54 protein-coding genes, 1 rRNA gene and 1 riboswitch (1 of these 56 running past the window's edge) are annotated in these 54977 nt (G+C 72.2%); of the genes, 21 read left to right on the top strand and 34 right to left on the bottom strand.

Translation table 11 applies throughout. The features are described from left to right. Both ACFZAM_RS32400 and ACFZAM_RS32395 read left to right on the top strand, forming a co-directional pair. Positions 1 to 848, top strand: the 3' portion of a protein-coding gene (locus ACFZAM_RS32400; protein WP_391051181.1) for an LLM class flavin-dependent oxidoreductase. 283 nt of this gene lie to the left of the window's left edge; 848 of the gene's 1131 nt are visible here — the last part of the coding sequence; its start codon lies off the left edge, out of view; the stop codon is at positions 846 to 848. A 57-nt stretch (positions 849 to 905) separates the two neighbouring features. Then, on the top strand, positions 906 to 1415 hold the full coding sequence (locus ACFZAM_RS32395) for a carbonic anhydrase (protein WP_355335616.1): 510 nt from the start codon (positions 906 to 908) through the stop codon (positions 1413 to 1415). Positions 1416 to 1613: 198 nt separating this feature from the next. On the opposite strand, the gene ACFZAM_RS32390 is transcribed toward ACFZAM_RS32395, so the two are convergent. Then, the gene (locus ACFZAM_RS32390) at positions 1614 to 2213 is read right to left on the bottom strand and encodes a TetR family transcriptional regulator (RefSeq protein ID WP_391051178.1); all 600 of its coding nucleotides are present in this window, start codon (positions 2211 to 2213) and stop codon (positions 1614 to 1616) included. Between the two features lie 162 nt (positions 2214 to 2375). Between ACFZAM_RS32390 and ACFZAM_RS32385 the strand changes: the two genes are divergently transcribed. Then, on the top strand, positions 2376 to 3083 hold the full coding sequence (locus tag ACFZAM_RS32385) for an SDR family oxidoreductase (RefSeq protein ID WP_391051176.1): 708 nt from the start codon (positions 2376 to 2378) through the stop codon (positions 3081 to 3083). Positions 3084 to 3104: 21 nt separating this feature from the next. On the opposite strand, the gene ACFZAM_RS32380 is transcribed toward ACFZAM_RS32385, so the two are convergent. Then, positions 3105 to 3362, bottom strand: a complete 258-nt coding sequence (locus ACFZAM_RS32380; RefSeq protein WP_391051174.1) for a hypothetical protein — start codon at positions 3360 to 3362, stop codon at positions 3105 to 3107. 81 nt (positions 3363 to 3443) lie between these two features. After that, on the bottom strand, positions 3444 to 4880 hold the full coding sequence (locus ACFZAM_RS32375; RefSeq protein WP_391051172.1) for an FAD-dependent oxidoreductase: 1437 nt from the start codon (positions 4878 to 4880) through the stop codon (positions 3444 to 3446). 196 nt (positions 4881 to 5076) lie between these two features. Between ACFZAM_RS32375 and ACFZAM_RS32370 the strand changes: the two genes are divergently transcribed. From ACFZAM_RS32370 to lnt, 3 genes are all read left to right on the top strand, one after another. Further along, the gene (locus tag ACFZAM_RS32370; RefSeq protein WP_391051170.1) at positions 5077 to 5673 is read left to right on the top strand and encodes a histidine phosphatase family protein; all 597 of its coding nucleotides are present in this window, start codon (positions 5077 to 5079) and stop codon (positions 5671 to 5673) included. A gap of 236 nt (positions 5674 to 5909) precedes the next feature. Beyond that, a complete protein-coding gene (locus ACFZAM_RS32365; protein ID WP_355335630.1) occupies positions 5910 to 6458 on the top strand; it encodes a DoxX family protein in 549 nt (182 codons plus the stop codon). Between the two features lie 273 nt (positions 6459 to 6731). Then, positions 6732 to 8258, top strand: coding sequence for an apolipoprotein N-acyltransferase (gene lnt / locus ACFZAM_RS32360; RefSeq protein ID WP_391051168.1), 1527 nt, complete (start codon positions 6732 to 6734; stop codon positions 8256 to 8258). Here lnt and ACFZAM_RS32355 read toward each other — a convergent pair. Next, complete coding sequence (locus tag ACFZAM_RS32355; RefSeq protein ID WP_355335634.1) at positions 8230 to 9150, bottom strand: Gfo/Idh/MocA family oxidoreductase; 921 nt, start codon at positions 9148 to 9150, stop codon at positions 8230 to 8232. The two genes, lnt and ACFZAM_RS32355, sit on opposite strands and share 29 nt — an antisense overlap. 206 nt (positions 9151 to 9356) lie before the next feature. On the opposite strand from ACFZAM_RS32355, the gene ACFZAM_RS32350 reads away from it, so the two are divergent. Next, positions 9357 to 9845 carry a hypothetical protein gene (locus ACFZAM_RS32350; RefSeq protein WP_391051165.1) on the top strand — a complete coding sequence of 163 codons (489 nt, stop codon included), beginning with the start codon at positions 9357 to 9359 and terminating at the stop codon, positions 9843 to 9845. Positions 9846 to 9969: 124 nt separating this feature from the next. On the opposite strand, the gene ACFZAM_RS32345 is transcribed toward ACFZAM_RS32350, so the two are convergent. The 7 genes from ACFZAM_RS32345 to ACFZAM_RS32315 all read right to left on the bottom strand — a co-directional run bounded on the left by ACFZAM_RS32345 (position 9970) and on the right by ACFZAM_RS32315 (position 15441). Beyond that, complete coding sequence (locus ACFZAM_RS32345) at positions 9970 to 10506, bottom strand: hypothetical protein (protein ID WP_391051163.1); 537 nt, start codon at positions 10504 to 10506, stop codon at positions 9970 to 9972. A gap of 27 nt (positions 10507 to 10533) precedes the next feature. Further along, positions 10534 to 11214: a uracil-DNA glycosylase gene (ung, locus tag ACFZAM_RS32340; RefSeq protein ID WP_355335794.1), complete on the bottom strand. Its 681-nt coding sequence runs from the start codon at positions 11212 to 11214 to the stop codon at positions 10534 to 10536. A 156-nt stretch (positions 11215 to 11370) separates the two neighbouring features. Further along, positions 11371 to 12336: an aldo/keto reductase gene (locus ACFZAM_RS32335; RefSeq protein WP_391051161.1), complete on the bottom strand. Its 966-nt coding sequence runs from the start codon at positions 12334 to 12336 to the stop codon at positions 11371 to 11373. A gap of 159 nt (positions 12337 to 12495) precedes the next feature. Then, the gene (locus tag ACFZAM_RS32330) at positions 12496 to 13254 is read right to left on the bottom strand and encodes a glucose 1-dehydrogenase (RefSeq protein WP_391051159.1); all 759 of its coding nucleotides are present in this window, start codon (positions 13252 to 13254) and stop codon (positions 12496 to 12498) included. A 58-nt stretch (positions 13255 to 13312) separates the two neighbouring features. After that, positions 13313 to 14074, bottom strand: coding sequence for a 3-oxoacyl-ACP reductase FabG (gene fabG / locus ACFZAM_RS32325; RefSeq protein ID WP_391051157.1), 762 nt, complete (start codon positions 14072 to 14074; stop codon positions 13313 to 13315). A gap of 165 nt (positions 14075 to 14239) precedes the next feature. Beyond that, positions 14240 to 14623, bottom strand: coding sequence for a DUF3037 domain-containing protein (locus tag ACFZAM_RS32320; protein WP_355335651.1), 384 nt, complete (start codon positions 14621 to 14623; stop codon positions 14240 to 14242). Continuing rightward, positions 14620 to 15441, bottom strand: coding sequence for a HipA family kinase (locus ACFZAM_RS32315; protein WP_355335654.1), 822 nt, complete (start codon positions 15439 to 15441; stop codon positions 14620 to 14622). The genes ACFZAM_RS32320 and ACFZAM_RS32315 overlap by 4 nt, the downstream gene beginning before the upstream one ends. A 30-nt stretch (positions 15442 to 15471) precedes the next feature. Between ACFZAM_RS32315 and ACFZAM_RS32310 the strand changes: the two genes are divergently transcribed. After that, the gene (locus ACFZAM_RS32310) at positions 15472 to 17619 is read left to right on the top strand and encodes a prolyl oligopeptidase family serine peptidase (protein ID WP_391051155.1); all 2148 of its coding nucleotides are present in this window, start codon (positions 15472 to 15474) and stop codon (positions 17617 to 17619) included. 76 nt (positions 17620 to 17695) lie between these two features. Continuing rightward, entirely contained in the window at positions 17696 to 18223 is a 528-nt protein-coding gene (locus ACFZAM_RS32305) for a Rieske 2Fe-2S domain-containing protein (RefSeq protein ID WP_391051153.1), read from the top strand. Between the two features lie 176 nt (positions 18224 to 18399). Here ACFZAM_RS32305 and ACFZAM_RS32300 read toward each other — a convergent pair whose 3' ends face one another. Further along, the gene (locus ACFZAM_RS32300; RefSeq protein ID WP_391051151.1) at positions 18400 to 19029 is read right to left on the bottom strand and encodes an isochorismatase family protein; all 630 of its coding nucleotides are present in this window, start codon (positions 19027 to 19029) and stop codon (positions 18400 to 18402) included. A gap of 142 nt (positions 19030 to 19171) precedes the next feature. Between ACFZAM_RS32300 and ACFZAM_RS32295 the strand changes: the two genes are divergently transcribed. After that, positions 19172 to 19666 (top strand): pyridoxamine 5'-phosphate oxidase family protein, encoded by a 495-nt coding sequence (locus ACFZAM_RS32295; protein ID WP_391051149.1) that lies wholly within the window; start codon positions 19172 to 19174, stop codon positions 19664 to 19666. An 83-nt stretch (positions 19667 to 19749) separates the two neighbouring features. Here the strand turns inward: ACFZAM_RS32295 and ACFZAM_RS32290 are convergent, their stop codons facing one another. Next, complete coding sequence (locus ACFZAM_RS32290) at positions 19750 to 20655, bottom strand: LysR substrate-binding domain-containing protein (RefSeq protein WP_391051147.1); 906 nt, start codon at positions 20653 to 20655, stop codon at positions 19750 to 19752. Between the two features lie 72 nt (positions 20656 to 20727). Here ACFZAM_RS32290 and ACFZAM_RS32285 point away from each other — a divergent pair, with 72 nt between their 5' ends. Next, on the top strand, positions 20728 to 21867 hold the full coding sequence (locus ACFZAM_RS32285) for an EamA family transporter (RefSeq protein WP_391051145.1): 1140 nt from the start codon (positions 20728 to 20730) through the stop codon (positions 21865 to 21867). On the opposite strand, the gene ACFZAM_RS32280 is transcribed toward ACFZAM_RS32285, so the two are convergent. Next, positions 21858 to 23207, bottom strand: coding sequence for an aminotransferase class I/II-fold pyridoxal phosphate-dependent enzyme (locus ACFZAM_RS32280; protein ID WP_391051143.1), 1350 nt, complete (start codon positions 23205 to 23207; stop codon positions 21858 to 21860). The two genes, ACFZAM_RS32285 and ACFZAM_RS32280, sit on opposite strands and share 10 nt — an antisense overlap. 35 nt (positions 23208 to 23242) lie before the next feature. On the opposite strand from ACFZAM_RS32280, the gene ACFZAM_RS32275 reads away from it, so the two are divergent. Together ACFZAM_RS32275 and ACFZAM_RS32270 are read left to right on the top strand one after the other, a co-directional pair. Then, positions 23243 to 23917, top strand: coding sequence for a pyridoxamine 5'-phosphate oxidase family protein (locus ACFZAM_RS32275; RefSeq protein ID WP_391051141.1), 675 nt, complete (start codon positions 23243 to 23245; stop codon positions 23915 to 23917). A 10-nt stretch (positions 23918 to 23927) separates the two neighbouring features. After that, positions 23928 to 24614, top strand: coding sequence for an FMN-binding negative transcriptional regulator (locus ACFZAM_RS32270; protein WP_391051140.1), 687 nt, complete (start codon positions 23928 to 23930; stop codon positions 24612 to 24614). A 5-nt stretch (positions 24615 to 24619) separates the two neighbouring features. Here the strand turns inward: ACFZAM_RS32270 and ACFZAM_RS32265 are convergent, their stop codons facing one another. The 4 genes from ACFZAM_RS32265 to ACFZAM_RS32250 all read right to left on the bottom strand — a co-directional run bounded on the left by ACFZAM_RS32265 (position 24620) and on the right by ACFZAM_RS32250 (position 28707). Continuing rightward, positions 24620 to 25600 carry an EamA family transporter gene (locus ACFZAM_RS32265; RefSeq protein WP_391051138.1) on the bottom strand — a complete coding sequence of 327 codons (981 nt, stop codon included), beginning with the start codon at positions 25598 to 25600 and terminating at the stop codon, positions 24620 to 24622. A 627-nt stretch (positions 25601 to 26227) separates the two neighbouring features. Further along, positions 26228 to 27187, bottom strand: coding sequence for an EamA family transporter (locus ACFZAM_RS32260; RefSeq protein ID WP_355335685.1), 960 nt, complete (start codon positions 27185 to 27187; stop codon positions 26228 to 26230). Positions 27188 to 27199: 12 nt separating this feature from the next. Beyond that, positions 27200 to 27715 (bottom strand): Clp protease N-terminal domain-containing protein, encoded by a 516-nt coding sequence (locus ACFZAM_RS32255; RefSeq protein WP_355335688.1) that lies wholly within the window; start codon positions 27713 to 27715, stop codon positions 27200 to 27202. A 110-nt stretch (positions 27716 to 27825) separates the two neighbouring features. After that, positions 27826 to 28707 carry a pyridoxamine 5'-phosphate oxidase family protein gene (locus ACFZAM_RS32250; protein WP_391051135.1) on the bottom strand — a complete coding sequence of 294 codons (882 nt, stop codon included), beginning with the start codon at positions 28705 to 28707 and terminating at the stop codon, positions 27826 to 27828. 95 nt (positions 28708 to 28802) lie between these two features. Between ACFZAM_RS32250 and ACFZAM_RS32245 the strand changes: the two genes are divergently transcribed. Both ACFZAM_RS32245 and ACFZAM_RS32240 read left to right on the top strand, forming a co-directional pair. Next, complete coding sequence (locus tag ACFZAM_RS32245) at positions 28803 to 29342, top strand: HAD domain-containing protein (RefSeq protein WP_355335693.1); 540 nt, start codon at positions 28803 to 28805, stop codon at positions 29340 to 29342. A gap of 77 nt (positions 29343 to 29419) precedes the next feature. Continuing rightward, entirely contained in the window at positions 29420 to 29875 is a 456-nt protein-coding gene (locus ACFZAM_RS32240; RefSeq protein WP_355335695.1) for an SRPBCC family protein, read from the top strand. A 73-nt stretch (positions 29876 to 29948) separates the two neighbouring features. Here the strand turns inward: ACFZAM_RS32240 and ACFZAM_RS32235 are convergent, their stop codons facing one another. Continuing rightward, positions 29949 to 32168 (bottom strand): glycoside hydrolase family 3 N-terminal domain-containing protein, encoded by a 2220-nt coding sequence (locus ACFZAM_RS32235; RefSeq protein WP_391051133.1) that lies wholly within the window; start codon positions 32166 to 32168, stop codon positions 29949 to 29951. A gap of 248 nt (positions 32169 to 32416) precedes the next feature. Here ACFZAM_RS32235 and ACFZAM_RS32230 point away from each other — a divergent pair, with 248 nt between their 5' ends. Then, the gene (locus ACFZAM_RS32230) at positions 32417 to 33436 is read left to right on the top strand and encodes a substrate-binding domain-containing protein (protein ID WP_391051132.1); all 1020 of its coding nucleotides are present in this window, start codon (positions 32417 to 32419) and stop codon (positions 33434 to 33436) included. A 69-nt stretch (positions 33437 to 33505) separates the two neighbouring features. On the opposite strand, the gene ACFZAM_RS32225 is transcribed toward ACFZAM_RS32230, so the two are convergent. Beyond that, positions 33506 to 34123, bottom strand: coding sequence for a PadR family transcriptional regulator (locus tag ACFZAM_RS32225; RefSeq protein ID WP_188283150.1), 618 nt, complete (start codon positions 34121 to 34123; stop codon positions 33506 to 33508). 214 nt (positions 34124 to 34337) lie between these two features. Between ACFZAM_RS32225 and ACFZAM_RS32220 the strand changes: the two genes are divergently transcribed. After that, complete coding sequence (locus tag ACFZAM_RS32220; RefSeq protein WP_355335705.1) at positions 34338 to 35159, top strand: PhzF family phenazine biosynthesis protein; 822 nt, start codon at positions 34338 to 34340, stop codon at positions 35157 to 35159. Between the two features lie 93 nt (positions 35160 to 35252). Here the strand turns inward: ACFZAM_RS32220 and ACFZAM_RS32215 are convergent, their stop codons facing one another. Continuing rightward, complete coding sequence (locus tag ACFZAM_RS32215) at positions 35253 to 36050, bottom strand: type II CAAX prenyl endopeptidase Rce1 family protein (RefSeq protein WP_391051129.1); 798 nt, start codon at positions 36048 to 36050, stop codon at positions 35253 to 35255. A 106-nt stretch (positions 36051 to 36156) separates the two neighbouring features. Between ACFZAM_RS32215 and ACFZAM_RS32210 the strand changes: the two genes are divergently transcribed. Next, entirely contained in the window at positions 36157 to 37953 is a 1797-nt protein-coding gene (locus tag ACFZAM_RS32210) for a substrate-binding domain-containing protein (RefSeq protein WP_391051127.1), read from the top strand. Between the two features lie 47 nt (positions 37954 to 38000). Here the strand turns inward: ACFZAM_RS32210 and ACFZAM_RS32205 are convergent, their stop codons facing one another. Then, positions 38001 to 39491: a glutamate--cysteine ligase gene (locus ACFZAM_RS32205; RefSeq protein WP_391051125.1), complete on the bottom strand. Its 1491-nt coding sequence runs from the start codon at positions 39489 to 39491 to the stop codon at positions 38001 to 38003. Between the two features lie 457 nt (positions 39492 to 39948). Here ACFZAM_RS32205 and ACFZAM_RS32200 point away from each other — a divergent pair, with 457 nt between their 5' ends. Together ACFZAM_RS32200 and ACFZAM_RS32195 are read left to right on the top strand one after the other, a co-directional pair. After that, positions 39949 to 40545: a hypothetical protein gene (locus ACFZAM_RS32200; protein WP_355335715.1), complete on the top strand. Its 597-nt coding sequence runs from the start codon at positions 39949 to 39951 to the stop codon at positions 40543 to 40545. Between the two features lie 253 nt (positions 40546 to 40798). Next, positions 40799 to 41005, top strand: coding sequence for a DUF5999 family protein (locus ACFZAM_RS32195; protein WP_391051123.1), 207 nt, complete (start codon positions 40799 to 40801; stop codon positions 41003 to 41005). Between the two features lie 178 nt (positions 41006 to 41183). Here ACFZAM_RS32195 and gcvP read toward each other — a convergent pair whose 3' ends face one another. Further along, positions 41184 to 44078 carry an aminomethyl-transferring glycine dehydrogenase gene (gcvP, locus tag ACFZAM_RS32190; RefSeq protein WP_391051121.1) on the bottom strand — a complete coding sequence of 965 codons (2895 nt, stop codon included), beginning with the start codon at positions 44076 to 44078 and terminating at the stop codon, positions 41184 to 41186. Between the two features lie 185 nt (positions 44079 to 44263). Beyond that, positions 44264 to 44359, bottom strand: a riboswitch (glycine riboswitch). A 137-nt stretch (positions 44360 to 44496) separates the two neighbouring features. Here gcvP and ACFZAM_RS32185 point away from each other — a divergent pair. Then, entirely contained in the window at positions 44497 to 44874 is a 378-nt protein-coding gene (locus tag ACFZAM_RS32185) for a PRC-barrel domain-containing protein (RefSeq protein WP_391051119.1), read from the top strand. Here ACFZAM_RS32185 and ACFZAM_RS32180 read toward each other — a convergent pair. From ACFZAM_RS32180 to rrf, 11 genes are all read right to left on the bottom strand, one after another. Then, entirely contained in the window at positions 44790 to 46280 is a 1491-nt protein-coding gene (locus ACFZAM_RS32180; RefSeq protein ID WP_391051117.1) for a DNA polymerase IV, read from the bottom strand. The two genes, ACFZAM_RS32185 and ACFZAM_RS32180, sit on opposite strands and share 85 nt — an antisense overlap. 69 nt (positions 46281 to 46349) lie before the next feature. Continuing rightward, entirely contained in the window at positions 46350 to 46955 is a 606-nt protein-coding gene (locus ACFZAM_RS32175; protein WP_355335727.1) for a MerR family transcriptional regulator, read from the bottom strand. 166 nt (positions 46956 to 47121) lie between these two features. Next, positions 47122 to 47595: a bifunctional nuclease family protein gene (locus ACFZAM_RS32170; protein WP_031518684.1), complete on the bottom strand. Its 474-nt coding sequence runs from the start codon at positions 47593 to 47595 to the stop codon at positions 47122 to 47124. Between the two features lie 179 nt (positions 47596 to 47774). Next, the gene (locus tag ACFZAM_RS32165; RefSeq protein ID WP_355335731.1) at positions 47775 to 48509 is read right to left on the bottom strand and encodes a MerR family transcriptional regulator; all 735 of its coding nucleotides are present in this window, start codon (positions 48507 to 48509) and stop codon (positions 47775 to 47777) included. Positions 48510 to 48556: 47 nt separating this feature from the next. Then, entirely contained in the window at positions 48557 to 49090 is a 534-nt protein-coding gene (locus tag ACFZAM_RS32160; RefSeq protein WP_355335734.1) for an FHA domain-containing protein, read from the bottom strand. Positions 49091 to 49448: 358 nt separating this feature from the next. After that, complete coding sequence (locus ACFZAM_RS32155; protein WP_391051113.1) at positions 49449 to 50303, bottom strand: DUF881 domain-containing protein; 855 nt, start codon at positions 50301 to 50303, stop codon at positions 49449 to 49451. A 7-nt stretch (positions 50304 to 50310) separates the two neighbouring features. After that, complete coding sequence (locus ACFZAM_RS32150; protein ID WP_033175851.1) at positions 50311 to 50643, bottom strand: small basic family protein; 333 nt, start codon at positions 50641 to 50643, stop codon at positions 50311 to 50313. Continuing rightward, entirely contained in the window at positions 50640 to 51581 is a 942-nt protein-coding gene (locus tag ACFZAM_RS32145) for a DUF881 domain-containing protein (protein WP_391051111.1), read from the bottom strand. Before ACFZAM_RS32145 ends, ACFZAM_RS32150 begins: the two co-directional genes overlap by 4 nt. A gap of 63 nt (positions 51582 to 51644) precedes the next feature. After that, on the bottom strand, positions 51645 to 54140 hold the full coding sequence (locus ACFZAM_RS32140) for a mannose-1-phosphate guanyltransferase (RefSeq protein ID WP_355335743.1): 2496 nt from the start codon (positions 54138 to 54140) through the stop codon (positions 51645 to 51647). Between the two features lie 22 nt (positions 54141 to 54162). Continuing rightward, entirely contained in the window at positions 54163 to 54771 is a 609-nt protein-coding gene (locus ACFZAM_RS32135) for a CDP-alcohol phosphatidyltransferase family protein (protein WP_391051109.1), read from the bottom strand. Between the two features lie 114 nt (positions 54772 to 54885). Next, positions 54886 to 54977: ribosomal RNA gene (rrf, locus tag ACFZAM_RS32130) — 5S ribosomal RNA — on the bottom strand; the annotation flags it as partial.

Here is a 54977-nt window from a genome sequence, read left to right as displayed (position 1 = left end):
CGCTGTACCCGGGCCGGATCGACCTGGGCCTCGGCCGTACCGGATTCCGTAAGCCGTCCGCGTCCGGCGGCGCGCCCGCCGCTCCCCCGGCGCCGCGCCGCACCGAGGCCCGGTACACACCGGAGGGGCTGCTGATCCCCGCGCCGTACGACTTCAGCCGGCTGATCGGCTCTCCGCTGCTGACCCGCTACACGCAGCTCGTGCAGTACCCGGGGGCCGAACTGCCCGAGTACCGCGACCAGCTCGACCAGATCCTCGGGCTGCTGCGCGGGGACTACCGGACCCCGGAGGGACTCGACGCGCACGCGGTGCCCGGCGAGGGCGCCGATCTCCAGGTGTGGGTGCTGGGCAGCAGCGGCGGGGCGAGCGCGCAGGCGGCGGGCGCGCTCGGCCTGCCCTTCGCGGCGAATTACCACGTGAGTCCGGCCGCCGTCCTCGAAGCGGTGGACGCGTACCGCAAGGCGTTCGTGCCCTCCGCCACGCTCGACGAGCCGCATGTGCTGGTCTCGGCCGATGTCGTGGTCGCCGAGGACGACGCCACCGCGCGGCACTTGGCGTCGCCGTACGCGCTGTGGGTGCACAGCATCCGCTCGGGTCAGGGCGCGATCCCCTTCCCGAGTCCGGAGGAGGCCGCGGTCCACTCGTGGACGGCGGACGAGCGGGCGCTGGTCGAGGACCGGGTGCGCACCCAGTTCACCGGCACACCCGAAAGTGTCGCGGACCGGCTGCGGGTGCTCCAACAGGCCACGGGCGCCGATGAGTTGCTGGTCACCACCATCACCCACGACCACCGGGACCGGGTCCGTTCCCACGAGTTGCTGGCGGACGCCTGGCGGCGGACCGCATGACCTCACCCGTATGACGTCACGCATGACGTCACCGCTCAGCGCGATCAGGAGGCTCCCATGACCGACCACCCCACCGCCACCGACGGCTATCTGGAGAACAACACGGCGTACGCGGCGGCCTTCGAGGGTCCGCTGCCGCTGCCGCCCGCCCGGCACACGGCGGTTCTGGCGTGCATGGACGCCCGGCTCAATGTGTACGGGGCGCTCGGTCTCGCCGAGGGCGACTCGCATGTGATCCGCAACGCGGGCGGGGTGGCCACCGACGACGCGATCCGTTCGCTGGCGATCAGTCAGCGGCTGCTGGGCACACGGGAGATCGTGCTGATCCACCACACCGACTGCGGCATGCTCACCTTCGGCGACGACGCCTTCCGCGAGTCGATCCGCGAGGAGACGGGCATCAAACCGCCGTGGGCGGCCGAGGCGTTCACCGATCTGGAGACCGACGTCCGCCAGTCCGCGGCCCGGATCAGGAACAGCCCGTTCATCCCGCACACCGACGCGGTGCGCGGCTTCGTGTTCGACGTGGCGAGCGGCAGGCTCGCGGAGGTGGCACTGCCCGACTAGGTCCTGTCCGGCGGATCATGGGCGGTCCAGGCGGTGCCCGGTGCTCCCCCGGACTCCGTCCGGGGGACCCCTGAGCGCAACGCACCGGGATGCCCGCGCAGCGGAGCTATCCGGGCATTCCGGCAACGCGACGGGGGTGCGTGCCAGCTGCCGAAGGGGCCAGTCGTGATCCGCCTCACCGTCAGACCCTCCGCACTGTCAGGCCCGAGGAGCCGTCAGGCCCGCCGCGTCCAGGACGGCGACGGCCGTGCTCAGCGCCAGGCCGTCCAGGACCTCCGCCTTGATCCCGGCGCGGGCGCTGGCGCCGTCGAAGACCAGCGTGAGCTGGCGGGCCAGCAGTGCGGGGTCGGCGGCCCCGCCGCGCGCGGCCTCGGCGCGGAAGAAGTCGGTGAGCACCTGCTTGTTGCGGCGGGCCACGACGCTCGCCGGGTGCTCCGGGTCCTTCAGCTCGACCTGCGTGGCGAGGAAGGGGCAGCCGCGGTAGTCGGCCGAGGCGGCGGTCTCCTCCAGCCGCTCGAAGACGTACAGGACGCGGTCGCGCGGCGCCGCGGGCGCGCCGGGCGGCGGCAGCAGCCGGGCCTCGACGGGCGGCCCCTGCCGGTCGAGCGCGGCGGCCAGCACCTCGTCCTTGCTCGCGAAGAGCTGGTACATCGAGCGCTTGGACACCCCGGCGGCCTTGCACAGCGCGTCGATGCCGGTGCCGACGCCTTCCCGGTAGAAGAGCCCGGCCGCGGCGTCGAGCAGGCGGTCGCGCGTGCCGGACTTCTCCGTAGCGCCGGACTTCTGTGTCGTGGTCATACCCCGAGGTTACCGCTCCGGCTTGGCATCGGAAACCGATCGGTATACGGTTGGGGAAACCGATCGGTTTCCATGGTCGGCCGCATCCGTGCGAACCGCACGCGACCCCCCGGGCCGCGCGCGTACCGGCCACGGACCGCTCTCCTCCCGAAAGGCACTCCCATGCAGATCAACGGCGCTGTCGCCCTCGTCACCGGAGGCAACCGCGGCCTCGGCGAGAAGTTCGTCCAGGCCCTGCTCGACGGGGGCGCGGCCAAGGTCTACGCCGCCGCCCGCAACCCGGCCTCGGTCACCGTGCCGGGCGCCGTACCGCTCGCGCTGGAAATCACCGACCCCGAGTCGGTACGGGCGGCGGCCGAGGCGGCCGGTGACGTCACCCTGCTGATCAACAACGCGGGCGCGTCGAACGGGGTGGACCTGCTCACCAGCGAGATGGACGTCGTCCGGAACGAGTTCGAGACCCACGTCTTCGGCACGCTCGCCGTCAGCCGCGCCTTCGCGCCGGTCCTGGCCCGCAACGGCGGCGGCGCGGTGCTCAACGTGTTGTCGGCTCTGTCTTGGTTCACCACGCCGGGCAGCGCCGTCTACTCGGCCGCCAAGTCCGCCGAGTGGTCCCTGACCAACGCCACCCGCCTGGCGCTGCACGGCCAGGGCACCCTCGTCACCGGCCTGCACGTCGGCTACATGGACACCGACATGGCCGCGGGCGTCGACGCCCCCAAGTCGGACCCCGCCAAGATCGCGCGCATCGCGCTCGACGGCGTCGAGGCCGGGCTGTACGAGGTGCTGGCCGACGACACCAGCCGTCAGGTCAAGGCCGGCCTCGCCGCCGACCCTTCGGCTCTCTACGCCGAACTCGCCGCACGCTGAACACTTCTGTGGATGCGTCAGTCAGCAGTGCGGGACGTGCGGCTGCCACTGGGCGGCGGAACCGGTCGTCAGATACCAGTCGTTGACGTAGCCGCTGTCGCCGTCGAAGTCGAGCATGAACCAGTAGCGGTCGCCGTGCCCGTCGGCGTCGCCGTCACCGGTCGTCCAGCAGGCGAGTTCCCTCTCCTCGCCGTTGTAGTAGCGCCGCCCGGTCTGACCGGAGCCGTAGCTCGGCCCGTGGTGCGAGGCCAGATACGAGCCGGGGTCGACGGCCGTCACGGTGGCGCACCATTAGGAAGGCCCCCGTCCGCGCCGCTCCTGACAAACGTCAGGGCACATCCGCCGCGGCCATGACCGCGGTCAGCCCCGGTACTCCTCCAGCAGGCGCAGCCACACCTCACTGATCGTCGGGTACGCCGGGACCGCGTGCCACAGCCGCTCGATGGGCACCTCGCCCGCGACGGCGACCGTCGCGGAGTGCAGGAGTTCGCCGACGCCGGGGCCGACGAAGGTGACGCCGAGCAGGATGCCCCGGTCGAGGTCCACGACCATGCGGGCCTTGCCCCGGTAGCCGTCGGCGTAGAGAGAGGCGCCCGCGACCTGGCCGAGGTCGTAGTCCACGACCTTGGTCCGGTGTCCGGCGCGCTCCGCCTCGCTCGCCGTGAGGCCCACGGAGGCCGCCTCGGGGTCGGTGAAGACCACCTGCGGCACGGCGGCGGCGTCGGCGGTGGCGGCGTGCGGACCCCAGGGCGCGTCGTCGACCGGCTCGCCCTTGGCGCGAGCGGCGATCACGGCCCCGGCGATCCTGGCCTGGTACTTGCCCTGGTGGGTGAGGAGCGCGCGGTGGTTGACGTCGCCCGCCGCGTAGAGCCAGCCGTCCGGCACGCCGGTGACCCGGCAGGTGACGTCCACGCCCAGCCAGTCCCCGGGGCGCAGGCCGACCGTCTCCAGCCCGAGGTCGCCGGTGCGCGGCGAGCGGCCGGTGGCGAAGAGGATCTCGTCGGCGACGACCCGCTGGCCGCCCTCCAGGCCGACCCGTACCTCGCCGTCCGCGCCGTCGCGCTCGACGATCGGCACGTTCGTACCGAAGTGCACCTCCACGCCCGCCTCGCGCAGGCCCTCGGTGACCAGTTCGCCGACGAAGGGCTCCATGCGCTCCAGCAGGCGGTCGCCGCGCACGAGCATGGTCACCCGCGAGCCGAGCGCCTGCCAGGCGGTCGCCATCTCGACGGCCACCACACCGCCGCCGACCACGACCAGGCGGCCGGGGACCTCCTTGGCGCTGGTCGCCTCACGGCTGGTCCACGGGTTGATGTCGGCGATGCCCGGCAGCTTGGGCAGCGCGGCGGAGGTGCCGGTGCAGACGGCGACGGCGTGCCGCGCGGTCAGCCGTACGGTCTCGCCCTCCGGCGTCAGCACCGCGACCTGCTTGGGACCGTCCAGGCGGCCCTGGCCGCGTACGAGATCGACGCCGACCGACTCCAGCCAGCCCACCTGGCCGTCGTCCTTCCAGTGCGAGGTGAACTCGTCGCGGCGGGCGAGGACGTCAGCGGCGTCCAGCGGTCCCGCGACCGCGCGGGCCAGCCCCGGCAGCCGGCTCGCGTCGGCGCGGGCGACCACCGGGCGCAGCAGTGCCTTGCTCGGCATGCACGCCCAGTAGGAGCACTCGCCGCCGACCAGCTCGCTCTCCACAACGACCGTGCTGAGCCCTGCGGCCTGCGTGCGGTCGGCGAGATTCTCACCGACCGGTCCGGCTCCGATGACGATCACGTCGTAGGTACGGGCAGCGTCGTTCATACCGGCTCCTGGGCTGCTGTCTGAATCACGCGGTGGTGTGCACACGTCTGTGCACACACATCTGTACTCACATGTCGGTGTTCACACATCCGGGTCACGCGCGGAGAAGGGGTGGCCAGGCCGTCATCCTACTGACGGGACCGGGCGGACGTATGATCACTTCGGGGCGCCGAGGGGCGCCGCGGGAGGTGTACCGATGGGCGAACTGGTACTGATCCGTCACGGCGAGACCGAGTGGACGCTGACCGGCCAGCACACCAGCTACACCGATCTGCCCCTCACCCCGAACGGCGAGGAGCAGGCCAGGACACTGGCTCCGATGCTGGCCAGCAGGCACATCTCCACCGTGATCACCAGCCCCATGCGGCGCGCGCGGGACACCGCGAAGCTGGCCGGGCTCGAGCGCACACGGGTCGACGCCCACCTGTGCGAGTGGGACTACGGCGGCTACGAGGGCGTCACCACCCGTGACATCCACCGCACCCGTCCCTCCTGGGATCTGTGGACCGACGGGGTCCCCGAGGGCCCCGAGGGCCATCCGGGGGAAACGGCGGAACAGGTCGGCGAGCGGGCCGACCGGGTGCTGGCCCTCGCCGACGCGGCGTTCACCAACAGCGACGGCGGCGATGTGGTGCTGGTCGCGCACGCCCACTTCCTGCGGGTGCTGACCGCGCGCAGACTGGGGCTGCCCCCGGCCGACGGCGCCCTGTTCCAGCTCGCCACCGGCACCGTCAGCCGACTCGGCCTGGAACACGGCCGCCATGTGCTGACCGCGTGGAACCGGCTGCCCTGAGCGCGCGGTGACGTCTGCGACGGCGGTGGTCTCTGTACGGGCGCCGGTGTCCGTCCGAGCGATGGCGTCCGGACGAGCGGTGGCGTCCGGACGAGCCGCGAGGCCCGTGTCAGCCGTGTAGCCCGGACGGACCGCCAGGAGCGGCGGCATCCGGTGGGGTCCGCGAAGACTGGGAGCAGCCCGGCGGTCCGGAGTCGGACCGGTACCGGGGCCCGGCACCAGGAGAGGACCCGGTCATGGCACTCGCGCACCGCAAGGACATCGGACTGCTGGCGTTGCGCGCGGGGACCGGCGGGGTGCTCTTCGCGCACGGCGCGCAGAAGCTCTTCGGCTGGTTCGGCGGCGGCGGGATCGACGGCACCTCGGCGGCCATGGAGCAGATGGGCTTCAAGCCGGAGCGGGCGAGCGCCGTCGCGGCCGGGCTCGGCGAGGCGGGCGGCGGGCTGCTGCTGGCCCTGGGGATCGCCACCCCGGCCGCGGGCGCGGCGGCGGCCGGCGCCATGGCGGGCGCGGTCTCCGTCCACGCCCCCGCCGGTTTCTTCAACACGTCCGGCGGCTACGAGTACCCCGCCTTCCTCGGCTTCTGCGCCGCCGCTTTGGGTGTCACGGGACCCGGCCGCTACTCTCTGGACCATCTGACCGGCCATGTCCTGAACCGCCCGTGGGTGGTGGCCGCCGCCTTCACCGGCTCGGCAGCCGCCGCTTTCACGGTCGTACGCCGCCGCGCCGTCGGCAACGGTCCCGCGCCCGAGGATCTCGCCGTGCTGGAGGACCAGGACGGCTGAGCCGCCCGCGGACCGGTGCGGGGAACGCCGTACCGACCGGGGCAGCGGCACGCGCGGCGGCCACCGGCGGGGTGCGCGGCGACGCGCGGGCGGCGGCAGGGACACGGCGGCACGGGGACGGCGGCATGCAGACGACACGCCGTCGTCCGCATGCCGCCATCCGCGCAGGGTAGGCCGGAGCCAGGAACGCCGGAGCGGATTCGGCGCGGATGGCGGCGTGCGGACGGAACAGGGCGGAACAGAGCGACAGTGAACGGCGGCGAGGGAGCACGCATGACGGTGACGGCCCAGGAGCAGCGGTCACGGCTGTCCTCGCCGTGGGCGCGCGGGCTGGGCGCCGCCGCCGCCGGGGCGCTCCCGGCGCTCGCCTTCCCCGCGCCGTCGCTGTGGTGGCTGGCGTACGTGGCGCTGGTGCCGTGGATGCTGCTGGTGCGCTCCGCGGGCAGTGCGCGGCGGGCGGCGCTGGACGGCTGGCTGGGCGGCGCGGGCTTCATGCTGGCGGTGCACCACTGGCTCTTCGCGAGTCTGAACGTGTTCATCGTCGCGCTCGCCCTGCTGCTGGGCGCGCTGTGGGCGCCGTGGGGCTGGCTGGTGCGCAGGCTGTTCGGCGAGGGCACCGGGTCGCGGCGGGCCGCGGCGGCGATGGTGCTGGTGCCGTGCGGCTGGCTGATGGTGGAGCTGGTGCGCTCCTGGCAGTATCTCGGCGGCCCCTGGGGACTGCTGGGCGCCAGCCAGTGGCAGGTGCGGCCCGCGCTGCGGCTGGCCTCCGTCGGCGGGGTGTGGCTGGTCAGCCTCCTGGTGGTGCTCGTCAACACCGCGCTGACCGCGCTCGTCGCGGTGCCCGCCGTCCGCAGGCCCGCGGCGACCGCGCTGGCCACGGCCGCCGTGCTGACCGGCATGGTGTGGCTGTGGGCACCGCACCCGCAGCAGTCCGGCGCCGTGCGGGTCGCGGTCGTCCAGCCGGGCGTCGTCGTGGGCCCCGAGGCCCGGATCGACCGGCAGGTGGCGCTCACCCGTGGCCTGGTGGGCAGCCACCCGGATCTCGTGGTCTGGGGTGAGAGCAGCGTCGGCTTCGACCTCACCTCGCGGCCCCAGCTGGCGGAGGAGCTGGCGGCCCTCTCCCAGCAGGTCGGCGCCGACATCCTGGTCAATGTCGACGCGGAGCGCGCGGACGGCACCGGCATCTCCAAGACGTCGGTGCTGATCGGCCCGGACGGCGTCACCGGACCCACGTACGACAAGATGCGGCTGGTGCCGTTCGGCGAGTACATCCCCTTCCGGTCGCTGCTCGGCTGGGCCACCTCGGTCGGCAAGGCCGCCGGTGAGGACCGGCAGCGCGGCGACCACCAGGTCGTGATGGACACCGGGACGGTACGGATCGGGCCGCTGATCTGCTTCGAGTCCGCCTTCGCCGACATGAGCCGCAATCTCGCGGACAAGGGCGCCCAGGTGCTGGTGGCGCAGTCGTCCACGTCGTCGTTCCAGGGGTCGTGGGCGCCCGCGCAGCACGCCTCGCTCGCGGCACTGCGGGCAGCGGAGAGCTGGCGGCCGATGGTGCACGCGACCCTGACCGGGATCAGCGCCGTCTACGACGCGAACGGCCACCCGGTCGGGCAGCGGATCAGCGAGAGCAGCAGTACGGCGCGGGTCTACGCGGTGCCGCTGGCCACCGGCCGCAGCCCGTACGACCGGTTCGGCGACTGGGTGCCGCGTCTGGCGCTGCTGCTGGTCGTGCTGGCCGCCGCCTACGAGATCCGGCGCGTGGTGCTGGTCAGGCGGTCAGCTCCCGGACCTCGGTGACGACCCGCTCGCACAGCTCGTGGGTGCGCAGCGCGTCCTGGGCGTCGAGGTGCTTGCCCGCGCGGACGGCGTCGAGGAAGGCCAGGGTGATCTGCTCGATGCCGCGCTGCCGGGCCACCGGCACCCAGTCGCCCCGGCGGCGTACCGTCGGCTGGCCCTTGTGGTCGATGACCTCGGCGAGATTCAGCACCTGACGGCGGGTGTCGTCACCGCTGACGTCCAGGCTCTCCTCGGTGGACCCGCTCATCCGGTTCATGGAGCCGATCGCGGTGAAACCGTCACCCGACAGGTGCAGCACGATGTGGTGGACGAGGCCGGCACGGACCTTGGCGGAGACGTGGACGTCCCGGACGGTGCCGGGGGCCAGGAAGCGCAAGGTGTCGACGACGTGGATGAAGTCGTCGAAGATCATCCCGCGGGCCTCTTCGGGGAGGCCGACGCGGTTCTTCTGCATGAGGATCAGGTCGCGCGGGTGGTCGAGACACTGCGCGTAGGCGGGCGCGTAACGGCGGTTGAAGCCCGCCATGAGCGGGACGCCGCGCTCCTCGGCGAGGGCCACCAGTTGCCGTGCGCCGTCCAGATCGCGGGCGAGCGGCTTGTCGACGTAGACGGGGACGCCCGCTTCGATCAGCCGTCCGGCGATCTCGACGTGGAGGTCGGTGGGCGCGTGCACGAAGGCGGCGTCGAGGCCCTGGTCGAGCAGCGTGTCCAGTGAGGTGTGGCGGTGCGGCAGCCGGTAGGCGTCGCCGATCCGGTCGAGGGTCGCCGGGGTGCGGGTCTGGAGGTGCAGTTCGAGGTCCGGCTGCGAGGCGAGGACCGGCAGATACGCCTTCTGCGCGATGTCACCGAGCCCGATCACGCCGATCTTCCGTGGGGCGCTGCCGGATGCCATGCGCTGCTCCTGTCGTTCCTTCTCGCGGTGTCCCCGCAGCATACGGGGACGGTTCGGGAACGCTTCCGGGGCCTTCGGGCAGCGGGCGTACGGCGCGGCCCCGCGGCGGACCGGCCCCGGACGGGTGAGCGCGCGGTACGCCCCGCCCGGCCGCTCACCCCTGCGGGGCATACCCGGCTCCGCCATGTTTCGGCACAGTTGTCGGAATGCGCCGCCTACCCGTGGTCGTGTTCCTGGTGGCGGCCTCCGCCGCGGCCGGGTGCACCACCGTCTCCGCTCCCCCGGCCCCCGTCCCCGTCCCCGCTCCCGTGCCCGGCAGGGCCGCGCCGCGGGTGGCGGCGCCGGACGGCGGGCCGCTGGTGCCGCGGCCCGACCATGTGCTGCTGGAGACGGCCGAGCCGGATCCGGCCCCTTCCAGGACGCCCTCGCCCGAACCGGAGCGCGGTGCCGGTGGGCCGGGCGGCCGACCGGGCACGGGCCCGTACTCCGCAGGTCAAGGGCCGCGGCCTGGCCCTGAGCCGCAGCACCGGCCGGTGCCGCGCTCCCGCTCGGTGCCGCCGCCGAGGTCCCTCCCGCGCGGACCGGCAGCGGCGCTGCCCGGCGCCGCCGACGTCTGCGCGCTGGGCGAGACCTACGGCGGCTGGGCGAAGGACGGGGACGCGGCCCGGATCTGCCGTCAGTCCTACGGCCGGTGAGCCGGACCGGACGGGCGGCACGGCTCGCGACGGCTGACGGCCGAAGGGTGATGGGGGACCGCTGACCCCTGCCCCCTGACGGCTCACGGCTCACGGCTCACGGCTCACGGCTCACGGCTCACGGCTACGGAAGCTGGTCGGAGCCCAGCAGCCGCAACTCCATCCGGGCCACGGCGGCCCGCACCCCGTCCCCGTACGCGTCCTCGGCGAGCGCGTCGCACGCCTTGCGGGCCAGGCCGAGGTGGCTGCGGGCCAGCCGGTCCTCGTCCACCTTCGCGTAGGAGGCGGCGAGATTGAGGTGGAGCGAGGGGTAGAAGCCGCGGATCTGCGCGGCGCCGGTGGAGCGGCCGGGGCTGTCGGGGCCGCCGGGGCTGTCGGGGCCCCCGCGGGGCTCGGTGCCGCCGCGCGCCGTGACGGCGTCGGCGGCCCGCAACGCCCGCAGGTCCCAGGCCAGTTCGTCCTCGGGGTCGTCCTGCGTGTCGGCCATGTAGTGCGCCAGCGTGCAGCGGTGCAGGGGGTCGCCCCGCTCCCCGATCTCGTCCCACAGCGCGCCGAACCGGGTTCTGGCCTCCTCCCGGTCCCCGGCGTGCAGCAGCATCACGACCTGTCCGATCCTGGTCATGATCGCGTCCGGTCCACCCGGCTCGTCCCGTCGCTCCACCCGAGCCTCCTCGCCTCACCCACGAAGCTAACTCGCGGACGCCCCGAGATCGGGGATGCGCCAGTCGATCGGGGTGTGCCCCTGGTCGGCGACGGCCTTGTCGATCTGGGTGAAGGGGCGGCTGCCCATGAAGAGCTTCGCCGACAGCGGCGAGGGGTGCGCGCCCTGGACGACGGCGTGCCGCTCGGTGTCGATCAGCGGCAGCTTCTTCTTCGCGTAGTTCCCCCACAGGACGAAGACGGCCGGGTCGGGGCGGGCCGCCACGGCCTTGATGACCGCGTCGGTGAACTTCTCCCAGCCCTTGCCCTTGTGCGAGTTGGCCTCGCCCTCGCGGACCGTCAGCACCGCGTTGAGCAGCAGGACACCTTGATCGGCCCACGGCATCAGATAGCCGTTGTCCGGAATGGGGTGGCCCAGCTCCTCCTTCATCTCCTTGAAGATGTTCCGCAGCGAGGGCGGCGTCTTCACGCCGGGCCGCACCGAGAAGCACAGCCCGTGCCCCTGTCCCGCGCCGTGGTACGGGTCCTGACCGAGGATCAGCACCTTGACGCGGTCGAACGGCGTCGCCTCCAGCGCCGCGAAGACCTCGTCGCGCGGCGGGAAGATCCGGTGCTCCTCCCGCTCGGCCTCGACGAATTCGGTGAGCTGCTGGAAGTACGGCTTGTCCAACTCCTCGCCGAGAACGGTCTCCCAGGAGTCGGGCAGCATGCTGGGCACGTCAGGAACCTCCGGCAATCGATCCGTTTGCTACTGCCCCAGAACGTACCGCCACCCACTGACATCCCCGCACCCCCGGCCAACTCACCGGCCGGCCCGCCGATCAGCTCACCGATCCGCGTCGGCGGCCTCACCCGCCCGCCGCGCTCAGACGGCGTCCAGCCGGGCCCGCAGCTCCGGGTCGAGGTCCAACTCCACGGCGCCCAGGGCCTCTTCGAGCTGCGCGAGGCTGCTCACCCCGACCACGGGAACCACCGGCAGCGCGCCGCCCATCTGCCAGGCCAGGACGACCTGGTTGGGCGTCGCGCCCGCCTCGGCCGCGACCTCCCGCAGCACTTCGAGCCTGCGGTGCGACAGGGGGTGGTCGTACTGCGCGAGCAGTTCCTTGTCGGTGCGGGTGTACGCACCGCTCATCAACGGCCCGTACGCCATCAGCGTCATGTCGTCGTTCGAGGCGACCAAGTCCTGCATGTCGTCGCGGGCGTACCACTGCGCGCCCCACTCGCCGCCCGGCACGGGCCACAGGTAGGTGTAGCGCTGCTGCACGCACGTGTAGCCGGGCAGCCCGTGGTCGGCGGCGTACTGCCGGGCCGCGCCGACGCGCCAGGCGGCGTGGTTGCTGCATCCCAGGACGCGGGTGCTGCCGCCGCGCACGACGTCCGCGAATGCCTGGACGGTCTCGGCCATCGGCACGTCGCGGTCCTCGACGTGCGCGTAGTACACGTCGACGTGGTCGGTGCCCAGCCGCCGCAGGCTGCCCTCGATCCCGGCCTCGATCGCCTTGGCCGACAGCCCTTCCCAGGCGTCGGGCCACACGGCCGTCGATCCGACGGGCGGCCGAGCGCCGACCTTGGTGGCGACGACGGTACGGTCCCTGGCGCCGCGGCTGTGCAGCCAGCGGCCGAGCAGCAGTTCGCTCTCGTCGCCGGTGCCGCCGGGGGCCCAGACCGAGTAGTTGTTGGCGGTGTCGACGTAGGTGCCGCCCGCCTCGGCGAAGCGGTCCAGGATTGCGAAGGACGTGGCTTCGTCCACGGTCGTGCCGAACGGCAGGATGCCCAGGCACAGGGCGCTGACCTCGGGCCCCGCGCCTCCTGCGAGTGTGCGGTAACGCATGTGCGGTCTCCGTAATCCGTAACGTGGGAAGTCCTCGGCGGGCGACCGTCGCGGTCACCCACACGAGGACTGTGCACGTTGGAGTACGGACGAAGGCAAGCCCGCGCGTCCGGGCCGCGTTCGTACGGGCCGGCTCGCGGACCCCTCGGACGGCCGCCGCTACGCGACCCCCGCCTGGAGGAAGAGCCCGCCGTCGAGGACGAGATTCTGCCCGGTGATCCAGCTCGCCTGGTCGGAGAGCAGGAAGGCGGCGGCGCCGCCGATGTCCTCGGGCAGACCGAGCCGTTTGAGCGGGTACGCGGCCGCGGCCTCCGCCTCCCGGCCCTCGTACAGCGCGGCGGCGAATTTCGTCTTCACCACGGCGGGCGCGACGGAGTTGACCCGGACGCCGGGCGCCATCTCCGCGGCGAGCTGCACCGTGAGGTTGATCATCGCGGCCTTGCTGATGCCGTAGGCGCCGATGAGCGGCGAGGGGGCGAGGCCCGCGACGGAGGCGACGTTGACGATCGCGCCGCCGTTCTCCTTCTGCCACGCCTTCCACGTCTGCTGGGCGAAGCCGAGCGCGGAGATGACGTTGGTCTCGTACACCTTGCGGGCGACGCCGAGGTCGAGGTCGGCGAGCAGCCCGTAGACCGGGTTGGTGCCCGCGTTGTTGGCGAGGTAGTCGACGCGGCCGAACGCCTCCATGGTGCGTTCCACGGCGACGGCCTGGTGCGCCTCGTCGTGGGCCTTGCCCGCGACGCCGATGGCGCGGTCGGCGCCGAGCCTCTCGACGGCTTCCTTGAGCGCGTCCTCGTTGCGCCCGGTGATGCACACCCGGTCGCCGCGGGCGACGAGGGCTTCGGCGATGCCGTAGCCGATGCCCCGGCTGGCGCCGGTGACGAGGGCGACGCGCCCGCTGTCGGGGGGCTGGGTCATGGTCTGGGGCCTCCGGCCTGTCGGTTGTGGGGGTGTCACTCGGTCGGCGCGGCGCGCGTCAGTCGAGCGGGCCACCGGCCACGTACAGGACCTGGCCGGACACGAAGCCGGCCTGCTCGCCGGTGAAGAAGGCGATGGCGTTCGCGACGTCGTCGGGGACGCCGACCCGCTGGACCGGGATCTGGGTGGCGGCGGCGGCCTTGAAGTCGTCGAAGCCCATGCCGACGCGCGCGGCGGTGGCGGCGGTCATGTCGGTGGCGATGAAGCCGGGCGCGACGGCGTTGGCGGTGACGCCGAACTTGCCGAGTTCGAAGGCGAGGGTCTTGGTGAAGCCCTGGAGACCGGCCTTGGCGGCCGAGTAGTTGACCTGGCCGCGGTTGCCGAGCGCGGAGGACGAGGAGAGGTTGACGACGCGGCCGAACGCGGCGTCCACCATGTGCTTCTGGACGGCGCGGGTCATCAGGAAGGCGCCGCGCAGGTGCACGTTCATGACCGTGTCCCAGTCGGACGCGCTCATCTTGAACAGCAGATTGTCGCGGAGCACGCCCGCGTTGTTCACCAGGATCGTCGGCGCGCCCAGCTCCTGGACCACCTTGGCGACGGCCGCCTCGACCTGCGCCTCGTCGGACACGTCGGCGCCGACCGCGATGGCCCTGCCGCCCGCCGCGGTGATCGTCTCGACGGTGTCCTTGCAGGCGCTCTCGTCGAGGTCGAGTACGGCGACGGCGCGGCCCTCGGCGGCCAGGCGCACCGCGGTGGCGGCGCCGATTCCGCGCGCGGCACCGGTGACGATCGCGACGCGCTGCTCGGTGGTGGACATCTGATCTCCTCAGCCCTGTGGTGCGGCGCCGTCCGTGCCCGGCCCGCGCCTGGCACATGAGCGACCGCTTAGTAGGTCCCGTTGCCGAAACCGTAGGAGCGCCGTGACCCTGTGTCAACGCCACCACGGCCGATGTGGCTCAGGGCACGGCTTTGACGAGATGACTCAGCGCACCAACAGCTCCAGCAGCCGGTCCGCCTCCCGGCCCGCGTCCGCGGTGAGACCGGTGTGGATCGGGCCCGGCTGCACGATGGTGCTGCGCGGCGCGGTGAGCCAGCGGAAACGGCGTCCGGGGTCGTCTCCCGCCGCCTGTCCCGCCCGCTCGCCGCCCTCGCAGATGTCCTCGTAGCCGCGCAGCGCCACCCGCACGCCGAGCACGTCCACCTCCGCGTCCAGGCAGCGCAGCCTGGCCTCGTCCAGGTGCACACGGGCCCCGACGAAGCCCTGCGCGCGGCAGTACACCAGCACGCCCGCGTTGATCATCTCGCCGCGCTCGATCCGCGGCACCACGCGCACCAGCGCGTACTCGAAGACGTCCCGGCCGGTCACTGGGCGTTCTTCCCCTCGACCCAGGTCCGCAGCCACTCCGGCGGCGGCTGTTTCTCCTCCTGCCGGGGCGCGAGCGTGGTCCGCAGGTGTACGTCCCCGGCGCGGGCCAGCAGCAGCTCGCGGTAGGCGCGGCGTACGTCGTCGGGCGAGTCGAACCCCGGCTCGTCGGTCAGCCACTCGTCGGGGACCAGCGCGGTCACCTCGGCGAGCAGCGCGTCGGTGACGAGTGGCCCCAACTCGGCCGCCGCGGCGGCCGGATCGGGCGAGAAGCGGGACAGCGCGTGGTCGGCGGCGTTGTACGGCTTGTCGGAAGCGGCTCGCGCCGTACGCCAGTTGTGGTGCCAGATCAGTGAGGCGCCGTGGTCGATGAGCCACAAGTCCCGGTGCCAGACCAGCATGTTAGGATTCCGCCACGATCTGTCGACGTTGCCGATGAGCGCGTCGAACCAGACGATGCGGCTCGCCTCCGCGGTGTCCACGGGGAAGACCAGTGGATCGAAGCCGAGAGATCCGGGCAGGAAGTCCATTCCGAGATTGAGCCCGCCGCTCGCCTTCAGCAGATCCTGGATCTCCTGGTCGGGCTCGCCGGGCGCGATGGCCGGATCGAAGTGGAAGCGCACCAGCTCCGGCACCCGCAGCCCCAGCCGCCTGGCCAGCTCGCCCGCGATCACCTCGGCGATCAGCGCCTTGCGGCCCTGGGCCGCGCCGGTGAACTTCACGACGTACGTACCGAGATCGTCGGCCTCGACGACACCGGGCACCGAGCCGCCCTCGCGCAGCGGCGTCACATAGCGGATGCCCGTCACTTCTCTCAACATCGCTCCAGGCTAATGGGCCAGAGTCCCCTCATGGACACCGATAACCCGGCACCTGACCTCGCGCGTGACCCGGCGCGCGCCCCGCTCCGTACCCCTTCCGGCGGCCTGCCCCGCCAACTCGCCCGCACCCAGCGCTTCTCGCTCGGCGTGCCCCGCTCCTTCACCCTCTCCCCCGACGGCGGGAGGCTGCTCTTCCTGCGCACCCGCGGCGGCGAGGACCGTACGAGCTGTCTGTGGCTGCTCGCGGACGGCGAGGAGCGGCTGCTGGCCGACCCGGACGCGCTCGGCGCCGCGCCGGGCGAGGTGCCGGAGGCGGAGCTGGTCAGGCGCGAGCGGACCAGGGAACGCAGCGGCGGCATCGTCGCGTACGCCACCGACGCCGCCGCGCGCACCGTCGTCTTCGCGCTGGACGGCGCCTTGTGGACGGTGCGGACCGACGGCGGCGCGGCGCGCCCGGTCGCCACCGCCGGGCCCGTGGTCGACCCGCGGCCGGACCCGGCCGGGCGGCGCGTGGCGTATGTGACGGAGGGCGCGCTGCGGGTGGCCGACCTCGACGGCGGCGCCGATCTGCTGCTCGCCGCGCCGGAGACCGCGGACGTGACGTACGGGCTCGCCGAGCACGTGGCGGCGGAGGAGCTGCACCGGTACCGCGGCCACTGGTGGTCGCCCGACGGCGCCGCGGTCCTGACCGCCCGCGTCGACACCGCCCGCGTCCGACGCTGGTGGATCTCCGACCCGGCCGATCCCGCCAAGCCGCCGCGCGCGGTGCCCTACCCGACGGCGGGCACGGCCAACGCCGATGTCTCGCTGCACGTGCTGGGCCTGGACGGGAGGCGCACCGAGGTCCGCTGGGACCGCGCGGCGTACGAATATCTGACGAGCGCGGACTGGGACGCGCACGGCCCGCTGCTGGCGGTCCAGAGCCGGGACCAGCGGACGGTACGGGTGCTCGCCGCCGACCCCGGCAGCGGCGGGACGCGGCCGCTGCACGAACAGCGCGACCCGGCGTGGGTGCAACTGATCCCCGGCACGCCCGCCAGGACCGCGTCCGGCGCGCTGGTGCACACCGCGGACACCGGCGGGTCCCGGCGGCTGACGGTCGGCGGCGAGCCGGTGACGCCGGACGGTCTGCACGTCCGCGAAGTCCTCGGCGCGGCGGGCGAGTCGGTGCTCTTCACCGCCTGCGACGAGCCGACCGAGGAGCACCTGTGGTCGTACGACCGCGAGCGCGGCCCCGTACGGCTCAGCTCCGGACCCGGCGTGCACACCGGCCTGCGCGCGGGCGGCACGCTGCTGCTCGACTCCCGCACCGAGCGCGGCCACCGCACGACGCTGCTGCGCGACGGCGGTCAGGAGACCGCGGTCGGCTGCCTGGCAGCGGAGCCCGTCCTGACCCCGCGCGTGACCTGGCTGCGGGCCGGTGAGCGGGAGATCCGTACGGCGCTGCTGCTGCCGTCCTGGTACGAGCCGGGCGGCGGGCCGCTGCCGGTGCTGGTCGCCTCCTACGGCGGGCCCGCGATGCGGCTGGTGACGCGCGGCGGGGGCTGGTCGATGTACGAGGCGCAGTGGTTCGCCGAGGAGGGCTTCGCGGTGGTCGTCGCGGACGGGCGCGGCACACCGGCGCGCGGCCCGGCCTGGGAGAAGACCGTGCGCGGCGACTCGCTCAGCGCGCCGATCGAGGACCAGGTCACGGCGCTGCGCGCGGCGGCCGAGCACTGCCCCGACCTCGACCTCGGGCGGGTCGGGATCCGCGGCTGGTCGTACGGCGGCACGCTGGCCACCGCGGCGGTGATCCGCCGGCCCGAGGTCTTCCACGCGGCGGTCAGCGGCGCGGCGCCGAGCGACCAGCGGCTGTACGACACGCACTGGCGGGAGCGCTTCCTCGGCCACCCGGACGAGGAGCCCGCCGCGTACGACCGCTCGTCGCCGATCGGCGAGGCCGCGGACCTGCGGCGCCCGCTGCTGCTGGTGCACGGTATGGCGGACGACAACGTGGTGGTGGCGCACACGCTGCGGATGTCAGCGGCCCTGCTCGCGGCCCACCGCCCGCACCAGGTGCTGCCGCTGTCGAACGTCACGCACTCGCCGACGGACGAGACGGTGGTGGAGGGACTCCTGAGGCACCAGGTGAACTTCTTGCGTGCGGCGTTGAACGTTCCGGAGCGGACGCCCGTATGAGACAGCACGCGTGACACCACGCTGCCGGGCGGTTTCCCTCCACCGCCCGGCCCCCCGAACGGACAGGACGCACCTCATGGCAGAGACCCCCCGCTTCTCCGTGCCTCCCACGCGTCGCGGCTTCGTAGCGGCGGCGGGCGGCGTGGGACTCGCCGCGGCCTTGGCCGCCTGCGGCAGCTCGGACGGCTCGTCGAACGCCGCCTCCGACTCCGCGTCGCCGTCGGACGCCGGGGCGCCGACGACCTCGGCCGGCGCGGACCCCACCACGTCGGACGCGGGCACGGCGCCCACCTCGTCCGCGGCCTCCGGTGGCGGCACCGCGCTTGGCAAGACCTCGGACGTCCCGGTCGGCGGCGGGAAGATCTACGCCGACCAGAAGGTGGTCGTCACCCAGCCGACCGCCGGGCAGTACAAGGCGTTCTCCTCGACCTGCACCCACTCGGGCTGCCAGGTCGGCAGCGTGTCCGACGGCACGATCAACTGCCCTTGCCACGGCAGCAAGTTCCACGTGGCCGACGGCAGCGTCGCCAGCGGCCCGGCCACGAGGCCGCTGCCTTCGGAGAACGTGACGGTGTCGGGTGACCAGGTGATGCTCGGTAGCTGATCGGTCCGGACGTACGGCTCACGGGCTCACGGGCTCACGGGTCTACGGGTCTACGGGCTTACGTCGTCGGCTGCGGTGCCGGGCGCGGCGGGTGGGTGCCGCGTCCGGCGCCGGGCGGCGACCGGAATCCGAGGCGGCCAACAGCGCTTCGAGGCAGCGGTGTTGTGGCGCTCGCGTCACCGCTTCCAGGCGGCCAGGATGTCGTCGGTCGTCGTCACCGTGGCGACCAGCGACAGGCTGTGCCGGACGACGGCCGCCGCGTAGTCGGCGGGGACTCCGGCGACGGCGTCGGCGGGCAGCACGACGTCGTAGCCGAGGTTGACGGCGTCGAAGACCGCGTTGGGGATCGCGATGTTGAGCGAGACCCCGGTGACGATCAGGGTCCGGCAGCCGAGGTTGCGCAGCAGCGCGTCGACGTCGGTGCCCGCGATCGGCGAGAGGCCGTGCAGCCGGGTGACCGTCAGGTCGGTGTCGGCGACCGGGATCTCCTCGGTGAGCCGTACGGCGTCGGTGCCGTCGAGCTGCTTGACCGGCAGCCGGTCGGCGGCGCGGAACAGCCGGGCGTTGCGGTTGGCGCCGCGCCCGTCCGGGCGGCGGATCGCGACGGCGTGCAGGACGGCGGCGCCCGCGGCGTGCGCGCCCGCGACCAGGCGGCCGACGCGGTCCAGCACGCCCGAGTCGCGTGCCGCGGCGGCCAGTTCGGGCAGCACGCTGTCGCTCCCGACCACACCGCGCTGGCACTCGACGGTGAGCAGCGCGGTGGTCGCGGGCCGCAGCAGTGCGGCGAGGCGGTCGGCGGAGGTCATGGCGCGCACCATAATTGACGGTCCGTCAGATCGGAAGGGATCAGGGGCTGGACCCTCGCGGTCCGGTGCCGGATGATTCCGGAGGAGGACCTGACATGGGATCAGCTCCTCGTCAGCCATGGGCGATGCGCACGGAGGTGCCATGACCGCCACCCAGCGTCGGGGCCGCAGGATCATGATGAGCGCGGCGGAGATCGACGTCTTCCTCGCCGGGCACCGCACCTGCCGGGTCGCGACCGTCTCGCCGGACGGCCGTCCGCACGCGGGCGCCCTGTGGTTCGCCTGGGACGGCACCTCGCTCTGGCTCTACTCCCTGGTCCGCAGCCGCCGTTGGGCCGACCTGCGGCGCGACCCGCGGATCGCCGTGGTCGTGGACGACGGCGAGGACTACGGCGAGCTGCGCGGCGTCGAGCTGTCCGGCTCGGTCGACTTCGTCGGCGAGGCCCCCCGTACCGGCGTGCCGCACCCCGAACTCGACACACCGGAACGCCTTTTCTCCGAGCGGAATTTCGGCCTGCCCGCGATGCCGCACGACGGACGGCACGCGTGGCTGCGGCTGACACCGGAGCGGGTCGTCTCGTGGGACTTCACGAAGATGGCCGCCGCGGCGGCCGGGCCGGAGCCGGGGCGCTCCTGAATCCGCCGGCCGGCGCGAGCCTCACCGTCCGACCGGATTCCGGAGGCCACTGCGGGCCGAACTCCGTACCGCTTCGCCGGGGGTCAGTCGCCCACGCGTCCCGCCGAGCGGCGCAGGGCCTCGACCGCCACGCGGATGGCGGGGCGGCGGTCCGCGTCCTCGCGCCAGACGGCGTAGACATGGCGGCGCATGGTGTGCTGGACCGGGGCGATGCGGACACCCCCGGGCATCGGGTCGCGGCCGAGGCGGGGCATGACGGCGACGCCGAGACCGGCGGCGACGAGCGCGAGCACGGTGGCGTGCTCCTCGGCGTGGTGCGCGATCCGCGGTTCGATACCCTTGCCGCGCAGGGTGAACAGCAGCCATTCGTTGCAGAAGCCGCCGTCGGGCCAGGCGATCCAGTCCTCGTCGATCAGTTCGTCCAGCTCGATCTGGTCGCAGCCCTCCAGCCGGTGCCCCACGGGCAGCGCGATGTCGGCGATGTCGTCGACGAGGGGCGCCTTGGCGAGGCCGCCGGGCAGCGACAGCGGCTTGTTGTACCAGTCGAGGACGACCGCGAGGTCGATGTCGCCGCGCGCCAGCCGGGCCAGCGACTCCTGCGGCTCCAGCTCGTGCACGACGGTCCTGAGCTGCGGGTGCTCGCGCCGCAGCGCGTTGAGGGCGTCGGGGAACAGGCCCCGGACGGCGGTGGGGAAGGCGCCGGCCCGCAGTTCGCCGACGGCGGCGCCCCGGTGCGCCTCCAGGTCGGCGTGCGCCAGCTCGACCAGGGACAGTATCCGGTCGGCGTGCCCGGACAGCAGCCGTCCCGCGTCGGTCAGCCGTACCCCGCGGCCGTTCTTCGTGAGCAGGGACTGGCCGGTCTCCCGCTCCAGCTTCGCCATCTGCTGCGACACGGCCGAGGTCGTCACACCCAGCACGTCCGCCGCGGCGGACACCGAGCCGTAGGTGTCGATGGCGTGCAGGACGCGCAGGCGCTCCAGACTCAACATGTTAGTAATCCTACGTCGTCCGTGTACAAATTCTCGCTTGTTCTACGAGGTCGAACGCGCCATCGTAGTCGCATGACCGCACCCGCCGAGCCCAGGACAGCCGCTTCCGCTCCCGTCTCCCCGACACCCGCCTCCTCTTCGCCGCGCTCCGGCCGGACCTCGCGCCGCATACCGCGCAGGACCGTCGACTGGCGGATCCGCTTCGCCGCGCTCGGCCTGGTCTGGGGCTTCAGCTTCCTGTTCATGAAGGTGGGCAACGAGGCGTTCGCGCCCCTCCAGGTCACGCTCGGCCGGATGGTCTTCGGCACGGCGGTGCTGGCCGTGGCCGTCGCGGTCAAGCGGGAGCGGCTGCCGCGCGGACCGCGCGTCTGGCTGCACCTGGCGGTCGCCGCAGTGCTGCTCAACGCGCTGCCGTTCTCGCTCTTCGCCTACTCCGAGCAGACCATCCCGTCGATGCTGGCGGGGATATGCAACGCGGCGACACCGCTGTTCTCGATGCTGGTGTCCGTGGTCGCGCTGTCGGAGGACCGGCCCTCGCGGCAGCGCTTCGCGGGTGTCGGCCTCGGCTTCATCGGCGTGCTGACCGTGCTCGGCGCCTGGCAGGGCTTCTCGGGACAGGACCCCAAGGGCACGATCATGGCGCTCACCGCGGCCTTCAGTTACGCGGTCGGCTGGGCGTACGTGCGCCGCACCCTCTCCGGCACGGACAGCTCCCACCTGGCCATGTCCGCGAGCCAGTTGAGCCTCGGCACCGCGCAACTGCTGCTGGTCACGCCGTTCTTCACCTCGATGCCCGACGCGTACCCGCTCAAGTCGGTGCTGTCGGTGCTGGCGCTGGGCGCGCTCGGCACCGGGGTCGCCTTCCTCATCCAGTACGGCCTGGTCGCGGAGAAGGGGCCGACGATCGGCTCGATGGTCACCTACCTCATCCCGATCGTGGCCACCGCCGCCGGTGTCCTGCTGCTCGGCGAGGCACTGAGCTGGAACGAGCCGGTCGGCGCCGCCGTCATCCTGATCGGCGCGGCCCTCACCCAGCGCCGCCCCAAGGCCGCGCCCGCACCGGAACCGGACCCGGCCGCCGTGCCCGTGGAGGCCGAGGTCCGGCTCCAGACGCCGATACGGACGGAGGACGCGCTGCCTGCCGCGGAGCCCCGGTCCGCGGCCGAGCCCGAGGCGACCGCACCCGCTTCGGCCGCCAGGGCTCAGCCGTAGCGGCCCGCGCCTGACGCCGCGCCCGGCCCCGCCGGGCGCAGTACGGCGGCGACGGCGTCGGCCAGCGGGACGACGTCGGCGGGGGCGAGCGCGGAGACGGTCAGCCGGATGCCCGGCGGTGAGGCCAGCCGGAAGCGGGCGCCCGGCGCCACCGCCCAGCCGCGCTGGAGCAGCCCGGCCACCGCGCCGGTCTCGTCACTGACCGGCACCCATACGTTCATGCCGCTGCGGCCGTGCGCCGTGATCCCGCGCTCGGCCAGCGCCCGCACCAGACCGTCGCGCCGCTCCCCGTAGGACCGCGCGGTGCGGACCGGATCGACGGCGCCGGACTCCCAGAGGTGGACGACGGCCCGTTGCAGCAGGTGGCTGACCCATCCGGCGCCGAGGCGGTGCCGCCCGCGCACGCGGTCGACGGTCACGGCGTCGCCGGTGTAGAGCGCGAGCCGCAGGTCGGGGCCGTACGCCTTGGCGGTGGAGCGGACCAGCGCCCAGTGGTCGGTGACCCCGGACAGGCAGTGCAGCGGCAGGTCGACCAGTCCGTGTACGTGGTCGTCGTCGATGACCAGCACCTGCCGGTGGTCGGCGAGCAGGGCGCGCAACTCGCGGGCGCGGGCGGCCGAGACGGCCGCGCCGGTCGGATTCTGTCCCCGGTCGGTGACGACGAGCGCCCGGGCGCCCGCCCGGACGGCCCGCGCCACGTCCTCGGTGAGCGGTCCCTCGTCGTCCACGCCGACGGGGACGGCGCGCAGCCCCATCGCCGGTACGAGGTCGAGGGTGCTGCCCCAGCCGGGGTCCTCGACGGCCACGGCGTCGCCGGGCCGCAGATGGGCGGCCAGGACGCGCTCGATGGCGTCCAGCGAGCCGGAGGTGATGCCGATCGGCCCGCCGGGAACGCCGTCCGCGTCGAACGCGGCGCGGGCCGCCGCCGCCAGTTCGGGATCGACCGGGACGGCGCCGTAGAGCGCGGGTGCCTCCGCGTGGCGGGCTGCGGCGGCGGCGAGCGCCCCGTCGAGCGGCGGCAGCAGCGCGAGGTCGGGGTTGCCGGAGGCGATGTCGCGGACGCCCGCCGGGACGTCGATCCGGATCTCGTCACGGGGCGCGGTGGCGGGCCGTGACCGTACCCGGCTGCCGCGCCGCCCCGCCGTCTCGATCACCCCGCGGTCGCGCAGCAGCCGGTAGGCGGCGGCCACGGTGTTCGGGTTGACGTCCAATTCCTGGGCCAGTTCCCGCAGCGGCGGCAGCGCCTCACCGGGATGCAGCGCGCCCGTGCCGACCGCGCTCTCGACGCTGGCGGCGATATCCGATGCGCCCCGACCTGTGATCCGGTAATCTCCTAGCACAAACCTTATTATGCACTAGTGCAAAGGATCTCGCCATGGCCTCCGCACCTCCCGTCGGATATCCGCCCACCGACCGCACCGTCCCGACCCGCAGCCGCGAACGCGCCGCGTACGACCGGGAGGTGGTGCACGGCATCCTGGACGAGGGCTATGTGTGCCACCTCGGCTTCATCCGCGACGGCGCGCCGGTCGTGCTGCCGACGCTCTACGCCAGGTCGGGCGAGCGGCTGTACGTGCACGGTTCGACCGGGTCCCGGCCGCTGCGCGGGGCGCGGGCCGACGACGGGCTCGCGGTCTGCCTCACCGTCACCCATGTCGACGGCCTGGTGCTGGCCCGGTCCGCCTTCCACCACTCGATCAACTACCGCTCGGTGGTGGTGCACGGCATCGCCCACCAGGTGACCGACCCGGCCGAGCGGTCGCTCGCGCTGGACGCGATCGTCGAGCAGGCCGTGCCCGGACGCGCCGCCGACTCCCGCCGGGCGGACGCGAAGGAGCTGGCCGCCACCGCCGTCATCCGGCTCGACCTGCTGGAGGTCTCGGCGAAGGTCCGCACCGGCGGCCCCAACGACGAGCCGGAGGACATCTCGCTCCCCTACTGGACCGGCGTGGTCCCGGTCGCCAGGACCTACGGCGCCCCGATCCCGGCGGACGACCTCGACCCGTCGATACCCCTGCCCGGCTACCTGCCCGGCCGACCGGGAAAGTGAGGGCCGCGGCATGCTGATCCACCCCTGGGACGCGCCCACCTCCGACAGCGAGTGGCAGGAGTGGCTGGCCGTCCACGACTTCGGCCAGCTCACCGTCAACGGCGTCGACGGAGAGCCGCCGTTCGTCCAGCCGCTGCACTTCGCCTACGACCCGCGGGCCGGCGCCGACGGTCCCGGACCGGCCGGGCTGGGCGAGGCCGTCACGCACCTCGCCCGCCCGAACCCGATCTGGCGGGCCCTGGAGGCGAGCCCGCGGGTCACGCTCAGCGTCGTGGACGACTACACGTTCATCCCCGGCCCCTGGCACACGCCCGAGGGCGCCCCCACGGAACACGGCACACCGACCAGCTTCTACGCCGCCGTCCTGCTGTACTGCACCGCCCACATCGTGGACGACCCGCAGCTCAAGGCCGACCTCCTGCGGCGCCAGGTCGGCCACTTCCAGCCCCGCGGCGGCACCGCGCCCGTGGAACCGGGCCAGGAGCCGTTCGGCCGCATGCTGCCCGGCATCCGCGGTGTCCGCCTCGACGTCACCGACGTACGGGCGAAGTTCAAGTACGGCGGCAACAAGCCGGAGCGGATGCGGCGGCGCGTCATGGACCTGCTCGCGGACCGGGACGGGCCGCACGACGCGGCGGCCCGTACCCATCAGATCCGCCGCCTGTCCGCGGCGGCCGACGCCGGGACCGGCGCCTGAAGGTTTCACCCCACCACGGGCGCCGCCCTCCGCTGCGCCGACGCGGACCTGGCCTCCTCGAGACCGAGACCGGTGACGGCCGCCAGCAGGATCACGGTGCCCGTCACCGTCGCGGCCGTGAGATGTTCACCGAGCAGTGCCACGGCGATGACGGCCGCCGAGACCGGCTCGATCAGGGCGATCACCGAGACGGTCGCGGCCCGCAGGACCGCGGCGCCCGCGAAGTACAGCCCGTACGCGGCGGCCGTCGGCACCGACGCCAGGTAGCAGAGCAGCAGCACCGTACGGCCGAGCCCCGCCGCCTGCGGCAACAGCCCCTCGGCCCAGGCCGCGGGCAGCAGCGCCACCGCGCAGATGCCGAACGACCACAGCGAGGTGTCCAGCGGGTCGCCCGCCGAGCCCGTGCGCCCCAGCCACCGGGTGAGCAGCGTGATCGCCGCGTACCCCGTGGCGGACAGCACCGCGAGCAGCACTCCGAGCGGCCGTACGCCCGTACCGCCGTCGCCCAGCACCAGCACCGCGAGGCCGCCGAGCGCGCCCGCCACGGCCGCCGTACCGCCGCGCCCGAGCCGCTCCCCCATCGCCAGCCGCGCCACGACCGCGATCAGCACCGGGCCCGACCCGAGCGTCACCACCGTGGCCACCGCAAGCCCGGTGGACTTGACCGCGCAGAAGTACGCGGTCTGAAAGAGCGTCAGGCCCGCGCCGGTGACCAGGATCCGCACCGCCTTGCGCCGCCGCGGCTCCGCCCGCACCACCCGCACCGCGGCGGCCGGACGCACCGCGCGCACCGCCGACAGCAGCAGAAAGCCGCCGGCCGCCCGCCAGAAGGTCAGCGACAGCGGGCCGAGCCCGCTCCCGTCGTACAACAGCGCCGCCGCGGCGCCCGCCGTGCCCCAGGCGGTGGCCGCGAAAACGACATAGATCAGGCCCCGGTTCGTCGACAGGGCAGCGTCGACCGGGGTGTGGACATGCGTGAGTGACACGAGGATTCTCCCGCGGAAGAGGTGGGGTGAGGTCGCCGGTCGCCATATGCGGACAGCGGCGACCCGGCCGTTCACCTCGAACGCGAGTCACCGCGCCGGGTCCGGCCCCAGGTCTTCCGAAATGTCGCCGCCCGCGTCAGACGGCAGGAGGCGGGAGAACGGTGAGATGCATGGGGGAAGCTTACGTGAGGGGGGTGGGGTCGGGGGGGGTGGGCTCGGGGGGGGAAGGGTGAGGGCAGGGCGGTGGAGGGAGGCGGGTTGGGGGCGGGGGCTCTTGCGGGGGGTCGGGGGTGCGGGTGGCTCTCTTGCGGGGGGGCAGGGGTGCGGGTCGCCCACTCGCGTCAGGTCACCGGTACGGCGAACCGTGCGTGGGAGCCCTCTTGCGCAGGCGCACCGTCCTTCCCCTTTTTTTGCCGCCCTCTCGCCTCCGGCGGCTTAGATCCGGTGTCGACGCTCCTCTTCGACGGTCGCTCGTTCCTCGCTCCCTGCTCATCGTCGCTTTCGACACCGGCGCCGCCTTCGGCTCGCTGGCTACCGGCGAACCCCACCGCGCAGCGGTACCGGAGGGGCGCAGCCCCTTGTGCAGGGGCACCCGTGCGGCGAACCGCGGCGGGGAGGCGTTTGGCGCTAGGCGTCGGCCAAGTCGGGTTCCGGGAGGGGGTCCGGCGTCGCCGCCGGCTTGGCGCGGCTGGCCGTTTGGGCCGTGAAGGCGCCCGCCAGGACGAGGGCGCCGCCGACGACCTGGGCGGCGCCCAGGTGCTCGTCGAGGAGGACCCAGGCGAGGACGGTGCCGACGATGGCTTCGAGGGTGGCGACGACCCCGGCGATCTGAGGGGTGAGGCGGCGGACGGCGAGGACGCCTGCGAGGTAGGCGACGACGGTGGAGACGAGGACGATCCAGGCGACGAGGAGAACGGCCGGGACCTCGCGCTCACCGAGCGCGGACTGCTGCCAGACGATCGCCCAGTCGATGTTCCAGGGGCGGGCGACGACCGAGAGGACGGCGGTGCCGACGAGGAGGCCGTAGGCGATGACGGCGATGGGTTCCGGCGCGTCCGCGCTCTCCGCGCCGTCGTCGGCGAGGACGAAGTAGGCGACCTGGCAACAGGCGGCGCCGAAGGCGAGGAGCAGGCCGAGCGGGTCGAAGGCCAGGCCGGACCAGATCTCGACGACGGCGGCCATGCCGGCGATGGCGAGCACGACACCCAGGGCCGCGGACCGGCTGACGGGGCGGCGCTGGACGAAGCGGACCCAGCCCAACAGCAGGGCGGGGCCGAGGAATTCGACGAGGATGGCGACGCCGACCGGGATGCGGGAGATGGCCACGAAGTACAGGGCCTGGCAGCCGGTGATACCGAGGAGGCCGAACCCGAGGATCAGTCCCGGCCTGCGGCGGGGCAGTTCGCGGTGGCGCAGGGCGATGGGGAGGAGGATGAGCGCGGCGCCCGCGACGCGCATCCAGACCACGTGCAGCGGGTCGAGCCCTGATTCGATCAGCGGTTTGGCGGCCACGCCCGATCCGCCGAAGGCGAAGGCGGACACCAGAGCGAGCCCGAGGCCCCCGTTTCGCCGCTGAGTTACGTGCATCGGGTCATGATGTCAGCTCGCGACAGGACCGTCATCCCGGTAGCCGCTGACGTCGAGTCCGGCGGCGCGCAGCACGTCCACGGCGCGGCATTCGGGGTCGGAGGCGAGCGCGTCGAGCAGGTCGATGCCGTCGGCCTGGGTGCGGCCACGGCGGCGGGCGAGGGCGACGGCGTTGCGGATCGCGGCGGCGGCGGACGGGCTCCAGCCGGTGCCGGCGACGGCCTGGACGGTGGGCAGCGCGCCGGAGTCCTCGACGGTGCCGCGCCAGCGCAGCCCGTAGCCGATGCTGCGCTGCACCAGGTAGCCGAGCACGCGGACGACCTGTCCGGTCCCGGCGTCGCAGGCGGCCCGCGCCAGGGGGTCGATCTCCAAAAGGGAGTGCAGCAGGTGGGCGGTGTCGATCTGCTGGTCGCCGTCGCGCGTGGCCCGACGGCGCGCGCTGGCCGCCACGGAACGCAGTTCGACCGTGAGGCGGAGGTCGTCCGCCAGGTGGCTCAGGTCGAGCGGCGGCCCGTGGTTGCTGTACACGCCATCCACTTCATCAGGCGGCCCCGGTGCGGCGCATCCGCACCGGGGGCCATCCGTGCCTCCGCCCATGGAGGGGGTTGGCCGGTTCCCGCGTCATCCCCAGGGATGAGTCATGGCCACAGCAGGGTCCGGGTCCAGCCGCCGTCCGTGTCCCCCTCGCCGCGCCCGTCCCGGCCCTCCCCCGCCTGACCGGAGCGGGTGTAGCGCAGCCGTACGTGGAAGCGGCCGGGGTCGGCCTGGAAGAACTCCGCCTCCTGGGCACGCAGCCGGTACACGGTGTGGCCCTCGGGAATCCGTTCCGGTTCCGCGGCCACCAGGGCGTCCGCCGCGGCGCGCGCCCGCTCGTACTCCATCGCTCCGGTCAGCGGGCCGCTCATCCGCCCGGTGAAGCCGGCGGCACGGGAGGCCGGGGAGCGGCCGAGGAAGTCCCGCCGGGCGGTCTCCTCGTCCAGTACGTCGACCGGTCCCGTCATCCGGATCTGCCGTCCGTGCGCGGGCCAGTACCAGGTCAGCGCGGCGACGGGGTGCGCGGCCAGGTCGCGGCCCTTGCGGCTGACCGCGTCGGACGCGAAGTCGACGGCGCAGTCGGCGGTGTCGACTCCGCGCAGCATCAGGACGCGGGCGCTGGGCGTGCCGTCGGCGCCGACCGTGGCGAGCGTCATGACGTGCGGTTCCGGCAGTGCGTCGGAAAGCGCCAGTTCCAGCCAGGTCGCGAAGAGCGGGCCGGGGGTGTCGGGGGCGTCGGACGGGTCGAATTCCGGCAGCCGCCCGGCCAGTACGGGGGCGGCCCGCAGCCTGGCGAGCAGTGCCGCGTCGCCCGGCGTGGGGTCGCCGGGCGACGTACGCCCGCGTCCCGGTCCGCCGGGTGCCGCCTCGTCCGGCGGCGCGTTACCGACTGCCGCCCCGGCGGGTGCCGCATCATCGGGTGACGCGCCCCCGGGTGACGCGTCGCTTCCGCCGTCGGGGGTAGCCGGACCGTCGTCTTCGCGCATATGTCCTCCCGTCCGACCCGCAACCGTACCGGCCGTCGCCTCGTCCCTCTCTGGCGACACACACCGACCTGCCCCGCCACCGGGGAAGGAGTTCCATGGTCCGACCGCTGCTCTTCCTGGATGTCGACGGTGTGCTCAATCCGGTGCTGCCCTCGCCGGACTTCACCGTGCACGACATCCTGACCCACACCGTGCTGCTGTCCGCCCGGCACGGCGTGTGGTTGCGCGAACTGGCGGATATGTACGACCTCGTCTGGGCGACCACCTGGGAGCACGAGGCGAACACGCACATCGCCCCGCGCCTGGGTCTGCCGCCGCTGCCGGTGGTGGAATTCAGCGGCTACCGGCCGCGGCCCGGCGATCCGCCGCTGCGCGAGGCGGAGCGGTACTCGGCGCGCAAGTGGGCGCCGATCCTGCGGTACGCGGCGGGGCGGCCCTTCGCCTGGACCGACGACGTGATCCCGCGCCGCCTGGTCCGCAGGGCCAGGTTCCGTCCGGACCGGCTGCTGCTGCCGGTCAATCCGGCGCACGGTCTGCCGCGGGCGCACGTGAACCGGCTGCTGGCCGCTCCCCCGACGCTGTCGCGCAGTGTCGGCAGGCCGCACTCCCCGTATCTGACGGTCCATCAGTATTGAGTGTTGCGGCGCCCGCGGTTACGGTGCGCGGCACGACCGGTGCTCAGGGAGTGGACCGGTACTCAGGGAGTGATCGCATGGCCGAAGTCTCCGCACAGGCGCGTATCGCGGCCCCCGCAGGCAAGATCTGGGACCTGCTGACCGACTTCTCCTCCTACGGCGAGTGGAACGCCACCCACACCGCCTTCCCCGACGGCGGCCCGCGGCCGCTGACGGCCGGGGCCACGTACCAGGAGAGCCTGCGGATGATGGGCTTCCCCGCGGACGTGACCTGGACGGTCGACGAGTTCGAGCCCGAGCGGGTGCTGGGCAGCAGCGGCAAGGGGCCGATGGGGGTGAGCCTCGGGATGCGGTACGCGCTCACGCCCGACGGCGACGCCACCGAGGTACGGATCGACGGCACCTTCACCGGGGCCGCCGTCTCCCTCATGGCGGGCAAGCTGAAGGACTCGGCGACGACCGCGCTCAACGACTCGCTGCGCGCCATCGCCGGGCTCGTCGAACCGGCCGAGCCCCCCGCGCCGGGCGCGTGACGGTCCGACCGTGCGCGAAGCGCCGGGCCGCGCGAGGGGATCGTCCCTCACGCGGCCCGGCGGTGTGCGTGGATCAGCGGACCGTCACCGTGGCGGTCTGCGTCCCCGCCGTGAAGACGTAGGCGCCGCGTGCCACCTCCTGCTTGCCCGCGCCGTTGACGTCACCGGGGGTGACGGCGAGACGGCTCGGCGGCACGTCGAGCGCGACGGTACGGGACTGCCCGGCCTTCAGGTGCACCTTGGTGAAGGCGACCAGCTTCCGGGACGGGGCGAGCACGTCGCTCGACGGCTGCGACACGAACACCGGCACCACCAGATCGCCGTCACGGCCACCGGAGTTGGAGACCTTCACCTTCAGGTGGACGGTGTCCCGGGCCCGCACGGTGGACGAGTCGGCCTTGACCGAGTCGAAGCCGTAGGTGGTGTACGACAGGCCCGCCCCGAAGGGGTAGGCGGCGTCGACGAAGGACTCGGGGCCGCCGTTGGTGCCGGGCAACTGCTGGTAGTACATCGGCTCGTTGCCGATGTCCTTGGGCCAGGTCGCGTTGAGCCGGCCGCTCGGGTTGACTTTGCCGAACAGCACGTCGGCGACGGCGTTGCCGCCCTCGCTGCCGGGCAGCCAGGACATCAGCAGGCCCTGGGTGCCGTCCGCCTCGCCGAGCACCAGCGGGCGTCCGGCGAGGACCACGGTGACCACCGGCTTGCCGGTCGCCTTGAGGGACTTCACCAACGCCACCTGGTCGGCGGTCAGTGCGGGCCGCGGGCTGTCCGCCGCGCCCTCGGCCGCCGCCTTCTCGCCGACGACCACCACGGTCAGATCGGCGTTCTTGGCCTGCGCCACCGCGTCGTCCGCGGTCTTGGCCTGGACGACCTCCGTACCGGAGGGCGCCGCCTTCTTGATGCCCTGGAGCACGGTGGTGCCGGGCAGCGTCACCCCGTCGGGCACGCCCTGCCAGCCCACCGTCCAGCCGCCGACCTGGTCGTTGATGTCGTCGGCGTAGGAACCGGCGACCACGATCTTCTTGGCGGAGGACGAGATCGGCAGCACATTGCCGTCGTTGCGCAGCAGCACCTGCGACGCGTCGGCCGCCTGCCGCGCCAGCGCGGTGTCGGCGCCGAGCACCCGGCCGTTGGCCTTCGAGGCGTCCACGTAGGGGTGTTCGAACAGGCCGAGTTCGAACTTCATCTTCAGGATGCGGGACACGGACTGGTCGATGCGCTTCTCGGTGACCAGGCCGCGCTGCACGGCGGTCTTCAGGCCGGTGCTCCAGCCCTGCGCGTCGTACGGCTCCATCGCCATGTCCAGGCCCGCGTTGACGGCCTTGGCGATGGCCTCGGGGTAGTCGGCGGCGACGTGGTACGCGGTCTGCAACGCGGCGACGTCCGCCCAGTCGCTGACCTCGACGCCGTCGAAGCCCCACTGCTTGCGCAGCACATCGGTGAGCAGGTAGTGCGAGGCGGTCGCCGGAATGCCGTTGACGGCACCGGAGTTGATCATCACCGACTGCGCGCCCGCGTCGATGGCCTGCTTGTACGACGGCAGCAGCGTGTCCTGGAGGTAGCGCATCGAGACGTCGCCGGGCACGCGGTCGTGGCCGTTGCCGGGCTCGCCGTAGCCGGGGAAGTGCTTGACGGTGGCGGCCACGTTCTTGGCGCCGTTGGCGCCCTCGATGCCGTCGACCGCCGCGGCGGCGAGCGTGCCCGCGAGCAGCGGGTCCTCGCCGAACGTCTCGTAGTAGCGGCCCCAGCGCTGGTCGCGCGCGATGTCGGTGACCGGCGCGAAGTTCCAGTCGATGCCGGTGGCCGCGACCGCCTTGGCGGTGGAGGCGGCGGAGTTCTTGGCCAGCGTCGGGTCCCAGGCGGAACCGAGGCCGATCTCCTGCGGGAAGATCGTGGCGCCCAGCACGTTGTTGTGGCCGTGCACGGCGTCGACGCCGTAGATGATCGGGATGTGCAGCCGGGATTTCTCGACGGCGTATTTCTGCACCGTGTTGACCATCTTCGCCCAGTTCTCGGGCGTGTTGACCGCAGGTCCCGCGCCGCCGCCGGACAGTACGGATCCGGCCGCGTTGTCGAGAAGCACGCTCTTCATGCAGGATTCGGTGAATTCGCCACCGCTCCACTCGCAGTCGCCTTGCATTCTGACCACGGAGATCTGGTCCATCTGACCGATCTTCTCGGCCAGTGTCATCCGCTTCAGCAGATCCTTCACCCGGACGTCGACCGGTGCTTTCGCGTTGGTGTACGTCGGATTGTCCCCGGCCTCCGCCGGTACGGAAGCGACCGCGGCCACACACGCCGCGGCGGTGGCGAGTGTCAGAATGACTCTGAGGCGTGGTCGTCGTCGTGCGTTCGTAGGCATCGCAGGCGTCCCGTTCCTGTCGGGGTCCCGGCCGGTTGTCGGGACCTAGTGCCGTAAACGTTTCCGATCGGCCGGAAGTCTGTCCTCGCCTTGACTGATCGTCAAGACTGTACGCAGGAGTCACCTTTCACCTGTCCCAAGTTTCCACGTTGTTCCCCTCGCGCAGAATCAGGTACGCCGTGAACATTCGTGAACTCGCCCGCCGCAGTGGTGTGTCGACCGCCACCGTGTCCCGGGCTCTCAACGACCGCGCCGAGGTGAGCGAGGCCACCCGCGCGCGAATCCGGCAACTGGCGATCGAGTTGGGCTACGCGCCCAATGAACCGGCCCGCACCCTGGTCAGGCGCCGCTCGGACACCATCGGTCTGATCTGGGACAGCGGACAGGAGGCACAGGGACTCCACAACCCTTTTCTGCTCGGCCTGTTGAGCGCGGTGCGCACCGCGCTGTCCGAGGCGGACTACCACCTGATGCTGCTGACGACGCCGGGCCCCGAGGACCCGGACGCCGCGCATCTGCAAGCGGTGCGGCGGCACAATCTCGAAGGCGTCATCGTGCTGACCACCCCCGCCGACGACCGCTGCCTGCGCGTCCTGGCCGCGTCCGCCGTGCCCTGCGCGGGCATCGACACCGCGTTCACCGGGCCGCGCACGGTACGGGTCAGCTCCGACAACGCGGCGGGCGCGGAGGCGGCGGTGGAGCATCTGTACGCGCTGGGGCACCGCAGGATCGCCACCATCACCGGTCCGCTGCACCTTCCCCCGGCCGCCGAGCGGCTGGCGGGCTACGAGCGGGCCTGCGCCCGGCTGGGGCTCCCGGTGCCGCCGCAGTACGTGACCGAGGGCGACTTCTTCCTCGACAGCGGCGAGGAGGCGGCCCGCAGGCTGCTCGCGGTGGCCGAGCCGCCGACGGCGATCTTCGCGGCGGGCGACCAGATGGCGGTCGGCGCGATGCACGCGGCGGCGGACGCCGGCCTCTCGGTGCCGCGCGATCTGGCGGTGGTCGGCTTCGACGACATCGACGCCGCCGCGCTGGTGCGCCCGGCGCTGTCCACGGTGGCGCAGGACCAGCGCGGGCTCGGTGAGGCGGCCGTGGAGGCGCTGCGCGAGCTGATCGACGCGGCGCCGGTCGACACGGCGGAGCCGCGGATCATCCCGACCCGCCTCCTGATACGCGGATCGAGTCGGCCCGGAGCGTGACGCCCCGGGCCGGCTCGATGATTCGCGGGCGGTGCCGGTACGGGACCGGGCGCCCGGTGACCGCCGACGTCACTCCTTGGTGAGGTCGGTGACGTCCTCGTCGGCCAGGATCAGGTAGAGCTTCTTGCGGGCGTCGTTCACCACGGTCAGCGCCTTCGCGCGCTGCTCGGGGGTGCCGGTGGCCCACACCTGGCGGAAGGCCTCGATGAGACCGCCGCCCGCCTTCCTTATCTCGTTCATGGCATCCCAGTCGACGCCGCGGCCGGCGTCCTCCCACGGGGCCTCGGGGCCCGCGTCGGCTTCTGTCCTGCCGTTGTCGGTGAGCGTGAAGAGCTTCTTGCCGCCCTCGCTCGCGCTGCTGATCAGGCCCTCGTCCTCCAGCAGTTGCAGCGTCGGGTAGACCGAGCCGGGGCTCGGCTTCCACGCGCCGCCACTGCGTTCGGCGATCTCCTGGATCATCTCGTAGCCGTGCATCGGGCGGTCCTTCAGCAGCGCCAGGATCGAGGCGCGTACATCGCCCCGCCGTGCCCTGCCGCGCGGTCCGCCGCGCCCCCGGCCGCCGGGCCCGAAGGGGCCTCCGCCGAAGGGCGGTCCGAACGGCCCGAAGGCCGACCGTCGCTCGTCCCGCTCGCCCCAACCGTGATGTCCGGGGCCGCGGTGTCCATGTTCGTGTCCTTGGGAACGCATGATGACGCTCCTTTCATCGTTGATCGTTCGCGATGGCTCAACGATATATCGGAACTGTTCGGATGGCAAGGCCCCAGGTCGACGGCGGCGACGGGAGGGCGACAGGGGGACCGCGGGGCGGGCGCGTCACGCGTCACGAGCGAGCGCGGTCACCGGAAGCGGAATCCGCCGAACACCGCCTGCCGGGCGTGGGGCGCGCCGCTACGCTCTCGCCATGCGCATCCGAATAGTCGACGCCTTCACCGACCGCCCGTTCACCGGCAATCCGGCGGGGGTGCTGCTGCTCGACTCGGAGGAGTTTCCGCCGGACCGGTGGCTTCAGCAGGTCGCGGCGGAGCTGAATCTGTCAGAGACCGCGTTCGCGCACCGGCTGGCCGACGCGCCGGAAGCGGACTGGGCGCTGCGCTGGTTCACCCCGGTCACGGAGGTGGGGCTGTGCGGGCACGCCACGCTGGCCACCGCCCATGTGCTGCGCACCAGCGGCGCGCACAAGGGCACGGTCTGGTTCCGTACCAGCGCGGGTGTGCTGTCGGCGGAGGCGGCCGGGGACGGCTCGATCACCTTGGACTTCCCGGCGGCCCCGCTCACGCCGGTGGCCGCGCCGACGGGTGTCGCGGCGGCGCTCGGCGCCAAGCCGCTGACCGTGCTGGACACCGGCCCCGACTGCGGTGACCTGCTGATCGAGGTCACCGACGAGAAGACCGTACGGGCACTGGCGCCCGACTTCGCGGCGCTCGCCCGGCACTCGCGGCGCGGGGTGATCGCCACCGCGGCGGCCGAGGACGACTCGCGCGGATACGACTTCGTCTCGCGCGGCTTCTTCCCCGCCGTCGGCATCGACGAGGACCCGGTGACCGGCAGCGCGCACACCGCGCTGGCGCCGTTCTGGTCGCAGCGGCTCGGCCGCACGACGCTCACCGGCTTCCAGGCGTCCCCGCGCGGCGGGCTGGTCCGTACCCGGGTGCGCGGCGAGCGGGTGCTGCTGACCGGTGCCGCGGTCACCGTGGTGGACGGCGAGCTGCACGCGGTGCCGTAAGGCCGCGGTGCGTCACGGCGCGGTGCCGTAAGCGCCGTAAGGCCGTAAGCGCCGTAACGCCGTAAACGCTGTCGCAAGGGCTCCGCTCGCGCGTCACCCCGTGGGCAGCCACCCCACCTTCCCGGCCAGCAGCGCGTAGCCGACGAAGGCCACCGTGTCGATGAGGGAGTGGGCCGCCACCAGCGGCCCCACCCGGCCCCACCGCCGGTACAGCAGCACGAAGACGACGCCCATCACCATGTTGCCGACGAAGCCGCCGACGCCCTGGTAGAGGTGGTACGAGCCGCGCAGCAGCGCGCTCGCGGCCAGCGCGGCGGCCGGGCTCCAGCCCAACTGGCCGAGCCTGCGCAGCAGATAGCCGACCACGATCACCTCTTCGAGTACCGCGTTCTGCACGGCAGAGGCGATCAGGACCGGGATCTTCCACCACACGTCGGGCAGCGACTCGGGCACGACGGTGAGGTTGAAGCCGGCCGCCCTGACCCCGAGGTAGAAGGCGAGCCCGGTGCCGCCGATGACGGCCGCGACGGCCGCGCCCCGGGCCAGGTCGAGCCGCGGCCGGGTGCGGTCGAAGCCGATCACGGGCATGCCGACCCGCTCCCTGGCCAGCAGGTGGGCGACCAGCGCCACCGGGGCGAGCGCGGTGGCGATGGAGAAGACCTGCCAGGCCAGATCCAGCCACGGCCGGCCCGGCGCCTGGGAGCCGACGAGGGTGGCCGCCTGGTCCTTGAGCGCGCCCGGCCTCGTCACGGAACCGATGAAGTCGATCAGCGCGGCAACGCCGCTCGCTCCCAGCGACAGCGCCAAGACGATCAGGGTCTCGCTGCGCAGCGTCCGCCGCTGCAACCCTGCCTCCACCTCGTATGACTCTGCGTGCACGCGGACCTCCATTTACGTCATCCCGCTTCAGCGCCGTCCGCGCATGGCTATGGTCTCCGGCAAAGATACGAAGGCCGGGGTCTACTGTTCGTAGCCACCCCAGGAGAGGCACGGAGCGATGGGTCGTCACCGCATATCCGATGGCCGGGAATCGACGGGTGGACCGCCGCCCGCCAGGACCCGGCGCCGTGCCACCGCGGCGGCCACCGCGCTGGTGATCACGGCGGGCGCGGGCACCTTCGCGGTGCTGCGCGGCGGACTGCTGCCGCTGAGCGGCGCGTGCCGCGGCGGCACGGTACGGATCGGCGCGGTCGCCTCGCCCGACATCGCGCCCGCGCTGACCGCCGTCGCCGACCGGGCGCGCCGCGAGCACGACACGACCGACGGCCGCTGTCTCGACGTCCGGGTGACCGCGCGGAACTCCGCCGACGTCGCCGCGGAACTGGTCGACAACACCAAGAAGCCGGATTTCGCGGTGTGGGTGCCGGACGACAGTCTGTGGGTGGCCCAGACGTCCGCCACCGGCAGCGCCAGGGCGCTGACGAAGCTGCGGTCGGTCGCCGAGTCCCCCGTGGTGGTCGGCGCGCTCCAGTCGCAGGCCAAGACGCTGGGCTGGCCGTCCAAGACGTACACCTGGGCGGAGTTGGCCGGGGTGGCGGGCAGCAGACCGGACCTGCGGTTCGGTACGGCCGATCCGGCGCTCAACTCCACCGGCATGCTGGCGCTGGCGATGATCAACGCGTCGATCGCGCGGGCCGGCGGGAGCGAGGGCACCGACTCCGACACGGAGTCGGCGGCTGCCGCGAAGGCCCTCGCGCAGCGCACCGAGCCCAGCGACGAGCAGGCGGTCGCGACGCTGCCGCGCGACACGACGCCTGCGGAGCTGGCCGACCCCAAGCGGAGCCAGGCGCTGATCCTGTCCGAACAGGCCGCGTTCGCGCACAACGGCGGTTCCGCGCCGCCGCTGCGGCTGTTCTACCCCTCGGACGGCGCGGCGACCCTGGACTACCCGTACACGATGGTCGACGACCTGCATCTGAGCACCGATCAGGGCCGGGCCGCCAACCGCTTCCTGACCCTGCTGGGCAACGACGAGGGCGTGCGGACGATCGCGGACGCGGGTTTCCGTACGCCCGGCGGCGATCCGGACACGGAGACCGTGCGGCGCGCGGGCGGCCAGTCGCCGCAGCCCCTGTCGGCCACGCCCGCGCCCTCACCCTCCGCGCCCGAGCTCCAAAAGCTCCGGCTGATGTGGCAGATCACCGTGCAGAGCGCGCGGATCACCACGGTCGTGGACGTGTCCGGGTCGATGGCCGACGTCGTCCCCGGTTCGGGCGGCAGGTCGCGCCTCGACATCACCAAGGAGTCGCTGCGACAGGCGCTGTCGCAGTTCACCCCGAAGGACGAGATCGGGCTGTGGCGCTTCTCCACCCGGCTCAGCGGCTCGCGCGACTACCAGGAGATCGTCCGCACCGGCCCGCTCGGCGGCACCGTCGCCAAGGGTGTCACGCGCCGCCAGCAGCTCGACAGCGCGTTCCATGACCTCCAGCCGGTGCCGGGCGGCTCGACCGGCCTGTACGACACGGCGCTCGCGGTCTACCAAAGCGCCGTCTCCTCGTACGGGACCGGCAAGTTCAACGCGGTGGTGATCCTCACCGACGGCGCCAACGAGGACCCGGGCAGCATCTCGCTCAACGCCCTGACGTCCAGGCTGAAGACGCTCGACGACCCGGCGCGGCCGGTGCCGCTGATCGCCATCGCGGTCGGCGCGAACGCCGACAAGGCGGCCTGCGACCGCATCGCGAAGGCCACCGGCGGGGCCGCGTATCAGGTCAACGACCCCTCGGAGATCCAGGCGGTCCTGCTGAAGGCCGTCGTGGCGGCGGCCACCAGCGCCGCCGCGAAGGCGCCCTGAGGCCGCTGTACGGGCCCGCGCCGCACGAGGCCCCCGTGCGCCACGGCTCACGCCACCGGCCAGGAGTGCACCGGCTCGCCGTCCAGCATGAGTTCGCGGTACCGCTGGGTCATCGCGGCGAGCGCGGGCCGCCGGTCGAGGCCGCGTTCCAGCATCCGGTGGAAGACCGCCGACTGCCATTCGGCGCCGTTGGTACGGCGGCGGCAGCGCTGTTCGATGATGCCGAGGTAGTGGTCGCGGTCGACGGCCTCGATGCCCCACGCGTCGAGCCCCGCCGCGGCCAGCGGCAGCAGTTCGTCGAGGATCAGGTCGGTGGCGGGGATCTCCGCGAGGCCGCCGTTGCGGCCGCGCGGCCACTGGAGGACCGCGCCGATGCCGTCGCGGCAGGACGCCTCGAAGTTGGCCGCGGCGGCGGCGAAGGGCAGCTTGTGCCAGACCGGGCGTGCCGCCTCGGCCAGGGCGCGGACCAGACCGTAGTAGAAGGCGGTGTTGGCGACGACGTCGGCCACCGTGGGACCGGCGGGCATCACCCGGTTCTCCACGCGCAGGTGCGGGACGCCGTCGACCACCTGGTAGACGGGACGGTTCCAGCGGTAGATCGTGCCGTTGTGCAGGGTGAGTTCGCGCAACTGCGGCACTCCCCCGTCGTCCAGCACCCGCAGCGGGTCCTCCTCGTCGCAGATCGGCAGCAGCGAGGGGAAGTACCGTACGTTCTCCGCGAAGAGGTCGGCGGCGGAGTCGATCCAGCGCTCGCCGAACCACGTGATGGGCCGCACCCCTTGGGCCACCAGCTCCTCCGGGCGGACGTCGGTGGCCTGGAGGAACAGCGGCGCGCGGGTCTCGCGCCACAGCTCACGGCCGAAGAGGAACGGCGAGTTGGCGCCGACGGCCACCTGCGGTCCCGACACGACCTGCGCCGCGTTCCACACGTCGGCGAAGCGGCCGGGGGTGACCTGGAGGTGCATCTGGGTGGAGGTGCAGGCGGCCTCGGGCGCGATGGACGCGGAGGTGTAGAGCAAGCGTTCGGCGCCCTCGATGTCGAGGGTGATGTCCTCACCGCGCATCGCCAGTATCCGCTCGTTGAGCAGCGTGTACCGGTCGGCGCGGGAGAGGTTGGCGGAGACCAGGTCCTGGGCCTCCAGGGTGGGCAGAATTCCCACCATCACGATGTGCGCGCCCACCTCGCGGGCCATCCGGTCGGCATACCCGAGACCGATCCGCAGTTCCTCGGCGAGGCGGTCCATGACCCGGCCGGAAAGCCGGTGCGGCGCGATGTTTACTTCAATATTGAACTGCGCGAGCTCGGTCTGGAAATCCCGGCTCGCGATGCGCTCGAGCACCTCTTCGTTCATCATGCGCGGCAGCCCGTCGGAATCCGCGAGATTCAATTCGATCTCCAGACCCATCAGATTGCGCGGCCGGTCGAATCGCTTCTCGTCCAACAGCCGCTCCAGCCCCACGAGACACTGCCGCAGCTTGCGCCGGTACAGCCTCCGGTCGGCCAGGTCGAACCCGTTGGCAACGACCTTCTCGCCCATCGACGCGTCCTTCCTCGTACGGATACTCACGGGAGGATGCCCACCCAAATGATCGATAACGCCACGGCGGCCCCGCGTCTGCCACTAGGCTGTGCACAACGGCTAACACAGTGGGTTCCTGTGGCACATACCACGGTCACGGCGCGGCGTAAAAACTTCGTGAATACGACCGGCGGGATCCAGCCGTCCGCAGCGGGCAGAAATATGCGGCACACACCGCGCACCCTGCACGAATGCTTCGTGGGCCATCGCAGAAGAAGGCGATTTCTCGCCTTGCGCGTAATACTGGCTGCGACTAGACGAAACACGGAGCGAACACACGTCGTATAAACTCCGTGAACAAGGCAAAGCATCCGCCCTCGCCGGACGCGCCTGAGCCGATCCCCTTTCCGCCCTCATGCGCCGTCCGCACCCCTGCCCCCGCACCACTGTTTGTCTCCCAGTGAGAGGCGACACCATGCCGCTGCTTGTCCCCCCAGCACCTGCTCCCGCCCTGCGGAGCATCCTTGCCGCGCTCAGCTCTCCCACCGCGGTCCAGGAGGCCCGGACGCCCGCGCTGCGGAACGCCCAAGGGCCCCTCACCGCCGAACACCCGCTCCCTGTCCATGTGTTCGAACCGGCGGACGTCCCCGGCGGCCTGCCTCGCGCACGATTGACCGGCTGGCGGTTCCACATCCTCGCCGGGGGCTGGCCGCAAGGCACCGTCGCCGCGGGCGAGACCGTGGCGACGGCTGACGGCTGGGTCTTCTCGCGCTTCTCCGAGGGGCCGTTCCTGGCCTCCACCGAGCGGGCGCTGCGCCAGGGGGACACGCTGCCCGCCACTTACCAACCGCATCTGCTCTCCGTGCCCAGCCTGTACATGCTGGCGCTGTGGCTGCACTGCGACCCGCGTGCCGACGCCTCGACGGCCCAGCCCACCCCGGCGGACGTGCTGGTGCCGCTGGCCCCCGCGCCGCCCGGCATCGCCCCGCACCGCCTGCACCGGCTGGCGGAGCTGATGCCGCTGCTCTCGGTACGGATGGCGCCGCCGCCGCTGCTGGGGTCGCCCGCCTGACGGCCTGTCGCCGCCTCTCCACGGTGCCCCCGCGAGCCACTGGGCCGCGGGGGCACCGTCGCGTCCCGCCCTCGCAACCGTCCGGCGGAGTGACGCGTCCTGTCCTCCAAGGGATTGCCTGCGTGAAATCCCTGCGGATCGACGTCAGTAGAGCAACACTGGGAACGGCCGTACCAACGGGGGAACGGAAATGAACCAGTCAGGCAGCGCAATCATCCGCACCAGCCACCTCTCGCAGCGAAAGACACCATCCATGTGCCAGCACAAGCCCCAGTGCCCCACCGCAGAGTGCCCCGACCGTGAGGCCGCGCACACCCTGGCCCACCACCCGGAGCAGGGCTGGAGCCTGCTGTGCAACGGCGTGCTCCTCTTCGAGGACACCGGCGAGCTGCTGCCCGACGGGCAGATCATCGCGCCGCACCGCCCCCTGAGCACCGAGCAGATCACCGCCGCGGCCTGACCGGTACGGGGCCGCCCGCACACGAGACCGCGCCGCACCGCGCACCGCCCCACACACAGAGCCGGTTCCACTGCTGACAGCGGAACCGGCTTCGTCATGTGCGGGCAGCCTCGCGCGAGACCGCCGGGCCCGTACCACCGGACCCGGTCGGCCCAACGCGCTCAGCTCTCGTACACGCTCAGCTCTCGTACGCGTCCAGCGGCGGGCAGGAGCAGACCAGATTGCGGTCGCCGAAAGCGCCGTCGATCCGCCGTACCGGCGGCCAGTACTTGTCGGCCGCGACGACCCCGGCGGGGAAGACCGCCTCCTCGCGGCTGTACGGGTGCGCCCAGTCGCCGCCGAGCGCCGCCGCGGTGTGCGGGGCGTTGCGCAGCGGGTTGTCGTCGGCCGGCCAGTCGCCCGCGCCGACCCGGTCGATCTCGCCGCGGATCGCGATCATGGCGTCGCAGAAACGGTCCAGCTCCGCCAGGTCCTCGCTCTCGGTCGGCTCGATCATCAGCGTGCCCGCCACCGGGAAGGACATCGTCGGCGCGTGGAAGCCGTAGTCGATCAGCCGCTTGGCGATGTCGTCGACGCTGACGCCGGTCTCCTTGGCCAGCGGCCGCAGGTCGATGATGCACTCGTGCGCGACCAGCCCGCCGGGGCCGGTGTAGAGCACGGGGAAGTGCGGCTCCAGCCGCTTGGCGACGTAATTCGCGCCCAGTACCGCCATCTGGGTGGCCTGCTTGAGCCCTTCCGCGCCCATCAGCCGTACATACGTCCAGGAGATCGGCAGGATGCCCGCCGAGCCCCACGGCGCGCCCGAGACGGGGCCGACGCCGGTGGCAGGTCCCGCGGTGGGCTGGAGCGGGTGGTTCGGCAGGTACGGCGCCAGGTGCGCGCGGACCGCGACCGGGCCGACGCCGGGGCCGCCGCCGCCGTGCGGGATGCAGAAGGTCTTGTGCAGGTTCAGGTGCGAGACGTCCGCCCCGAACCGGCCGGGCCTGGCCAGACCGACCAGCGCGTTGAGATTCGCGCCGTCCACGTACACCTGGCCGCCCGCGTCGTGCACGGCCGCGCAGACGTCGGTGATGTTGTCCTCGAACACGCCGTGCGTGGACGGGTAGGTGACCATCAGCACGGCGAGCTGGTCGCGGTGCTGCTCGATCTTGGCGTGCAGGTCGGTGACGTCCACGTCGCCGTTCTCGCCGGTCTTGACCACGACGACCTTCATGCCCGCCATCACGGCGCTCGCGGCGTTGGTGCCGTGTGCGGAGGACGGGATCAGGCAGACGGTACGGCCGGTGTCGCCGTTGGCGCGGTGGTAGGCGCGGACCGCGAGCAGCCCGGCCAGTTCGCCCTGGGAGCCCGCGTTGGGCTGGAGGCTGACCTTGTCGTAGCCGGTGACCTCGGCGAGCTGGTCCTCCAGGCCGTGGATCAGCGCCAGGTAGCCCTCGGCCTGCTCGACCGGCGCGAAGGGGTGCAGCGCGCCGAATTCGGGCCAGGTGACCGGCTCCATCTCGGTGGTCGCGTTGAGCTTCATCGTGCAGGAGCCCAGCGGGATCATCCCGCGGTCCAGCGCGTAGTCGCGGTCGGCCAGCCGCCGCAGGTAGCGCAGCATCGCGGTCTCGCTGCGGTGCTGGTGGAAGACGGGGTGGGTCAGATACGCGTCGGTGCGCAGCAGTCCGGCGGGCAGCGCGTCCTCGGTGGCCGCGTCCAGCGCGTCGAGGTCGGCGGCGCTCCCCTGGACGCCGAAGGCGTCGAGGACGGCCGCGAGGCGGGCCCGGTCGGTGGTCTCGTCGCAGGCGATACCGACCAGGTCGGCGTCGGTCAGCCGCAGATTGACCCCGGCCTGACGGGCGGCGGCCACGACCTCGGCCGCGCGTCCCGGCACCCGCGCGGTGAGCGTGTCGAAGTAGCCGTCGTGCACGATCTCGACGCCGCCCGCGCGCAGACCCGCGGCGAGCACCGCGGCGTAGCGGTGGGTGCGGCCGGCGATCTGCGCGAGCCCGTCGGGGCCGTGGTAGACCGCGTACATCGCGGCCATCACGGCGAGCAGGACCTGCGCCGTACAGATGTTGCTGGTGGCCTTCTCGCGGCGGATGTGCTGCTCGCGGGTCTGGAGGGCCAGCCGGTAGGCGCGGTTGCCGTCGGCGTCCACCGAGACGCCGACGAGGCGGCCGGGCAGGTTGCGGGCGTAGGAGTCGCGTACGGCCATGTATCCGGCGTGCGGTCCGCCGAAGCCCATGGGGACGCCGAAGCGCTGGGTGGTGCCCACCGCGATGTCCGCGCCCAGCTCGCCCGGTGAGGTGAGCAGCGTCAGCGCCAGCAGGTCGGCGGCGACGGTGACGACCGCGCCCAGCTCGTGCGCGCGCTCGATGACCGGGCGCGGGTCCCGTACGGCGCCCGAGGCGCCCGGGTACTGGAGCAGGACGCCGAAGACGCCACGCTCGGCGATCTCCGCCGGGATGCCCTCGGACAGGTCGGCGACGACGACCTCGACGCCGGTCGGCTCCGCGCGGGTCCGGATCACCGCGACGGTCTGCGGGAAGGTGTCGGCGTCGACCAGGTAGACGCCCTGCTTGACCTTGCCGACCCGGCGGGACAGCGCCATCGCCTCGGCCGCCGCGGTGCTCTCGTCGAGCAGCGAGGCGCCGGAGGTGGGCAGCCCGGTGAGGTCGGCGACGACGGTCTGGAAGTTGAGGAGCGCCTCCAGGCGGCCCTGCGAGATCTCCGGCTGGTACGGCGTGTAGGCCGTGTACCAGGACGGGTTCTCCATCACATTGCGCAGGATGACGGGCGGGGTGAAGGTGCCGTAGTAGCCCAGGCCGATCATCGGAGCCAGCACCTGATTGCGGTCCGCCAGCGCCCGCAGCTCGGCCAGCGCCTCGGCCTCGGTGCGGGCCTCGGGCAGCGCCAGGGCCTGCGCGCTCCTGATGGTGTCGGGCACGGCCGCTTCGGTGAGTTCGTCCAGGGAGCCGTAGCCGACCTGGGCGAGCATCTTCGCCTGCGCCGCTGCGTCGGGTCCGATGTGGCGCCTGGCGAACGGCACGCCCGCTTCCAGCTCGGCGAGGGGAATGCGACGGGAAGTCATCTGCGGAGGCCTCCTGGTCTGCGACGACCTTCGGGGGGTGCCGCGACGCGCGGACACCCGTACGGCCTCCCCCTCTGTCATCAGAACCTGAGAGCTTCACCGCCCCCGTGGGAGCGGCTTTCACCGTCGGTGAGGGCCCGTGCCGGAAAACCGCTCCCGGTGCGTGCCCTGCTTTCCAGAGTGACCTCGTCCATGCGGTACGGATGCCTGAGAGATTCCGGGGAGGATTTGCTCCTTCGGCGCCTCCGACACTGTCTCGGAGGCTCTCCCGCACGGGGTCTGCGGCCGATCACCAGCCTACCAGCGAGGCGGCGGGACCCGGCGGGGGCGGGGGGCGGTGATCACCGCCCGAGTCGACACCGGCCAGGATGTGCCTTTGGCTGTACCCAGACATCGCTCGTCATTGGTTGGAGGGACCGTGCAGACCGACATCGATCCGCGCAGCCTGATCGGCCGCCGCGTCTTCGACCATGACGGTACGAAGATCGGCACGGTGGACGAGGTGTACCTCGACGACGCGACCGGCATACCGGAGTGGGCGGCCGTCAGGACCGGACTGTTCACGCGCGACGCGTTCGTACCGCTGGAGCCCAGCGAAGTGGTGGACGACGAATTGCGGGTGCCGTACAAGAAATCGCTGATCAGGGACGCGCCGGACTTCGGTGTGGGGCGCCACCTGTCGCCGGAGCAGGAGTTGCAGCTCTACCACCACTACGGGATGGACGTGCCGGCGTCCGGCTCGGAGCCGCCGCCGCCCCCCGACCGGGACTTCGGGCGGCTCGCGGGCGAGGACTGAGCGTCCTCCTCCCCCTGGCCCGCACCCTCTTCCTCCCCCTGCCCCGCGCCCCCTTCCTTCCCCCGGCCCGCACCCGCCGCTTCCCCCGGGTCGAGCGGCAGTGGATCGCGGTGCGCGAGCGCCGGGTCGTCCACGGCGAAGGTCCGCACCCGGCCGGGCACGGTGTCCGAGGGCACCTCGAAGCGCACGGTGACCCGCCCGACCCCGCTTCCCTGCACCCATCCGGAGCCGTACGTCTCGTGCTCCACGTCCTGGCCCGGCCACCAGAGCCTGGCCCGCTCCGGTGCGGGCGGCGGCGCCGAGGGCAGCTCCTCGGGCGCGTTCTCGTCCTCCCCGCCCTCCCCCGCCGCGTGCGCGAACAGATCCTCCTGCGTGAAGTCGGCGAGCCCGGCGACGCCCACCCCGAGCAGCCGCACACCGCCGGTGGTGTCGACGGCCTCCATCAGCCGCCTGGCGGTCTCCCGTACGAGTCCCGGGTCGTCGGTCGGCGCCCGCAGCGTCTCGGAGCGCGTCAGCGTCGAGAAGTCGTATCTGCGGACCTTGACGACCACCGTCCGCCCGGAGCGGCCCGCGCCGCGCAGCCGCTGCACGCAGCGCTCGGCGAGCCGGTCGATCTCGTACCGCACATGGGCGCGGTCGGTGAGGTCGGCGTCGAAGGTGTCCTCGACGGAGATGGACTTGACGTCGCGGTCGGCGACCACGGGGCGGTTGTCGAGGCCGGCGGCCATCGAGTGCAGGCCCGTGCCGTGCGCCTTGCCGAGCAGCCGGACCAGCTCCGGCTCCCCCGCGTGCACGATCTCGCCGACGGTGGTGATGCCCACGCGCCGCAGATGCTCGGCGGTGGCGGGCCCGACGCCGGGCAGGGTGCGTACCGGCATCGGTTCGAGCAGCGCGCGCTCGGTGCCGGGCTCGACGACGACCAGGCCGTCCGGCTTGGCCTGCTCGGAGGCGATCTTCGCCAGCAGCTTCGACCCGGCGAGCCCCACCGAGGCGGTGAGCCCGGTGCTGGCCCGGATCTCGGCGCGCAGCCGCCGGGCGACCGCCCGCGGGTCCGCGCCGTGCCCGCCCGCCTCCAGGTCCACGAACGCCTCGTCCAGGCTCAGCGGCTCTATCAGGGGTGACACCTCGTGCAGCAGCGCCATCACGGCCTCGCTGATCTGCCGGTAGATGCCGAAGCGCGGTACGAGATAGGCAGCGTTGGGGCTGAGGCGGCGGGCGTGGGCCATCGCCATCGCGGAGTGGACGCCGTGGACGCGCGCCTCATAGGACGCGGTCGATACGACGCCGCGGGGGCCGAGGCCGCCGACCACCACCGGCTTGCCCCGCAGGCTCGGCTTCGACGCCTGTTCGACCGCGGCGAAGAACGCGTCCATGTCCAGATGCAGGATCGTCGGCGCACTTCTCACAAGTACCGATCGTGCCGCACGACACCGACAATCGCCGTACACGTGTACGGCACGGCGTCGGTGAGCCGCTCAGACCGCCCGATTGCGCCGCTTCGCCAGCTCGTCGGACGGATTGTCGCCGACCAGGGTCTCGCCGGTGTCCACCCGCTCCCCGTGCATCTGGGACAGCGAACTCTCCACGTCCCGCCAGACCACGCCCACGGCGATGCCGAAGACCCCCTGGCCCCCCTGGAGCAGATCCACCACCTCGTCGGGCGAGGTGCACTCGTAGACCGTGGCACCGTCGCTCATCAGCGTCATCCTGGCCAGCTCCGTCGGCCCGACGGAGCGCAGGTGCCGTACCGCCGTCCGGATGTTCTGGAGCGAGACGCCGGTGTCCAGCAGCCGCTTCACTATCTTCAGGACGACGACGTCCCGGAAGCTGTAGAGCCGCTGCGTACCGGAGCCGTAGGCGGGGCGGACGCTGGGCTCGACCAGGCCGGTACGGGCCCAGTAGTCGAGCTGGCGGTAGGTGATGCCGGTCGCCGCGCACGCGGTGGGCCCGCGGTAGCCGATCTGCTCGGGCGGTACGTCCTGTGCCGCCCCGCCGCCGCCCGCGTCAGCGGTGGCGCGCGCCAGTGCCCCCTGGGTCGGATACGGGCCGCCGGTCGCCAGACCGTCGCCGGTGCTTCTCACGCCGCCCTCCGTCCCTTCGCGTCCCGGGGCCGCGTGCACGTGCCATCGGGACTTTCCTCTCCGAAGGTAGGCAGTCGCCAGGGGTGCGTCAACGATCGCCACACTCGGCACGCCGAGTGATATTCACCCCACGAGTGGTTTGGCGTGTCCCGGTATCGGGAACGGCTCACTGGTTGCTCGTGCCGAAGTCCTCGGGCGAGATCTGGTCGAGGAACTCGCGGAACTTCTCCACCTCGTCCTCCTGCTCGTCCGGGATCGCGATCCCGGCGTCGTCGAGCACCCCGTCACTGCCGTAGATCGGCGTACCGGTGCGCAGCGCGAGGGCTATGGCGTCGGACGGACGGGCGCTGACCTCCACGCCGCTGGCGAACACCAGCTCGGCGTAGAAGACGCCTTCGCGCAGGTCGGTGATACGGACCTCGGTCAGCGTCTGTCCGACCGCTTCGAGTACGTCCTTGAAGAGGTCATGCGTGAGCGGTCGCGCAGGCGTCATGCCCTGCTGCGCGAAAGCGATGGCCGTCGCCTCTCCCGGCCCGATCCAGATGGGCAGGTACCGGTCGCCTCCCACTTCACGCAGGAGCACGATCGGTTGATTGGAGGGCATTTCGACCCGGACACCCACAACGTCGAGCTCGTTCACACAGCAACCCTAGGACGTGCCTGCCGGGTTTGGGTAGTCGGGCACCCCCTGGGCCGGACTTCGGCGGCTTCGTGAAGCCCGGCACAAAGTCGGCACGAGCCCCGCGGGAGACCGCTGAAAAGCCCGTACCCGCCCGGTACCGGCGCCTTTACAGGGCGTGGGAAAAGCCGAAAAACAGCTCAGAGGAGCTTGACCCGCAGCGCGGACTGCACCATCGCCGCGTGCAGCCGAACGGAGAGCGCGGCCAGCTCGCGCGCGGTGACCTCGGCGTGGGTGCGCGTCTGCGGATTGCGGTGCCGCCGCAGCGGCGCCACGACCTGCTCCACCAGACCCGCCTCCCGGTCGGCAGCGGCCTTCACCGCCCGCAAATGGCGCGGTTCGAGCCCGAAACGGCCGAGGTCGACGATGAGCCGTCCGATGTTCACCGTGTCGGCGTCGTATCCGCCGTCCCGGCCGGCCTCGACCAGGCCGTAGGACTCCCACTGGTCCAGTTCCTCGCCGTCGGCCCCGGTGGCCGCCAGCAGCTCCGTACGGCCGATCCGCAGCTCCGCGGGCGCCTGGGGCTCGATGGCGGCCTCCTGGGCCTCCCTGGACTCCGCGGGACCCGGCAGCGCCACGTGCTCGCCGCGGTCGAGCGCGTCCAGGTGCTCCCTGATCACCCGCAGCGGCAGGTAGTGGTCGCGCTGCACGCGCAGGATGTAGGCGAGCCGCTCGACGTCACGGGCCGCGAACTTGCGGTATCCGGACGGGGTGCGCTGCGGCTCGACCAGACCCTCGGCCTCCAGGAAACGGATCTTCGAGATGGTGACCTCGGGGAACTCGTCCTGGAGCTGCCCCAGGACGGCGCCGATGCTCAACAGCGCGCTGTCGGCGGTGGCGGTGCCGTCTCCGGCACCGCCCTGCGTTCTCGGCATGAACACCTTCCCTGGGGTCCCCCGGACCGGGTCCGGGGGATAAAGAGCTAGATCCCCCGCTGGCTCGCGTAGAAGACCAACCTGTACTTGCCGATCTGGACCTCGTCACCGTTGGACAGCGGCACCGCGTCGATCCGCTCCCGGTTGACGTACGTGCCGTTGAGGCTGCCGACGTCGGAGACGGTGAAGCCGCCGTCCGGGCCGCGGCGGAACTCCACATGGCGGCGGGAGACCGTGACGTCGTCCAGGAAGATGTCGCTCTGCGGGTGGCGGCCGGCCGTGGTCAGCTCACCGTCCAGCAGGAAGCGGCTGCCCGAGTTCGGCCCCCGTCGCACGATCAGCAGCGCGGAGCCCATCGGCAGGGCGTCCACGGCCGACTGCGCCTCGGAGGAGAGCGACGGCGTCACATGCTGGCCGGTGACCTCCGCCTCGTACGCCTCGAGGCCCGAGATGGAGATCGTGGAGGTGGTCTCGGACGCGCGTTCCTGCCCGGCCCCTGAACCGCGCAGCGGCGCACCGCAGTTGTTGCAGAAGCGGCTCGCCTCCGCGTTCGTGTGCCCGCACCTCGTACAAACCGGCAAGCCGAACCCTCCACCCGGGGTTGAGGTTGATGGTTCCCCGAAACCTATGCGGGGGGACGAGGCAGGGTCAACAGGCGCCACGCCGGGGCCACCGGAAAAGTCGCCGCCGCCTTGCTGGTCCTCGTGCCGGAACAGCGGGCGGTCGCCGGACTGGCTCTCCTCCCCGGTGTTCCGCGGAGCACGGTGGCGCGCCGTCGCCGGGTCACCCGACTGCCGCGCGCTCTTGCCGAAAAACTTCCCAAACAACTTCACGGGCGATTCCCCTTGAAAGAAACAGACCCGCCCGTGGGGCAGGACGAACCCTCGCTACACACAGTTTCCACCACACAGCACCCCACAGATGCCCCGACCCCCCGCCTCACTGGGATGACGACCGAGCGTAGTCAGGCTGCTTCGACGGCCGCAAGGCGGACACAACGATCTTCTGCGACCTGACGACATCGGCCGTGGCCTGCTCCTTCTCCAGCGTCTGCACGACCCCGCCCGGGATGTTGAGGGCGGGCTCCAGATCCTGCGGATTTCCGATCACCTTGAACTCGTACGGCTGGGACACCTTGTGGCCGTCGATGAGCACACCGTCCGTACCCTCCGTGAAGTACGTGTCGGCGACGACCCGTACATCGTTGATCTGGATCGCCTCCGCACCGGCCGCCCGGAGTTCCTGGAGGGTGTCCAGGAGCGAGTCTGCCTGGACACCGCCCTTGGGGTCGGAGATCGTCAGCGTGATACCGGGCCCCTGGGCGGCCACCGTGCCCGCCAGGATGCCGAGCTGCTGCGCCTTGGCCTGGGTCTGCTTGAGCGCCTCCGCGGCCTGGTTGGAACTGGTCTCCAGCTCCGACCGCTGGCTCTCCAGACCCCGCTTCTCGTCCTCGAGCCGCTGGGTGCGGTTGTCCAGCTCGGTCAGGATGCGGACCAGGTCCTCCTTGCGCGCGCCGCGCAGCGCGCCGCCGCTGTCGCTCGTGGAGCTGACCTGGATCGCCAGCCCGAGGCCGAGGACGAACAGCAGGACGGCCACGGTGAGCTGGGCGCGTGACAGCCGCGGCGGCCACAGCCCGGCGACCAGGCGCTGCCGCCCGGTGACCGGCGGCGCGGCGTGCTCCGGCTCATGGGCGTGCGCGGCGTGGGCGGGCTCGTGATCGTGCGCGGCGTGGGCCGGGCCGTGCTGCTGGCGGTCCCGCCCGTCGTCCGCGGACTCGTGGTGCTCGTCGCTCATACCGTCGTCACGCCCGGAAGACGTGGCGGCGGATGGCCGCCGCGTTGGAGAAGATCCGGATGCCGAGGACGACCACGACGCCGGTGGAGAGCTGCGCGCCCACCCCGAGCTTGTCGCCGAGGAAGACGATCAGCGCCGCCACCACCACGTTGGACAGGAAGGAGACCACGAAGACCTTGTCGTCGAAGATCCCGTCCAGCATCGCCCGCAGGCCGCCGAAGACCGCGTCGAGAGCGGCGACGACAGCGATCGGCAGATACGGCTCGACCCCGGTCGGCACCACGGGACGGACCACGAGCCCGACCACGACTCCCACGACGAGGCCCAGTACGGCGATCACTTCGAACCCTTCCCTGTTGTGGCGGAGTCCGCCTTCTGCTGGCCGGGGACCGGCTTGGCATACCGCACGATCAGGCTGGGCGCGGCGGCCAGGTGCAGCGTGCCCTGGACGGAGATGCTCGCGCGGATGCCGTAGTTCTGCTCCAGGACGTGCAGGTACTGACCGTCCGCACTGTCCTGGAATGCCGCGCTCAACCGCTCCCCGTCCCCGATCGCCAGCACCGTGTACGGCGGCGCCAGCGGCTTGTTGTCGACCAGTATGGCGTCACCGGCGGCCCGGATGGCGGACAGTGCGGTGAGCCGTTGGCCGTTGACGGTGATCGCCTCGGCTCCCGAGGACCACAGCCCGTTCACCACGCGCTGCATGTCGCGGTCGCGGACCCTGCCGGTGTCGGAGAAGCCGCTGCTCTCCCGCGGGCCGCCTGTGCCGCCTTCTGACGCCTCCTTGGCGTCGTCCACGACCAGCTTGACGCCGGGACCGTCCACCGGGGTCGCGCCCGACAGCAGCTCGACCAAGGCGCTGCTGTCGCCGCCGTGGTCCTCCAGCGCGGCCCGCTGCTCGGCGGCCACGGTGTCGCGCAGGCCGTCCACACTGCTCTGGAGCTTGTCGGCGCTGTCGGTCTCGGTCTTCACCTGGTCGATGAGCTTCTGCCGCTCCTTGGCCTCGGTGGGCGCGGCCACCCGCGTCTGGGCCGCGCCCACCGTGACGACGATGGCGGCGAGTACGAGACCCGCGGCCAGGCCCAGCTTGCCGCTCAGCCGCTTCGGCAGCCTGGAGGTGCCGACCTCGCCGCGGCGCGCGGCGGCCTCCGCGTACCCGTCGTCGAGACTGTGCTCCATGACGTTGGTGAGCAACGACATCGAGGCGTCAGGACGCCGCCGGGCAGCCCCGGGGACGGGGCTGCTCCGATCGGGTTGCTGCTGCGGCATGCCGCACATCGTCGCACGTCGGGGCCGCCACACTCGAATGGCCCCCTCACGGCGCGCCGTTCGGCCGAAGGATCAGCGCCCGGCGCTCTCCACGACCTCCGCCCACTCGTCGAGCAGTGCCTCCGCGGAGGTGTCGTCGGGCCCTTCCGCCCACAGATGCGTGACGGCCTCCGCCGGGTCGGGCAGCACCATCACCCAGCGTCCGTCCGCCTCGACCACGCGCACGCCGTCGGTGGTGTCCACCGAGCGGTCGCCCGCCGACTCCACCACGCGCCGCATCACGGAACCCTTGACGGCCCACGGTGTCGGCACGTCCCGCTTGATGACGTGAGCGCGCGGGATACGGGCGTCGATCTGGCTGAGCGTGAGCTGCGTACGCGCCACCAGTCCGATCAGCCGCACGAAGGCGGCCGATCCGTCGAAGACGCTGCTGAACTCCGGAATGATGAAGCCGCCGCGCCCGTCGCCGCCGAAGATGGTGCCCTCGGCCCTGCCGACCCTGGTCAGGTCGTCGGGCGACGTCGTCGTCCACTCGACCTGGGTGCCGTGGTACGCGGCGACCTGCTCGCCGATCCGGGTCGTGGTCACGGGCAGCGCCACCCGGCCGCTGCGGCGCTCGGCCGCGACGAGGTCGAGCATGACCAGCAGCGCCCGGTCGTCCTCGATGATCCGGCCCCGCTCGTCCACCAGGGACAGCCGCTCGCCCACGGGGTCGAAGCGCACGCCGAAGGCGGCCCGCGCCGAGGCGACGATCTCACCGAGGCGTACGAGTCCGGCCCGCCGGCTCTCGGTGGTCTCGGTCGGACGAGCCTCGTCCAGACCGGGGTTGACGGTGAGCGCGTCCACGCCGAGCCGTCCGAGGAGGCTGGGCAGCACGAGCCCGGCACTGCCGTTGGCCGCGTCGACCACGACCTTCAGACCGGCGTCGGCGATCCCGGAGATGTCCACGGCCCGCAGCAGCGCGCCGGTGTAGGAGTCGAAGACCGTGGCGGGGAACCGCAGGTCTCCGATCTCGCCGGGGAACGCCCTGCGGTACTCCTGACGGGCGAAGACCCGGTCCAGCTTCCGCTGTCCGGCCGCGGACAGGTCCGCGCCCCGCTCGTCGAAGAACATGATGTCCAGCGAGTCCGGCCGCCCCGGTGAGGTCCGGATCATGATGCCGCCCGCGCTGCCGCGCGCGGTCTGCTGCCGTGCCACGGGCATCGGCACGTTCTCCAGGTCGCGCACGTCGATCGCGCTGGTCTGGAGCGCGGAGATCACCGCCCGCTTGAGCGCACGCGCACCACGTGAGTGGTCACGCGCGGTGGTGACCGTCGCGCCCTTCTTCAACGTCGTCGCGTACGCGCCCGCCAGCCGTACGGCCAGCTCGGGCGTGATCTCGACGTTCAGAATGCCGGACACCCCGCGGGCGCCGAACAGATGCGCCTGCCCGCGCGACTCCCAGATGACCGAGGTGTTGACGAAGGCGCCGGCCTCGATCGTCTTGAACGGATAGACGCGTACGTTGCCGGCGATGTTCGATTCCTCGCCGATCAGGCACTCGTCGCCGATGACCGCGCCGTCGTCGATCCGCGCGGCCCGCATGACATCGGTGTTCTTGCCGATGACACAGCCGCGCAGATTGGTCTGCTGGCCGATGTAGACATTGTCGTGGATGACGGCCTTGTGCAGGAAAGCGCCTGTTTTCACGACCACATTGGAGCCGATGACGCTGTGCTCGCGAATCTCGGCGCCCGCCTCGACCTTGGCGTAGTCGCCGATGAAGAGCGGGCCGCGCAGGATGGCGTCGTGGTGCACCTCGGCGCCTTCCGCGACCCACACGCCGGGGGAGATCTCGAAGCCGTCGATGTCGACGTCGACTTTGCCCTCGAGTACGTCGGCCTGGGCCTTCACGTAGCTCTCGTGGGTGCCGACGTCCTCCCAGTAGCCCTCGGCGATGAAGCCGTAGACGGGCTTGCCCTCCTTCATGAGCTGCGGGAAGACGTCGCCCGACCAGTCGACGGACACGTCGGCCTGGACGTAGTCGAAGACCTCGGGCTCCATCACGTAAATGCCGGTGTTCACCGTGTCGGAGAACACCTGGCCCCAGGTGGGCTTCTCCAGGAAGCGTTCCACCTTGCCTTCGTCGTCGACGATGGTGATACCGAATTCGAGGGGATTGGGGACCCGGGTCAGGCAGACCGTGACCATGGCTCCCTTCTCCTTGTGGAATTCGATCAGCTCGGTGAGATCGAAGTCCGTCAGGGCATCACCGGAGATCACGAGGAAGGAGTCGTCCTTCAACGCCTCTTCGGCGTTCTTGACGCTTCCGGCCGTCCCCAGCGGCTTCTCCTCGTTGGCGTAGGTGAGCTCCATTCCAAATTCTTCGCCGTCCCCGAAATAATTCTTCACCAGGGAGGCGAGGAACTGGACAGTCACCACCGTCTCAGTGAGTCCATGCCGCTTGAGCAGTGTCAGAACATGCTGCATGATCGGGCGATTCACCACTGGCAGCAGAGGTTTGGGCATGCTCGAGGTCATTGGGCGAAGGCGAGTGCCTTCACCGCCGGCCATGACAACCGCCTTCATGTCGGAACGTCCTCCTCGTGACTCAGTCAGCCGTGGTGTCCGCCCGCACAAGTCGGCGGACCTGCACCACATAGAGGATCCCTGCCCACCAGTACAGGGTTGTACCCCAACCTGCGAACGCCCAGCCGAAAATAGACGCCAGTGTCGCAAGCCATCCGCTTCCGTCGCTCAGGAGGAGCAGCGGAAAGGCGTACATGAGGTTGAAGGTAGCCGCTTTCCCGATGAAGTTCACCTGGGGAGGTCCGTACCCGTGCCTCCGCAGAATCAGCAGCATCACCGCCATCACGGCCTCACGGGCGAGCAGCAGGGCCGTTACCCACAGTGGGAGGATGTCGCGCCATGTGAGTCCTACCAGCGTGGACAGTACAAACAGCCGGTCGGCCGCGGGATCGAGAACCCGGCCGAGACTGCTGACCTGATTCCACCGCCGGGCCAGCTTGCCGTCCAGATAGTCACTGATGCCGCTCAGGGCGAGTACGAGCAGCGCCCAGCCGTCAGCCTTCGGTCCGCCGAACTCGGGCCACAGAATCAGCCACAGGAACACGGGTACGCCCACCAGGCGGGCCATACTCAGGATGTTGGGGATCGTGAAGATCCGATCCGTTTGCACCCTTGTCTCCTGGACCTCCACCGGGGCCCCTCCTGTATGTATGTCCTGACGTTTCCGGCCAGACTCTACCGCAGACGCAAAAGAGGCCCGGCGTCGGATCCTAAGATCCGAGGCCGAGCCTCTTCCATAAAAATTGTTCGGCGGTGTCCTACTCTCCCACAGGGTCCCCCCTGCAGTACCATCGGCGCTGAAAGGCTTAGCTTCCGGGTTCGGAATGTAACCGGGCG

It is taken from the genome of Streptomyces sp. NPDC008079 (assembly GCF_042957385.1).
Lineage (GTDB): Bacteria > Actinomycetota > Actinomycetes > Streptomycetales > Streptomycetaceae > Actinacidiphila.
Note: the sequence above shows the minus strand (reverse complement) of the source record. Positions and strands in the feature narration are given on the sequence as shown.

Excerpts from the sequence above, each read along its gene's own strand:
- ACFZAM_RS32330 (WP_391051159.1), bottom strand. The coding sequence starts at position 13,254 with ATGACCCAGCCCCCCGACAGCGGGCGCGTCGCCCTCGTCACCGGCGCC.
- ACFZAM_RS32195 (WP_391051123.1), top strand. The coding sequence starts at position 40,799 with ATGTGCCAGCACAAGCCCCAGTGCCCCACCGCAGAGTGCCCCGACCGT.
- ACFZAM_RS32310 (WP_391051155.1), top strand. The coding sequence starts at position 15,472 with ATGGACACCGATAACCCGGCACCTGACCTCGCGCGTGACCCGGCGCGC.
- ACFZAM_RS32275 (WP_391051141.1), top strand. The coding sequence starts at position 23,243 with ATGGCCTCCGCACCTCCCGTCGGATATCCGCCCACCGACCGCACCGTC.
- ACFZAM_RS32250 (WP_391051135.1), bottom strand. The coding sequence starts at position 28,707 with ATGCGCGAAGACGACGGTCCGGCTACCCCCGACGGCGGAAGCGACGCG.
- ACFZAM_RS32300 (WP_391051151.1), bottom strand. The coding sequence starts at position 19,029 with ATGACCTCCGCCGACCGCCTCGCCGCACTGCTGCGGCCCGCGACCACC.
- ACFZAM_RS32215 (WP_391051129.1), bottom strand. The coding sequence starts at position 36,050 with ATGGAGGTCCGCGTGCACGCAGAGTCATACGAGGTGGAGGCAGGGTTG.
- ACFZAM_RS32305 (WP_391051153.1), top strand. The coding sequence starts at position 17,696 with ATGGCAGAGACCCCCCGCTTCTCCGTGCCTCCCACGCGTCGCGGCTTC.
- ACFZAM_RS32370 (WP_391051170.1), top strand. The coding sequence starts at position 5,077 with ATGGGCGAACTGGTACTGATCCGTCACGGCGAGACCGAGTGGACGCTG.
- ACFZAM_RS32395 (WP_355335616.1), top strand. The coding sequence starts at position 906 with ATGACCGACCACCCCACCGCCACCGACGGCTATCTGGAGAACAACACG.
- ACFZAM_RS32200 (WP_355335715.1), top strand. The coding sequence starts at position 39,949 with ATGCCGCTGCTTGTCCCCCCAGCACCTGCTCCCGCCCTGCGGAGCATC.
- ACFZAM_RS32390 (WP_391051178.1), bottom strand. The coding sequence starts at position 2,213 with ATGACCACGACACAGAAGTCCGGCGCTACGGAGAAGTCCGGCACGCGC.
- ACFZAM_RS32335 (WP_391051161.1), bottom strand. The coding sequence starts at position 12,336 with ATGCGTTACCGCACACTCGCAGGAGGCGCGGGGCCCGAGGTCAGCGCC.
- ACFZAM_RS32155 (WP_391051113.1), bottom strand. The coding sequence starts at position 50,303 with ATGAGCGACGAGCACCACGAGTCCGCGGACGACGGGCGGGACCGCCAG.
- ACFZAM_RS32225 (WP_188283150.1), bottom strand. The coding sequence starts at position 34,123 with ATGCGTTCCCAAGGACACGAACATGGACACCGCGGCCCCGGACATCAC.
- ACFZAM_RS32140 (WP_355335743.1), bottom strand. The coding sequence starts at position 54,140 with ATGAAGGCGGTTGTCATGGCCGGCGGTGAAGGCACTCGCCTTCGCCCA.
- ACFZAM_RS32270 (WP_391051140.1), top strand. The coding sequence starts at position 23,928 with ATGCTGATCCACCCCTGGGACGCGCCCACCTCCGACAGCGAGTGGCAG.
- ACFZAM_RS32210 (WP_391051127.1), top strand. The coding sequence starts at position 36,157 with ATGGGTCGTCACCGCATATCCGATGGCCGGGAATCGACGGGTGGACCG.
- ACFZAM_RS32220 (WP_355335705.1), top strand. The coding sequence starts at position 34,338 with ATGCGCATCCGAATAGTCGACGCCTTCACCGACCGCCCGTTCACCGGC.
- ACFZAM_RS32205 (WP_391051125.1), bottom strand. The coding sequence starts at position 39,491 with ATGGGCGAGAAGGTCGTTGCCAACGGGTTCGACCTGGCCGACCGGAGG.
- ACFZAM_RS32350 (WP_391051165.1), top strand. The coding sequence starts at position 9,357 with ATGCGCCGCCTACCCGTGGTCGTGTTCCTGGTGGCGGCCTCCGCCGCG.
- ACFZAM_RS32375 (WP_391051172.1), bottom strand. The coding sequence starts at position 4,880 with ATGAACGACGCTGCCCGTACCTACGACGTGATCGTCATCGGAGCCGGA.
- lnt (WP_391051168.1), top strand. The coding sequence starts at position 6,732 with ATGACGGTGACGGCCCAGGAGCAGCGGTCACGGCTGTCCTCGCCGTGG.
- ACFZAM_RS32245 (WP_355335693.1), top strand. The coding sequence starts at position 28,803 with ATGGTCCGACCGCTGCTCTTCCTGGATGTCGACGGTGTGCTCAATCCG.
- ACFZAM_RS32165 (WP_355335731.1), bottom strand. The coding sequence starts at position 48,509 with ATGCCGAGAACGCAGGGCGGTGCCGGAGACGGCACCGCCACCGCCGAC.
- ung (WP_355335794.1), bottom strand. The coding sequence starts at position 11,214 with ATGCTGCCCGACTCCTGGGAGACCGTTCTCGGCGAGGAGTTGGACAAG.
- ACFZAM_RS32240 (WP_355335695.1), top strand. The coding sequence starts at position 29,420 with ATGGCCGAAGTCTCCGCACAGGCGCGTATCGCGGCCCCCGCAGGCAAG.
- ACFZAM_RS32285 (WP_391051145.1), top strand. The coding sequence starts at position 20,728 with ATGACCGCACCCGCCGAGCCCAGGACAGCCGCTTCCGCTCCCGTCTCC.
- fabG (WP_391051157.1), bottom strand. The coding sequence starts at position 14,074 with ATGTCCACCACCGAGCAGCGCGTCGCGATCGTCACCGGTGCCGCGCGC.
- ACFZAM_RS32260 (WP_355335685.1), bottom strand. The coding sequence starts at position 27,187 with ATGCACGTAACTCAGCGGCGAAACGGGGGCCTCGGGCTCGCTCTGGTG.
- ACFZAM_RS32145 (WP_391051111.1), bottom strand. The coding sequence starts at position 51,581 with ATGTGCGGCATGCCGCAGCAGCAACCCGATCGGAGCAGCCCCGTCCCC.
- ACFZAM_RS32315 (WP_355335654.1), bottom strand. The coding sequence starts at position 15,441 with ATGTTGAGAGAAGTGACGGGCATCCGCTATGTGACGCCGCTGCGCGAG.
- ACFZAM_RS32365 (WP_355335630.1), top strand. The coding sequence starts at position 5,910 with ATGGCACTCGCGCACCGCAAGGACATCGGACTGCTGGCGTTGCGCGCG.
- ACFZAM_RS32385 (WP_391051176.1), top strand. The coding sequence starts at position 2,376 with ATGCAGATCAACGGCGCTGTCGCCCTCGTCACCGGAGGCAACCGCGGC.
- ACFZAM_RS32355 (WP_355335634.1), bottom strand. The coding sequence starts at position 9,150 with ATGGCATCCGGCAGCGCCCCACGGAAGATCGGCGTGATCGGGCTCGGT.
- gcvP (WP_391051121.1), bottom strand. The coding sequence starts at position 44,078 with ATGACTTCCCGTCGCATTCCCCTCGCCGAGCTGGAAGCGGGCGTGCCG.
- ACFZAM_RS32290 (WP_391051147.1), bottom strand. The coding sequence starts at position 20,655 with ATGTTGAGTCTGGAGCGCCTGCGCGTCCTGCACGCCATCGACACCTAC.
- ACFZAM_RS32295 (WP_391051149.1), top strand. The coding sequence starts at position 19,172 with ATGACCGCCACCCAGCGTCGGGGCCGCAGGATCATGATGAGCGCGGCG.